The organism is Glycomyces artemisiae (genome assembly GCF_003002955.1).
Taxonomy (GTDB): Bacteria; Actinomycetota; Actinomycetes; order Mycobacteriales; family Micromonosporaceae; genus Glycomyces; species Glycomyces artemisiae.
The window spans coordinates 109,685-151,860 of the sequence record NZ_PVTJ01000013.1 but is presented as its reverse complement, the minus strand read 5'-3'; the positions used below and the strand labels follow the sequence as shown (position 1 = coordinate 151,860).

The 42,176-nt window shown below is 71.5% G+C and carries 40 protein-coding genes (1 of these 40 cut by a window edge); 20 read left to right on the top strand and 20 right to left on the bottom strand.

The genetic code is table 11. The features are described from left to right. Nucleotides 1–92: 92 nt before the first annotated feature. Nucleotides 93–908, bottom strand: a complete 816-nt coding sequence (locus tag B0I28_RS25125) for an isocitrate lyase/PEP mutase family protein (protein WP_106366607.1) — start codon at nucleotides 906–908, stop codon at nucleotides 93–95. Between the two features lie 177 nt (nucleotides 909–1,085). Between B0I28_RS25125 and B0I28_RS25120 the strand changes: the two genes are divergently transcribed. From B0I28_RS25120 to B0I28_RS25105, 4 genes are read left to right on the top strand one after another with little or no spacing between them, the layout of a single operon-like run. Further along, nucleotides 1,086–1,994: an ABC transporter ATP-binding protein gene (locus B0I28_RS25120; protein ID WP_106366606.1), complete on the top strand. Its 909-nt coding sequence runs from the start codon at nucleotides 1,086–1,088 to the stop codon at nucleotides 1,992–1,994. 60 nt (nucleotides 1,995–2,054) lie between these two features. Beyond that, nucleotides 2,055–2,789: an ABC transporter permease gene (locus B0I28_RS25115; RefSeq protein WP_106366605.1), complete on the top strand. Its 735-nt coding sequence runs from the start codon at nucleotides 2,055–2,057 to the stop codon at nucleotides 2,787–2,789. 5 nt (nucleotides 2,790–2,794) lie between these two features. Further along, nucleotides 2,795–4,048 carry a sensor histidine kinase gene (locus tag B0I28_RS25110; protein ID WP_106366604.1) on the top strand — a complete coding sequence of 418 codons (1,254 nt, stop codon included), beginning with the start codon at nucleotides 2,795–2,797 and terminating at the stop codon, nucleotides 4,046–4,048. Continuing rightward, nucleotides 4,038–4,691, top strand: a complete 654-nt coding sequence (locus B0I28_RS25105; protein ID WP_106366603.1) for a response regulator — start codon at nucleotides 4,038–4,040, stop codon at nucleotides 4,689–4,691. The genes B0I28_RS25110 and B0I28_RS25105 overlap by 11 nt, the downstream gene beginning before the upstream one ends. Nucleotides 4,692–4,772: 81 nt before the next feature. On the opposite strand, the gene B0I28_RS25100 is transcribed toward B0I28_RS25105, so the two are convergent. Next, nucleotides 4,773–5,981, bottom strand: a complete 1,209-nt coding sequence (locus tag B0I28_RS25100) for a beta-1,3-glucanase family protein (protein WP_245889104.1) — start codon at nucleotides 5,979–5,981, stop codon at nucleotides 4,773–4,775. A 232-nt stretch (nucleotides 5,982–6,213) separates the two neighbouring features. Between B0I28_RS25100 and B0I28_RS25095 the strand changes: the two genes are divergently transcribed. From B0I28_RS25095 to rhaS, 4 genes are read left to right on the top strand one after another with little or no spacing between them, the layout of a single operon-like run. Beyond that, entirely contained in the window at nucleotides 6,214–7,746 is a 1,533-nt protein-coding gene (locus B0I28_RS25095; RefSeq protein WP_106366601.1) for a sugar ABC transporter ATP-binding protein, read from the top strand. Then, on the top strand, nucleotides 7,743–8,759 hold the full coding sequence (locus B0I28_RS25090) for an ABC transporter permease (protein ID WP_106366600.1): 1,017 nt from the start codon (nucleotides 7,743–7,745) through the stop codon (nucleotides 8,757–8,759). Before B0I28_RS25095 ends, B0I28_RS25090 begins: the two co-directional genes overlap by 4 nt. Further along, nucleotides 8,749–9,753: an ABC transporter permease gene (locus tag B0I28_RS25085; protein ID WP_106366599.1), complete on the top strand. Its 1,005-nt coding sequence runs from the start codon at nucleotides 8,749–8,751 to the stop codon at nucleotides 9,751–9,753. The genes B0I28_RS25090 and B0I28_RS25085 overlap by 11 nt, the downstream gene beginning before the upstream one ends. A gap of 14 nt (nucleotides 9,754–9,767) precedes the next feature. After that, nucleotides 9,768–10,835, top strand: a complete 1,068-nt coding sequence (gene rhaS, locus B0I28_RS25080; RefSeq protein ID WP_106366598.1) for a rhamnose ABC transporter substrate-binding protein — start codon at nucleotides 9,768–9,770, stop codon at nucleotides 10,833–10,835. Nucleotides 10,836–10,962: 127 nt separating this feature from the next. Here the strand turns inward: rhaS and B0I28_RS27525 are convergent, their stop codons facing one another. Continuing rightward, on the bottom strand, nucleotides 10,963–11,613 hold the full coding sequence (locus B0I28_RS27525) for a phage antirepressor KilAC domain-containing protein (RefSeq protein ID WP_219926979.1): 651 nt from the start codon (nucleotides 11,611–11,613) through the stop codon (nucleotides 10,963–10,965). Nucleotides 11,614–11,820: 207 nt separating this feature from the next. On the opposite strand from B0I28_RS27525, the gene B0I28_RS25070 reads away from it, so the two are divergent. After that, nucleotides 11,821–14,460 (top strand): tetratricopeptide repeat protein, encoded by a 2,640-nt coding sequence (locus B0I28_RS25070; RefSeq protein WP_181245959.1) that lies wholly within the window; start codon nucleotides 11,821–11,823, stop codon nucleotides 14,458–14,460. Between the two features lie 36 nt (nucleotides 14,461–14,496). On the opposite strand, the gene B0I28_RS25065 is transcribed toward B0I28_RS25070, so the two are convergent. From B0I28_RS25065 to B0I28_RS25020, 10 genes are all read right to left on the bottom strand, one after another. After that, a complete protein-coding gene (locus B0I28_RS25065) occupies nucleotides 14,497–15,198 on the bottom strand; it encodes an alpha/beta fold hydrolase (protein WP_106366596.1) in 702 nt (233 codons plus the stop codon). 56 nt (nucleotides 15,199–15,254) lie between these two features. Next, entirely contained in the window at nucleotides 15,255–15,620 is a 366-nt protein-coding gene (locus B0I28_RS25060) for a nuclear transport factor 2 family protein (protein ID WP_106366595.1), read from the bottom strand. 94 nt (nucleotides 15,621–15,714) lie between these two features. Continuing rightward, the gene (locus tag B0I28_RS25055) at nucleotides 15,715–16,932 is read right to left on the bottom strand and encodes a metallophosphoesterase (protein ID WP_106366594.1); all 1,218 of its coding nucleotides are present in this window, start codon (nucleotides 16,930–16,932) and stop codon (nucleotides 15,715–15,717) included. A 1-nt stretch (nucleotide 16,933) separates the two neighbouring features. Next, complete coding sequence (locus tag B0I28_RS25050; protein ID WP_106366593.1) at nucleotides 16,934–17,677, bottom strand: SDR family NAD(P)-dependent oxidoreductase; 744 nt, start codon at nucleotides 17,675–17,677, stop codon at nucleotides 16,934–16,936. 33 nt (nucleotides 17,678–17,710) lie between these two features. Further along, the gene (locus tag B0I28_RS25045) at nucleotides 17,711–18,706 is read right to left on the bottom strand and encodes a hypothetical protein (RefSeq protein ID WP_106366592.1); all 996 of its coding nucleotides are present in this window, start codon (nucleotides 18,704–18,706) and stop codon (nucleotides 17,711–17,713) included. 90 nt (nucleotides 18,707–18,796) lie between these two features. After that, nucleotides 18,797–22,762 (bottom strand): type VII secretion protein EccCa, encoded by a 3,966-nt coding sequence (eccCa, locus tag B0I28_RS25040; protein WP_106366591.1) that lies wholly within the window; start codon nucleotides 22,760–22,762, stop codon nucleotides 18,797–18,799. Continuing rightward, nucleotides 22,762–24,093 carry an EsaB/YukD family protein gene (locus B0I28_RS25035; protein WP_106366590.1) on the bottom strand — a complete coding sequence of 444 codons (1,332 nt, stop codon included), beginning with the start codon at nucleotides 24,091–24,093 and terminating at the stop codon, nucleotides 22,762–22,764. Before B0I28_RS25035 ends, eccCa begins: the two co-directional genes overlap by 1 nt. A gap of 34 nt (nucleotides 24,094–24,127) precedes the next feature. Then, nucleotides 24,128–24,460 carry a hypothetical protein gene (locus tag B0I28_RS25030; protein WP_106366589.1) on the bottom strand — a complete coding sequence of 111 codons (333 nt, stop codon included), beginning with the start codon at nucleotides 24,458–24,460 and terminating at the stop codon, nucleotides 24,128–24,130. Then, complete coding sequence (locus B0I28_RS25025; RefSeq protein WP_106366588.1) at nucleotides 24,448–24,750, bottom strand: WXG100 family type VII secretion target; 303 nt, start codon at nucleotides 24,748–24,750, stop codon at nucleotides 24,448–24,450. Before B0I28_RS25025 ends, B0I28_RS25030 begins: the two co-directional genes overlap by 13 nt. 15 nt (nucleotides 24,751–24,765) lie before the next feature. After that, nucleotides 24,766–25,110: a hypothetical protein gene (locus B0I28_RS25020; RefSeq protein WP_106366587.1), complete on the bottom strand. Its 345-nt coding sequence runs from the start codon at nucleotides 25,108–25,110 to the stop codon at nucleotides 24,766–24,768. Between the two features lie 268 nt (nucleotides 25,111–25,378). Here B0I28_RS25020 and B0I28_RS25015 point away from each other — a divergent pair, with 268 nt between their 5' ends. The 4 genes from B0I28_RS25015 to B0I28_RS25000 are packed head-to-tail and all read left to right on the top strand — an operon-like array spanning nucleotide 25,379 to nucleotide 29,823. Further along, nucleotides 25,379–25,693 (top strand): hypothetical protein, encoded by a 315-nt coding sequence (locus tag B0I28_RS25015; RefSeq protein WP_106366586.1) that lies wholly within the window; start codon nucleotides 25,379–25,381, stop codon nucleotides 25,691–25,693. 29 nt (nucleotides 25,694–25,722) lie between these two features. Further along, nucleotides 25,723–28,215, top strand: a complete 2,493-nt coding sequence (locus tag B0I28_RS25010) for a TPR repeat domain-containing protein (protein ID WP_106366585.1) — start codon at nucleotides 25,723–25,725, stop codon at nucleotides 28,213–28,215. A gap of 47 nt (nucleotides 28,216–28,262) precedes the next feature. Beyond that, nucleotides 28,263–28,970 carry an RICIN domain-containing protein gene (locus B0I28_RS25005; protein ID WP_106366584.1) on the top strand — a complete coding sequence of 236 codons (708 nt, stop codon included), beginning with the start codon at nucleotides 28,263–28,265 and terminating at the stop codon, nucleotides 28,968–28,970. Nucleotides 28,971–28,992: 22 nt separating this feature from the next. Beyond that, complete coding sequence (locus tag B0I28_RS25000) at nucleotides 28,993–29,823, top strand: RICIN domain-containing protein (protein WP_106366583.1); 831 nt, start codon at nucleotides 28,993–28,995, stop codon at nucleotides 29,821–29,823. A gap of 42 nt (nucleotides 29,824–29,865) precedes the next feature. On the opposite strand, the gene B0I28_RS24995 is transcribed toward B0I28_RS25000, so the two are convergent. Continuing rightward, nucleotides 29,866–30,258: a winged helix-turn-helix transcriptional regulator gene (locus tag B0I28_RS24995; RefSeq protein WP_106366582.1), complete on the bottom strand. Its 393-nt coding sequence runs from the start codon at nucleotides 30,256–30,258 to the stop codon at nucleotides 29,866–29,868. Between the two features lie 88 nt (nucleotides 30,259–30,346). Between B0I28_RS24995 and B0I28_RS24990 the strand changes: the two genes are divergently transcribed. The 3 genes from B0I28_RS24990 to B0I28_RS24980 all read left to right on the top strand — a co-directional run bounded on the left by B0I28_RS24990 (nucleotide 30,347) and on the right by B0I28_RS24980 (nucleotide 33,970). Continuing rightward, nucleotides 30,347–31,165, top strand: a complete 819-nt coding sequence (locus B0I28_RS24990; RefSeq protein WP_106366581.1) for an NAD(P)H-binding protein — start codon at nucleotides 30,347–30,349, stop codon at nucleotides 31,163–31,165. 250 nt (nucleotides 31,166–31,415) lie between these two features. Continuing rightward, the gene (locus tag B0I28_RS24985; RefSeq protein ID WP_106366580.1) at nucleotides 31,416–32,480 is read left to right on the top strand and encodes an arabinan endo-1,5-alpha-L-arabinosidase; all 1,065 of its coding nucleotides are present in this window, start codon (nucleotides 31,416–31,418) and stop codon (nucleotides 32,478–32,480) included. Nucleotides 32,481–32,494: 14 nt separating this feature from the next. After that, a complete protein-coding gene (locus tag B0I28_RS24980; RefSeq protein WP_181245958.1) occupies nucleotides 32,495–33,970 on the top strand; it encodes a family 43 glycosylhydrolase in 1,476 nt (491 codons plus the stop codon). Nucleotides 33,971–34,060: 90 nt separating this feature from the next. On the opposite strand, the gene B0I28_RS24975 is transcribed toward B0I28_RS24980, so the two are convergent. The 4 genes from B0I28_RS24975 to B0I28_RS24955 all read right to left on the bottom strand — a co-directional run bounded on the left by B0I28_RS24975 (nucleotide 34,061) and on the right by B0I28_RS24955 (nucleotide 39,358). Beyond that, on the bottom strand, nucleotides 34,061–34,822 hold the full coding sequence (locus B0I28_RS24975) for a hypothetical protein (protein ID WP_106366579.1): 762 nt from the start codon (nucleotides 34,820–34,822) through the stop codon (nucleotides 34,061–34,063). A 276-nt stretch (nucleotides 34,823–35,098) separates the two neighbouring features. Further along, nucleotides 35,099–35,926 (bottom strand): HAD family hydrolase, encoded by an 828-nt coding sequence (locus tag B0I28_RS24970; protein WP_181245957.1) that lies wholly within the window; start codon nucleotides 35,924–35,926, stop codon nucleotides 35,099–35,101. 99 nt (nucleotides 35,927–36,025) lie between these two features. After that, on the bottom strand, nucleotides 36,026–37,009 hold the full coding sequence (locus B0I28_RS28390; RefSeq protein ID WP_106366577.1) for a hypothetical protein: 984 nt from the start codon (nucleotides 37,007–37,009) through the stop codon (nucleotides 36,026–36,028). Between the two features lie 420 nt (nucleotides 37,010–37,429). After that, nucleotides 37,430–39,358 (bottom strand): heavy metal translocating P-type ATPase, encoded by a 1,929-nt coding sequence (locus B0I28_RS24955; protein WP_106366575.1) that lies wholly within the window; start codon nucleotides 39,356–39,358, stop codon nucleotides 37,430–37,432. Between the two features lie 57 nt (nucleotides 39,359–39,415). Between B0I28_RS24955 and B0I28_RS24950 the strand changes: the two genes are divergently transcribed. Further along, nucleotides 39,416–39,724, top strand: coding sequence for an ArsR/SmtB family transcription factor (locus B0I28_RS24950; RefSeq protein ID WP_106366574.1), 309 nt, complete (start codon nucleotides 39,416–39,418; stop codon nucleotides 39,722–39,724). 45 nt (nucleotides 39,725–39,769) lie between these two features. On the opposite strand, the gene B0I28_RS24945 is transcribed toward B0I28_RS24950, so the two are convergent. Both B0I28_RS24945 and B0I28_RS24940 read right to left on the bottom strand, forming a co-directional pair. Then, on the bottom strand, nucleotides 39,770–40,021 hold the full coding sequence (locus B0I28_RS24945) for a DUF397 domain-containing protein (RefSeq protein ID WP_106366573.1): 252 nt from the start codon (nucleotides 40,019–40,021) through the stop codon (nucleotides 39,770–39,772). Next, nucleotides 39,981–40,844, bottom strand: a complete 864-nt coding sequence (locus tag B0I28_RS24940; protein ID WP_146148236.1) for a Scr1 family TA system antitoxin-like transcriptional regulator — start codon at nucleotides 40,842–40,844, stop codon at nucleotides 39,981–39,983. Before B0I28_RS24940 ends, B0I28_RS24945 begins: the two co-directional genes overlap by 41 nt. 346 nt (nucleotides 40,845–41,190) lie before the next feature. Between B0I28_RS24940 and B0I28_RS24935 the strand changes: the two genes are divergently transcribed. The 3 genes from B0I28_RS24935 to B0I28_RS24925 all read left to right on the top strand — a co-directional run. Beyond that, nucleotides 41,191–41,517, top strand: coding sequence for a hypothetical protein (locus B0I28_RS24935; RefSeq protein ID WP_106366571.1), 327 nt, complete (start codon nucleotides 41,191–41,193; stop codon nucleotides 41,515–41,517). Next, on the top strand, nucleotides 41,510–41,833 hold the full coding sequence (locus B0I28_RS24930; protein ID WP_146148235.1) for a hypothetical protein: 324 nt from the start codon (nucleotides 41,510–41,512) through the stop codon (nucleotides 41,831–41,833). Before B0I28_RS24935 ends, B0I28_RS24930 begins: the two co-directional genes overlap by 8 nt. 213 nt (nucleotides 41,834–42,046) lie before the next feature. Continuing rightward, nucleotides 42,047–42,176, top strand: the beginning of a protein-coding gene (locus B0I28_RS24925) for a DddA-like double-stranded DNA deaminase toxin (protein ID WP_106366569.1). 686 nt of this gene lie beyond the right edge of the window; only the first 130 of its 816 coding nucleotides appear in the window; the start codon lies at nucleotides 42,047–42,049; its stop codon lies off the right edge, out of view.

The following is a 42,176-nucleotide window of genomic DNA, read 5'->3' as shown; positions in this document are numbered from 1 at the left end:
CTCGACAAGGTTCGACAAACTCGCCGTCCGATACCAGGCCACCATCCAAGTCGCGATCATCCTCGACTGGAAACCGACTTCGTAAACACGACCTAACCGCGGTCGAGGAGGGCTTGCATTTCCCCGAAGTCGGTGCCGTCTTCGAGAGGGGCGTAGGAGTCGGCTTCGAGGAGGGCGATCGTCGCATGGCGGGCCGCCGCGTAGGCCGCCGAGGCGAGGCGGGGGCCTAGGCTGATCCGGGCGACGCCGAGGGCCGCCAGCGCAGAGGGCGCGGGCGCGCCGGGGCCTGCCATCACGTTGAGCGGCAAGTCAATCGCCTGTACGAGCGCAGCGACCGTGTCGGGGTCCGTGACGCCCGGAACGAAGATGCCGTCCGCTCCCGCCGCCGCGTAGGCCGCGGCGCGTTCGACCACCGCGTCGAAGCGGGTGGCGGGGTCGCCGATGCCGGCGAGGTAGATGTCGATGCGGGCGTTGAGGAACAGGTCCGGGCCCGCGCCTTCCCGGGCCGCGGCGAGGCGTTCGGCCTGTTCGGCGATCGGGCGCAGGGAGCCCGGCGTCTCGGCCACGGTGTCCTCGATGTTGACGCCGACCGCGCCCGCCTCCGCGACCGCCGCAAGGGTCTCGGCGACGTCCTTCGCGGTGGCGCCGAACCCGGATTCGATGTCGGCGGTGACCGGGACGTCGACGGCGCGTGCGACCCGCTCGACGAGGGCGATGGCCGCGTCGCGGTCGAGGCGGTCGCCGTCGGGGCGGCCGAGGCTCCAGGCGACTCCGGCGCTGGTGGTGGCGATGGCGGCGGCGCCCGCGGAGGCGATGACCGCGGCGCTGGCGGCGTCCCAGCAGTTCGGGAGGATCAGGGGCGGGGTGGTGTGGAGGGCGCGGAAGCGCGCGGCCCGGTCGTTCGTCATGGGGCAATCAAAGCAGCCGTGTCGCCTCGTGTCTGGCCGGAAAACGACATGACCGTCGGAGGGAGGCGTCAACCGATCGGTTGACGCGGCGGATCAACCGGTGGCTCCGCCGCGTGGGCGATGGCGGCGGGCGCGGTTGCTGCGAGGGTTGTTCCCGTACCGGACAGGGAGGAACCCATGGCGATCATCGAAGTCGAAGACCTGGTGAAGCACTACGGCGAGCAGCGCGCCGCCAACGGCGTCTCGTTCACAGTGGACGAAGGGGAGATCTTCGGCATCCTCGGCCCCAACGGGGCGGGCAAGACCACCACCGTCGAATGCGTCGAGGGCCTGCGCACCCGCGACGCCGGCCGGGTCTCGGTCATGGGCCTCGACCCCGCGCGGGACGTGAAGGAGCTCAGGCAGGTCCTGGGCATCCAGCTCCAGGAGAGCCGCCTGCCCGACCGGATGCGCGTCGGCGAGGCGCTCGACCTGTACCGCTCGTTCTACCGCTCCCCCGCCGACCCCGGGCGGCTCATCGAATCGCTCGGCCTGGGCGCGAAGCGCAAGACCCCCTTCGGGAAGCTCTCGGGCGGGCAGCAGCAGCGGCTGTCGATCGCGCTGGCGCTCATCGGGAACCCGCGCGTGGCGGTCCTCGACGAGCTGACCACGGGCCTCGACCCGCAGGCGCGGCGCGACACGTGGGACCTCATCGAGCAGGTGCGCGACTCGGGCGTCACGATCGTGCTGGTCACGCATTTCATGGACGAGGCCGAGCGGCTGTGCGACCGCCTCGCCGTGATCGACGCCGGGAAAGTGGTCGCCGTCGACACGCCCGCCGGACTCACCGCGCGCGTCAGCGCCGAGCAGCGCGTGCGGTTCCGGCCCTCCGCGGACTTCCCCGACGCGCTCCTGCTGGACCTCCCGGAGGTCGCCGCGGTCGAGCGGAACGGCTCCCAGGTGGTCGTGGCCGGGTCCGGGAACCTGCTCCAGGCCGTCGCGTCGGTCCTGGCGCGCAGCCACATCGTCGCCGCGGACCTGCGCGTGGAGCAGGTCAGCCTGGACGACGCGTTCGTCGCCCTCACCGGCAAGCCAGTCGAGTCCTGAGCCCCGGAACCGGAATCTGAATCCGAACCTGAATTCCCGCAACGGAAGAGGAGAGCCCTCATGTCGTCACTGCTGAAACTCACCGCCGCCGAGGCCCGCCTGTTCGTGCGCGACCCCACCTCGCTCGTCATCGGCCTGCTCCTGCCGACGGTCATCCTCGTCGGGCTCGGCGCGGTCCCGATCCTGCGCGAGCCGTCCGCCGACATGGGCGGGGTCCGGTTCGTGGACTACTTCGCGCCCTCGGTGATCGTCATGTCCGTGGCCGTCATCGGCCTCACCACCCTGCCCGCGGTCATGGCGGGGTACCGCGAGCGCGGCGTCCTGCGCCGCATGCGGACCACGCCGGCGCACCCGGCGAAGCTCCTTGTCGCGCAGTTGATCGTGAACGTCGCGGCGGCCCTGGCCTCGGCGCTGCTCGTGGTCGTGGCGGGCCGCCTCGCCTACGGCGTGCCGCTGCCGCAGAACCCGCTGGGGTTCGCGCTCGCGTTCGTCCTCGGGATCACCGCGGTCTTCGCGATCGGTATGCTCGTGGCGGCCGTCGCGGGCACCGCGCGGGCCGCCTCCGGGATCTCGACGGTCCTGTTCATGTCGGTCATGTTCTTCGGCGGCGTGTACCTCCCCCGGTTCATGCTCCCCGACGCGGTGGCCCGGGTCGGCGACTACGTGCCGCCGGGCGTGCAGACCCTGCTCGACAGCTGGAACGGCGAGAGCCCCGACCCGGTGCAGCTCCTGGCGATGGCGGCGATCGCCGTGGCCGCGGGCGCGGCGTCGGCGCGGATCTTCAAGTGGGAGTGACGAGCATGGGAGCCGAGCAGGCGGAGGCCGAGGTCAAGTCGCGCCAGTCGCGGATCTTCGGGTTCTACGGCCGGTTCATGGACGTGGTCCCGTACCTGACGCTCGCGATCAGCGTCTGCCTCAGCTCGCTCATCACCGAGATGCCCCCGGCCGACCGGACCGCCACCGCGGTCCTGTCGGCCGCGGCCGCGCTCTGGGTGTACTTCGGGTTCACCCGCATGTCGGCGGAGCCGCAGGTCCCGTTGGCGCGCATGACGGTGTACTTCGCGGGGCTCACCGTCCTCGGGTTCACGCTGATGCGCTTCGACATGCTGTTCTTCGTCTTCGTGATCACCGGGTTCTTCCACGCCGGGCTGCTTCGTCCGTTGTGGATGGTGGTGGTCGGGATCGGCGCGACGTCGCTGGTGGTGAACTCGACGGTGACCGACGAGCCGAGCGCCGAGGGCATCGCGGTGTATGCGGTGATCGTGTGCATCCAGACCGTCGCGATCAGCCTGGGATTCGTCATGAACGACCGGATGGAGCGCCTCCGCGCCCAGCGCGAGGAGGCGTTCGCGGCGCGCGAGGCGGCCATGGAGGAGAACGCGGGCCTGCACATGCAGCTCATGACGCAGGCGCGCGAGGCGGGCGTCCTCGACGAGCGCCAGCGCATGGCCCGCGAGATCCACGACACCGTCGCGCAGGGCCTCGCGGGGATCATCGCGCAGCTCCGGGCGGTGGACGCGGCGGCGGACGAGGCGCAGCGGCGCCGCCACCTCGACAGCGCCGTGGAGCTGGCCCGCGAGAGCCTCGCGGAGGCCCGGCGCACCGTGCGGGCGATCGGCCCGGCGACGCTGGAGGAGGCGCAGCTGCCGGAGGCGCTCGCGGAGGTCGCCGCGAAATGGTCGGCGGCCCAAGGGGTCCCGGTGGAAGTGGTGACCACAGGGGACGCGAGGCCGATGCACCCGGAGGTGGAGGTGACGCTGCTGCGGGTCGCGCAGGAGGCGCTCACCAACGCCGCCAAGCACGCCGGCGCGGGCCGCGTCGGCATCACGCTTTCCTATATGGAGGACGAGTTGGCACTGGACGTGCGCGACGACGGGTCCGGGTTCGCGCCCGGGCGGACCGCGGCGGGGGCGAAGGGCGGGTACGGGCTCCCGGCGATGCGCCAGCGGGTGGGCCGGATCGCGGGGAGCCTGTCGGTCGAGTCGGAGCCGGGCCGGGGCACGGTGGTCTCGGCGATCGTCCCGGCGCTCGCGGCGGTGCCCGATGGGGGCTGAGCCGATCCGCGTGCTCATCGCCGACGACCATCCGGTGGTGCGCGACGGGCTGCGCGGCATGTTCGCGCGGGGCGGGGACATCGAGGTGGTGGGCGAGGCGGCCGACGGGCGCGAGGCGGTGGACCGGGCGCTCGCGCTGGAGCCGGACGTGGTGCTCATGGACCTGCGGATGCCGGGCACCGACGGGGTGGCGGCGATCCGGGAGCTGGCCGCGCGGGGGTCGGCGGCGCGGGTGCTGGTGCTGACGACGTACGACACGGACTCGGACGTGCTGCCCGCGGTCGAGGCGGGCGCGGCCGGGTACCTGCTCAAGGACGCGTCGCCGGAGGAGCTGCGGCGGGCGATCCGGGCGGCGCACGAGGGCGGGACGGTGCTGGCGCCGTCGGTGGCGTCGGTGCTCATGGCGCGGGTGCGGCGGCCGGAGCCGGCGGCGGCGGGGCCGCTGAGCGAGCGGGAGCTGGAGGTGCTGGCGCTGATCGCGAAGGGCCGCAGCAACAGGGAGGCGGCGCGGGCGCTGTTCATCAGCGAGGCGACGGTGAAGACGCATCTGGTGCACGTGTACGCGAAGCTGGAGGTCAACGACCGGGCGGCGGCGGTGGCGGCCGCGTACGAGCGGGGGCTGCTGACGCCGAAGGGGCGGTGAGGCCGCGGCCGGGGCGACTCGCGCACGAGAGAGCGCTCTCTGTTCGCGCGCGGCGATTCGGTCGCCCCGGCCGCGGGGCCGTCAGGTGACGGTCAGGGTGAGGCGGGTCGGGTTGCCGTCGAAGGCGACGCCGGACTGGTCGGGGACGCCGTCGGGAGTGACGTCGTCGTAGGGGAACGCGTAGCCGATCGGCGAGTTGTCGTGGACGGCGCGCGCGTAGTGGTTGGTGATGTCGTGGGCGTAGAAGTCCGCGACCGGGGCGCCGTTCGGCTGGTCCGGGTGGTTGTGGACGGTGCTGCGGTTGAACGCGGCGGCGAGGCGCGCGAGGGCGGCCTTCTTCGCGTCGGAGTCGGTGGGCACGTTGGCGAACGGCCCGTGGTTGCAGGTGAAGATGTCGCGGTCGTCGGGCTTGGTGAAGGTGGAGCCGTCGTTGAAGACGAGGTTGTCGCCCTGCACGCGGCCGGTGAGGACCCCGCGCCCGCCCTGGAGGTCGATGCGGAGGTCGTTGGCGCGGTAGTGCTCCCAGACCTCGTTCACGTAGCCGCTCCAGTAGCCGTTGAACGGCATGTCCGGCTGGCCGAAGTAGGGGGCCATGACGTTCTGCGGCGACATGACGCGGAGGATCTTCCCGCCGCCGTCGCGCATGACCAGGGTGTCCCACGGCCGGCCGTCGGCGGCGGCCTGGGCTTCGAGGTCGGCGGCGATGCTCTCGACCGCGCCGCGGTCGAGCGCGGCCACCGAGTGGTCGCCGTCGCCTTGGAGGCGCAGGGCGATCGGGAGCGCGGTGACGAGGTCGACGTAGCTGACGTTCACGAACAGCTGCACGTCGTTGAAGGTGAACTCGCAGAACGAGGCGATCTTGCCGAAGTTCGCGTCGTTGGCGTTCTGGAACGCGGGCTCGACGAGCGCGGGGCCGGGGTTCACGAAGAACTCCAGTTTGGACTCGCGCACGAAGTACACGCGGGCGCCGTACATGCGCGGCAGGGTGACCACGACCGGCGCGGCGCCGGGCGCGTTCAGCGGGATCGCGCAGTCGACCGGGAGCGGCGTGTTCGTGCTCCCGGGCTGCTCGATGTAGTAGGGGCCCTGGCCGCCGGGGCGCAGGAGCATCATGCGGTCGGTGCCGAACTCGCGGCCGGTGACGTAGGCGTGCACGTCGCTCGTGTCGGTGTCGTTGGCGAGCGCGAGTTCGCAGGTGGCGGGCGCGGCGTCGGCTGCGGGGACGGCCCAGGTGCGCCACCAGGGCGAGCTGGCGGCGACGGCCCCTCCGGCCGCGGTCAGGGCGATCATGGATCTTCTTGAGACCATCGCGAACCTCCGTGGTGCGGAAATCGAGGAATCCGCACATTAACACGGTTTGTTAAAAGATCAAAGGGGCGAACCCGGTAATACCAGCAATTTACGGACAGGCCCGAGTCGTGCACCAAGGGTGAGTGATGTCGGGTATTGACCTGGGGGCGTTCGGGTTTGTAGAGTACCGAATAGATCGACGCATTGAAACGATTCACTTTCTGGGGGCCACTTGCCTGCTCTCGAACCCGATCCCGCCCCGGCGGCCGCACCGCCGCCCGTTCCCGCGGTCTCGCTCAGGGGCGTCGCCAAGTCCTTCGGCGCCGTCAGGGCCCTCCGTGGCGCGGACCTCGACCTCTACCCTGGCGAAGCCCATGCGCTCGTGGGCGAGAACGGCGCCGGGAAGTCCACATTGATCAAGATCCTGGCGGGGCTGTACCGCCCCGACGCCGGGGCCGTGGAACTCGACGGCGAACCGGTCGCCTTCGCCGACACCGCCGCCGCGATGGACGCCGGGATCGCCGTGATCTACCAGGAGCCCGCGCTGTTCGGCGACCTCTCCGTCGCCGAGAACCTCTTCATCGGGCGCCAGCCCAAGGGCCGCTTCGGCCTCATCGACCGCGCCGCCATGAACCGCGACGCCGCCGCGCTCTTCGCGCGCCTCGGCGTCCCCATGGACCCCGACCGGCCCGCCAAGGGCCTGTCGATCGCCGACCAGCAGCTCGTCGAGATCGCGAAGGCCATCTCCCGCAGCGCCCGCGTCATGGTCATGGACGAGCCGACCGCCGCGCTCTCCGGCGTCGAGGTCGAGCGCCTCTTCGGAGTCGTGCGGGCCCTGCGCGAAGACGGCGCCGCGGTCCTGTTCATCTCGCACCGCTTCGACGAGGTCGAGGCGCTGTGCCAGCGCGTCACCGTGATGCGCGACGGCGCGCACGTCTCCACCGACCTCCTCGCCGACGTCGCCGTCGAGGAGCTGGTGCGGCGCATGGTCGGCCGCGATCTCGGCGCGATGTTCCCGAAGCAGGACGTCGCGGCGGGCGAGGTGGTCCTCGAAGTCGAGGGGCTCACCCGCGAGGGGCTGTGCCGGGACGTCTCGTTCACGGTGCGCGCCGGGGAGATCGTGGCGCTCGCGGGGCTCGTGGGCGCGGGGCGCAGCGAGGTCGTGCAGGCGGTGTTCGGAATCGGGCCGCGCGACGCCGGCCGGGTGAAGGTGGACGGCCGGGAGCTGCCCGCGGGGAGCCCGCGTGCGGCGATGCGGGCCGGGGTGGCCCTGGTGCCGGAGGACCGGCGCCAGCAGGGCCTGCTCCTCGATCTGTCCATTATGCGCAATGCGACGATCACGCGGCGGCACCGCTTGTCGCGCTTCGGGTTCCTCATCGGCGGCGCGGAGCGGCGCGCGGCGGCGGACTGGAGCGCGCGACTCAACGTCAAGTTCGGGGACCTCGCCGATGCGGCCGGGACGCTCTCGGGCGGGAACCAGCAGAAGGTCGTGCTCGCGAAGTGGCTGGCGACGGGCCCGAAGGTGCTCATCGTCGACGAGCCGACCCGCGGCATCGACGTGGGCACGAAGGCCGAGGTGCACCGGCTGCTGTCTTCCCTTGCGGCGGACGGGGTCGCGGTGCTCATGGTGTCCTCCGAGCTGCTGGAGGTGCTCGGGATGGCCGACCGGGTCCTGGTGATGCGCGAGGGGCGGATCGCCGGGGAGCTGGGGCGTGACGAGGCGACGGAGGAGTCGGTGATGGTGCTGGCGACGGGGGCGGCATGACGGCGCTCGCGAAGGCGCGGACCGGGTCCGCAGGGCTCGACCTGGTGCTGCGGTTCCGGGCGCTCGGGCTCGTCGTCGCGCTCGCGGTGCTCGTGGGGGTGACGACGGCGCTGAACCCGCGGTTCCTCAGCGCGCAGTCGGTGCGGGACCTGCTGTTCGCGGCGGCGGTGACGCTGCTGCTGGCGTGCGGGATGACCGTGGTGGTCCTGACGCGCGGCATCGACCTGTCGGTGGGCTCGGTGCTGGGACTGTCGGCGTATGTCACCGGGAGCGCGTTGAGCGCCACGGGGATGGGGACGGCGCTCGCGCTGGGGCTGGGCCTGGCGGTCGGCGCGGCGTGCGGGGCGCTCAACGGCGTCATCGTCTATTTCGGACGGGTGCCGCCGCTGGTGGCGACGCTGGGGACGCTGTACGTGCTCCGCGGCGTCGTGTACTTCATCGCGGGCGGCACGCGGATCAACGCCTCGGACCTGCCGCGCGGGTTCCTCGACTTCGGGAGCGGGCACGTGCTCGGCGTGCCGTACCTGTTCGCGGTGTCGGTGCTGGTCCTGGCCGCGGTCGGGGTGTTCCTGGGCCGGTACCGGGCCGGGCGGGACCTGTACGCGCTCGGGTCGAACCCGGAGGCCGCGCGCCTCGCGGGCGTCCCGGCGGGGCGGCGGCTGATGACGGCGTACGTGCTGTCGGGCGCGCTCGCCGGGCTCGGCGGGGTGCTGTACGCGGCCCGGTTCGGGACCGTGGACGCCTCGGCGGGGTACGGGATGGAGCTCGACGTGGTCGCCGCGGTCGTGGTCGGCGGCGTGGCGATCTTCGGCGGGGCGGGGACGGCACTGGGTGCCGGGCTCGGGGCGCTGCTGCTCACCGTCATCGACAACGCCCTGCCGGTGCTGCGCATCGACCAGTTCTGGCAGCAGGCGATCGTCGGCGCTTTGATCCTCGCGGCCATCGCGCTCGACCGGCTCGTGAGCGTCAGGGCCGCGAGGGCACTGCGAACGAAGGGGTCCCATGTCCGCTGACCTGCGCCGCCTCGCGCGGCCCCTCATGACGTGGGACGCCGCGATCATCGCGGTCACCCTGGCGTTCCTGGTCGTCGCGTCGATGACGGTGGAGCACTTCGGGACCGCGCGCAACGCCGGGTACATCATTCTGGACCTGGCCCCGATCCTGCTGCTGGCCTTGACGATGACGCTCATCGTCACGACCGGGGAGATCGACCTGTCGGTGGCGAGCACCGTGGGCCTCACCAGCGCCGCGATGGGCGTCATGTGGAACGGCGGCATGGCGCTGGAGACGATCATGCCGGTCGCCGTGCTGCTCGGGGCGGTCCTCGGGGCGGTGAACGGGCTGTTCGTCACCGGGTTCGGGCTGCCGTCGCTCGCGGTCACGATCGGCACGCTCGCGCTGTACCGGGGCCTGGCGTACGTGCTCCTCGGCGACACGGCGGTCGCCGACTGGCCGCGGCTGTTCACGGGCTGGACGCTCGGGACGATCGGCGATGGGCCCGTGCCGAACGTGCTGATCCCGATGCTGGTCCTCGCGCTCGCCTGCGGGCTCGTGCTCCACGCGACGCCGGTCGGCCGCTCGATCTACGCGGCGGGCGCGAACCCGATCGCCGCCTCGCGTGCGGGGATCGGCGTGGGGCGCTTGAAGTTCTGGCTGTACGTCGCCTCCGGGGCGATGGCCGGGCTCGTCGGCGTCCTGTGGACGCTCCGGTACTCCTCGGCGCGCGCCGACAACGCCGCCGGCCTTGAACTCACCGTCATCGCGGTCGTGCTCCTCGGCGGCGTGTCGATCTTCGGCGGCAAGGGCGCGCTGCCCGGCGTGCTCGCCGCCGTGGTCCTGCTGGTGTCGGTGCAGAACGCGCTGCGCCTGGCGCACGTCTCCACCGAGGCGCTCACCGTCGTCACCGGCACCCTCCTCATCGCCGCCGTCCTCGCACCGAACGCCTTGGGCGCCTTGCGGACCGCACTCCGCAGACGCCGCACCACCGCCACCGGCCGAACCGCATGAAAGGCAGCAAGCCCATGAACCGCAGACGCCTGACCCTCCTCACCACCCCGATCCTGGCCGCGGCCCTCCTCGCCGGCTGCGGCGGCACCACCCAGGGCGACGACGACGCCGGCGGCGGCCCCGCGGGCGACGCCAGCGCCGACCCCAACGCCGAGTATGAGACCGGCCTGTCGTTCGCGATGCTCCCGAAGTCGGTGAACAACCCGTACTTCGACGCCTCCAGCACCGGCGCGGAGGCCGCGGCGACCGCCCTGGAGGGCGCGTTCGAGTACACCGGGCCCTCCGATGCGTCAGCGTCGTCGCAGGTCAGCTACATCGACACGTTGAGCCAGCAGGCCACCGACGTGATCCTCCTGTCGGCCAACGACCCGAACGCGCTGTGCTCCTCGCTGGAGCAGGCCCGCGCGGGCGGGTCCGTCGTCGTCACCTTCGACTCCGATGTGGACTCCTCGTGCCGGGACCTGTTCGTGTCGCAGGTGGACAGCGACGAGGTCGGCCTGGCGCTGCTGGAGATGGCCGCGGAGCAGATCGACGCGACCGGCGAGATCGCGATCCTCTCGGCGACCGCCAACGCCACCAACCAGAACGCGTGGATCGAGGTCATGGAGGCCGAGCTGGAGTCGAACCCCAGCTACGCCGACATGGAGCTGGTCGACGTCGTGTACGGCGACGACGAGGACGAGAAGTCGTTCTCCGAGACCCAGGGCCTCCTCCAGGCCCACCCGGACCTGAAGGCGATCATCTCCCCCACCACGGTCGGCATCGCCGCGGCGGCCCGGTACCTCTCGGGCTCGGAGTTCAAGGGCCAGGTGGCCCTCACCGGCCTCGGCACGCCGAACCAGATGCGCGAGTTCGTGAACGACGGCACGGTCACCGAGTTCGCCCTCTGGGACCCGACCGCCCTGGGCGAGCTCGCCGCCTACACGGGCGCGGCCGCCGCATCGGGCATCATCACCGGCGCCGAAGGCGAGGTGTTCACCGCGGGCGACCTCGGCGAGTACACGGTGGGCGCCGACGGCGTCGTCACCCTCGGCCCGCCCACGAGGTTCAACGCCGACAACATCGACGACTTCGACTTCTGACCCCCGCAAACCGGGCGGCCGCTCGCGCGGCCGCCCGGCCAAGGGGTTCTTGGGCAGGCGTAATGGCGGGGGGAGGCACCCGCCCCGGCATCAACGATGCCCGACGGGTACGACATCCCCCCAGCGGCTATTCGCGAGCAGCCTCGATTTCCGCGAGGGCCTCGCCGGGGATGCGGCGGGGCAGTTCGACCAGGACCTCCGTGCGGCCTCCGGCGAGGCGTTCGCGGAGTTCGCCGAGGCCCTTGGCGGTGACGCGGATCTGCGGCGGGTCGATCACGCGGCGGCCGGTCCGGGGGTGCGAGTGCGACTGGGGGATCTCGGAGAGCCTCCCGGCCGCGATCGCGGACTGGTAGACGCGCCACGAGTGGTCGCTGCGCTGGCGGTAGGTCCACCCGAGGTCCCCGAGCGCGGCGAACAGGCGGTTCTGCCCGATCTCGATCGACGGGTCCCGAGAGAGGATCTTCGCGGCGTCGGCGACCGAGAAGTCGCCGCGCCCGGAGGCGAGCACCTCCCACGAGGCCGCCGCCGGGGCGATGTCGGCGAGCTTGACCTGCAAGCGGCGCTTGGCTTCCAGCGCGGCGAGGTAGCGGCGGGCCACCTCGATCTCGTCGAGCTCGTCGGCGTCCACAGGGGTCGGCGCGACCGCGACGTCGGCGGCGATCCCGCGAAGGACCACGGCCGTCTGCGCGGCGTCCTGATAGCGCTGCCACGCGCGGTAACCGAGGTGCGGCATGGCATCCCGCGCGGCGGGCTGCTGAACGGGGGCGGATTCGAGCATGTTCGGCTCCTCTCGGGAGGGCGTCCTCAGCGGCTTCCAAGGACCGTCCTTACCTTCGATCATACGTTCGGGGTACGACATTTTCCCTCCCCGCGAACACCCCGATTTCCCCAGTTCAGCGGGGAAATTTCGACGGTCCCGGCCACCGCCGCGTGCCGCCCTGCCCTACCCTTGGAGGCGACCATCCGCACCCCCGGGAGTGAGCACTTGGACGACGCGGCACCGACCCTCCAGGACATCCTGCGCCGCCGCCAGCAGGACGCCTTCGTCGGCCGCGACTCGCGGCTCGCCGAGTTCCGCACCAACCTCCACCTCCCGCCCGCCGACCCCGCGCGCCGCTACATCGTCAACGTCTCCGGCATCGCCGGCGTCGGCAAGTCCTTCCTCCTCCAGCAGTTCCGCCGCATCGCCCAGGCCGAAAGCGCCGCCTGCGCCTATGTGGACGAGGACTACTTCGAGGTCGTCGAGACCATGTCCGCCATCGCCGCCGACCTCGCCGCCCAGGACGCCCGCCTCGCCGAATTCGAAGCCCAGCTCGCCACCTACCGCCAGCGCCGCAGCGAGCTCGAAAGCGATCCGAATGCGCCCCTCGGCGACATGCTCACCACGAGCACGGTGCGCGCGGGCATGGCCCTCGCGAAGACGGTGCCGGTGGCGGGTGCGATCACCGAGTTCGTCGATGCCGATGCGCTTGCATCGCAAGCCAACCGGTTCCGCGCCTTCTTGGTGCAGAAGTTCAAGAAGAAGGCCGACATCGACCTGCTGCTGTCCCCGGTCGACGTGCTGACGCGGGAGTTCGTCGGCGCGGTCAATCGGATCGCCGCGGAGCGGCCGGTCGTGCTCTGCTTCGACACCTTCGAACGCACCGCGCCTTATCTAGAGGACTGGCTCCTCGACCTGTTCTCGGGCAAGTTCGGCGGCCTCTCGGCGAAGGTCGTCACCGTCGTGGCCGGACAGCTCGCGCTGGCCGACAACCGCTGGTCCCCGCTCCGCAGCCTGATCGCGGCCTACCCGCTCGAACCCTTCACCGAGGAGGAGGCCCGCGGCCTCCTCGCCCAGCGCGGCGTCACCAGCGAACCCGTTGTGGAAGTGATCCTCTCGCTCTCGGGCCGCATCCCGATGTGGCTGGCGACACTCGCCGAGAACAGCCCGCAAGATCCTGGTGCCGTGTTGGACCCGACCGAAGACGCGGTCAAGCGCTTCCTCAAATGGGAGCCCGACGAACAGCGCCGCAAACTCGCCGAAGCCGCCGCTCTCCCCCGGCGCTTCAACCGCGACCTACTTCCCGAGGGCAATGAGGACCTGTTCGACTGGCTCTGCGGCCTGCCCTTCGTCTCCCGCGCAGGCGACTACTGGCGCTACCACGACGCGGTCCGCGACCCGATGCTCCGCTCGGCCCGCGTCACCTCCCCGCAGCGTTGGCGCGAGCGCCACCAGGCGCTCGCCGAGCACTTCGCCGCCGAGCAGGAGGCCCTCGGGGTGGCCGAGGGCGATGAGGGGAAGGACGAGCAATGGCAAGCGCTCATGCTGGAGGCGATGTACCACCGGCTCTGCGCGGCCCCGGTGACGACATTCTCCCCGGCGATAAGCGCAGTCGCGGCTGCCAGTGAATCGAGCGTTGCGCTCGCCCGCCGCTGGGCGGCGATGCTCACCGAGGCCGGGACGTCCGCAGGCGCCGAGCAGCTCGCCACGTGGGGCGCGCGCTTGACCGAACTGCTCAAGGACGAACAGGACAGCACCGCCTTCCTCACGGCACTGCTCGACAGCGGCGAACTCAACCCGGATACCCGCGAGCTCACGTTGGTGAACCGCGCTTGGTCGCATCGGAACCGCGGCCGATTCGAGGAGTCCCTGGACGATTGGAACCGCGCCCTCGAACTCGCCCCGGAGCGGGCCGACTGCTACACCGAGCGCGGCATCGTCCTGCAATTGATGGAGCGCTACGAGGAGGCGATCGCAGACTTCGATCAGGCGATCTCGCTCGCTCCTGAAGACGGTGCCGCCATCGCCCAGCGCGGCCTCACGTACCACTTGCAGGGCCGCTTTGAAGAGGCGCTCCCGGAACTCGACCGCGCTCTCGGCCTCAGTCCAGACGACGGCTGGAACTGGATGCTCCGGGGGTGGATGCACGACGCGATGGGCAACGAGGAGGCTGCACTCGCCGACTACGACAGGGCCGTCGAGCTCATCCCCGAGAACGCCGTCCCGTACGCCTACCGCGGAGCGCTCCACCGGTTCGCGGGCCGCTTGCAGGAGGCGCTGGCCGACCTCGACAGGGCTATAGAACTCGACCCCGATGACGACTGGGCGCTTGAGAATCGCGCCGCCGCCCTCATGGACCTTCGCCGGTACGACCGGGCCCTTGCCGACCTCGAACAAATCATCGAACTCGGCATCGAGAGCGAATGGCGCTTCATCCAGCGCGCCATGGCGTACCTGGCGACCGGGGACGCCGAGCCGGCGTTGTTCGAGTTGACACGGCTCGCGGAAGCCGATCCCGCGGACAGCTGGTTGCGGTTGCTCAGGGCTGTGGCGCTGAAGGCCACGGGTGCCGCCGAGGAGGCGGACCGGGAACTCCTCGCCGCGATCGACTTGATCCAGACGGAGACCGACGAGCACCTGCGCGGCTTCAACATCGTCGTCTATCTGCTGGTCCTCGGCCGGACCGGCGAGGCGCGGGAGCGGCTCGACGCGGTGCTGCAAGCGGAGCCGCCGACCGAATCCGTGGTCGACTTCCTCGACGACCTGGACTTCCTGATCGCCTGCCCCGGGATCGAGGTCGCGGAGCTGGAGGAGTCCCGATCAGCCGCAGCCGAGTACAAGGACCGGCTCCCCGAGGCCGGGTGACCGCGGTGCCGCCCGCGGCACCGCGGTCGACGTGAACTACGCCTTGCCGACGGCCGAGACCAGGGCCTCAGCGAGCTCGACGGGCTTGGTGAACTGGGGCCAGTGGCCGGTCGGCAGGTCGATGTAGGTGACGTCCTTGACCGAGGCGGGCTCCTTGACGAAGGGGACGCCCTGTTCGATCCAGGCGAGGACCATGGCGGAGCTGAACTCGCAGCAGATCATGGTGATGGGGATGTCGAAGCGGCGCTCGTCGTTCAGGACCTGCTTGTCGTAGGCGACGCCCTTGGGGGTCGGGATCGACCTGGCGCGGAAGGCTTCCCGCAGCTCCGGGGTGAGGTCGACGAGGTCCTCGTCCTCGAAGACGTTCCAGTCCGGGAGCGGGATCTCGCCGTCCACCACCGGGAGCTCGTCGTTGATGACGCCGCCGGGGCCCAGCGGAGCGGAGTCGACGTAGACGACGCGGGCGATGCGGTCGGGGCGGGCGTCGGCCACGGCGTGGGCGACCGCGCCGCCGCCGGAGTGGCCGACGAGGATGACGGGGCCGTCGAGTTCGTCGACTTTCGCGATCACGTAGTCGACGTGGTCGCGCAGGCCGATGCCGGAGCGGTCGGCGTCGACGGACTCCATGCCGGGGAGGGTCAGCGCGTGGGTCCGGTGTCCGGCCTTCTCCAGGGACGGGGTGATGTCGTCCCAGGAGGACGCGTCGAGCCAGAAGCCGGGGATCAAGATGATGTCCATGGCCCCGACCCTAACGGCCGGGACCGACATCCCGGGCTGGTTCGCGGACCCGCAGGTCAGCGGTAGTCGTTCTCCTTCAGCTCGATGACCCAGGCGCGGCGCTCGCAGATGAGGCCGTCTCTCATCACGAAGACCTCGGCCATGGACATGCGCATCTCCTCGCCGTTGTCGCGGGTCGCGGCGCCGGTCAGCTCGGCCATCACGGTGTCGCCCTGCTCGACCATGCGGACGACGTCGAGCGTGGGCGGTCCGATGAAGCCGGGGCCCTCGATCGCGGCGTCGTACGCGGACTTGCCGCTGAGCTGGAACGCGCCGTAGACGGTCCAGGCGATGTCGTCGGTCAGGCAGGACAGGATCTGCTCGTGGTCGCTCCGGCGGAAGCCGTCGAGGTAGCGGTTGACGGTGTCGGTGTTGCGGGACATGGCGCGGTTCCCCTCCCTGTGCGGACGGCCGACGCTACCCGCCGCCACCGACAATCCGGCCGGAACGCCGGGAAGACGGCGGGAAGAAGAGGATTCAGCCCACGCGGAGGGTCATCACCGTGATGTCCGCGTTCGCGCCGACGCGGATCGGGGGGCCGTTGGTGCCGGCGCCGTTGGTGACGTAGACCTGGGTGCCGTGGTGGGTTTCGAGGCCGGTGAGCTGGCCGCTGCGCCAGCGCGAGAGGAGGTGGACCGGCCACATCTGGCCGCCGTGGGTGTGGCCGGAGAGCTGGAGGTCGACGCCGTATCCGGCGAGGCGGTCGACGGCGCTGGGCTGGTGGGCGAGGAGGACGACGGGGCGGGTCGGGTCGCGGTCGCCCAGGGCCGCTTCGAAGTCGGGGCCGGTCTCGGTGGATTCCATGTGGCGCTGCTCGACGATGAGGTCGTTGACGCCCGCGAGGTCGAACCCGGCGAGTTCGACGCGGGTGTTGGGGAGGCCGGTCATGCCGAGCTCCTCGACGCGCTCGTACCAGGCGTCGGCGCCCACGTAGTGCTCGGCGTTGCCGGAGACGAAGAACGCGCCGTCGCGCGCGGACAGGTCGGCGAGCGGTTCGGTGGCGTCGCGGAGCTGGTCGGCCTCGTTGCTGGCGAGGTCGCCGACGAACGCGATGAGGTCGGGCTGCGTGCCGTTGATCCGGTCGACGACGCGGCGGCAGTAGCCGCTGCCGCGGATCGCGGAGAAGTGGGTGTCGCCGACGATCGCGATCCGGTAGCCGTCGAAGGCCCGGTCGAGGCGCGGGAGCGCGAGTTCCAGGGATTTGAGGCGCGGGGTCCGGTAGCCCTCGTAGAGGCCGTCGCCCACGGTGCCGAGGGCCACCGCGGTGGCGCCGAGGCCGATCGCGCGGGAGACGACGCGGCGGCGGGAGAGTCCTTCCGGGGTGCCCTCCGGTTCGGCGATCGCCTTCCTGAGCAGCCCCTTGTCGGGTTGGGTCTTGTTGCGGCGCAGCAGGAGCCAGCGAATCGGCTCCGCGATGATGAGCACGCCCGCCAGGTACATCATGACGCCGAACCAGATCCAGCCCGGCCAGCCGACCGCGGCCTGGAACCACATGGGGCCGTGGACGGAGGGCGTGAACCACTGGGCGAGCATCCCGAGCGCCCCCAAGGCGCCCAAGGCGATCCCGCCGGCGAGGCGCCAGCGCGAGCCGCGGCGGGTGGTGTCGCGGACCAGGCGCAGCCACAGGTAGGCGTGGAGGACGGTGAAGCCGACGGGGATCGCGATGTCCGGGACGGTCGACCAGAGCGCGTCCACGTCAGCGACCGGCCAGGGCGCCGCCGTTGGACTGGATGATCTGCGCGGTCACGTGCCCGGCCTCGGGCGAGGCGAGCCACGCGGCGAGGGCGGCGATGTCGCCGGGGGTGCCGGGCCGCTTGTTGTCGGTCTGTCCTATGAGCATGGTGCGGCGCTCCTCGGTCATGCTGGTGCCGAAGAACTCCGTGTCCTCGGTGTAGCCGGGGGCGATGACGTTCGCGGTGATGCCGCGCGAGCCGAGCTCGGAGGAGAGGTCGATCGCGTACGGGTGCAGGGCTGCCTTGGAGGCGCCGTAGCTGCCGGTGCCGGAGCCGCGGTAGGCGGCGATGGAGCTGAACAGGAGGATGCGGCCGCCGTCGTTGAGGATCGGCTTGAGGCCCTCGACGAGGTGGACGGCGGTCATCACGTTGAGCCGCAGGTTCGCGTTCCACGCCCACGAGACGCGTTCGAGCCCTTGGAGGTCGGCGGGGGCCTTCGCGGCGGTGTTGCCGCCCGCGGCGGCGGCGACGACGTCGATGCGTCCGGCGTGCTCGGAGGCGTGCTGGAGGACGGCGGCGGCGCCTTCGAGGGTTTCGAGGTCGGCGGCCACATAGGAGGCCTGGTCGCCGATCCTGCTCGCGGCGTCGGCGAGGACGTCCTCGCGGCGGCCGGTGAGGATGACGTCGTCACCTGCGGCGGCGAGGCGCTCGGCCACGGCGAGGCCGATGCCGGTGCCGCCGCCGCTGACCACTGCGGTGCGTGCCATGCGGTGCTCCTTCGGTCGGGTCCGGGCCCGACTCTAGCGCGGCGGCGCCGCCGGGGAAGAGCGACGCATCGCCCACCACGTCAAGCCGATGACGAGGAGGGTCATGACGGCGTTGTTGGCGTACTTCGCGACCGGGTCGACCTCGCCGATCGGGTCGGTGATGAAGCTGGGAAGCACGACGGCGTACAGGGCGCCCGAGGCGAGGGCGACCGCGTGCCGCGGCGTCCAGGCCATGGAACGGGACCAGAAGACGATCGCGACGGCACCGCCGCCGAGAAGCACGGCGGCGAGGGCGAAGCCCGTCCAGGAGTAGGAGACCGTGGAGGCGATGATGGCGGCGGCGCTGGCGGGGACGAGGGCCCACGCGGGCGGGACGCGCCGGGGCCGCCGGACCGGGTTGCGGCGCAGGAGGAACGCGAGCGCGATGAGGGCGGCGGCGCATGCGGCGGCGCCGGTGAGCTGGGCCGGGGAGGCGTGGTCGGTCTCGTTGGCGTAGTGGTCGCGGAGGACGAAGTACGCGGCCGCGAGGTAGACGATGGCGGTGACGGCGAGGCCGGGGGCGCGGAGCCAGGGCCGCTGCGGGCCGCGCGTGTGGATGGCCTCGACGATGGCGATGGGGGCGGTGAAGCTCCAGGCCATGTGCCCGCCGACGAAGGTGAGCATGGTGATCGCGCTGATGCCGAGCGCGTCGATGCGGGTCGGTTCGGTCATCGCGGCCCAGTAGTCGATGCCGCGGTAGTCGGTGGAGAACAGGGACTGGTCGATGATCCCGGCCTGGACGATGCCGAGCGCGGCGGCGAGGAGCAGGACGCCGGGCCAGCCGAGGCCGGTGCGGCGGGCGGTCTCGCGGATGAGGAGCGCGGGCGCGCCGTACAGGGCCGCGCCGACGAGGACCATGAAGACGAGGACGACTGGGTGCCCGGTGGTGTCGTCGTAGCCGGAGAGCAGCTCGGCGCACACGGGCGCGAGGAGGGCGAGCCCGAGCGCGGGCACGAGGCGGGGCGCGGCGGGCCCGGCGGTCTGGTCCATGGCCCCGACGCTACGGGCGCGGGGCGCCGCGGCGCATCGTTCCGCGGTATCGAGCCTGGTGACGGGGGTATCGGGCCGGTGCGACTTTGGTCAGGCGCGGGCGATCTGGACGAGGTCGGGGGCGGCGCCGCGGCGGACGAGGAGGGCGCGGCCGGGCGGGAGCTGGCGGCTGGCGGTGCCGTGGAGGAGGCGTCCTTCGAGGCGGTCGCCGGAGAACATGAGGCCGGGGCTGGACATGTCGGCGAGCTGGCGCAGCAGCGGTTCGTAGACGGCGCGGCTGGCGCCGCCGGTGCGGCGGGCGAGGATGAGGTGGAGGCCGAGGTCGCCGCCGTGGGCGGCGAGTTCGGTGAGCGGCGCGAGGGGGTTGCCCGCGGAGGTGGGCACGAGGTCGTAGTCGTCGACGACGACGAACACCTCGGGGCCGGTCCACCAGGAGCGCTCGCGCAGCTGCTGCGGGGTGACTTCAGGGCCGGGCAGGCGCTTCTTGAGGGCCTCGGCGAGCTCGGCGGCGTTCTGCGCGGCGTGCGGGCCGGTGTTGCAGTAGGTGACGAGGTTCCCTTCGGGGACCTCTTCGAGGTGGGAGCGGCGGTAGTCGACGACGAAGATCCCGGCCTCGGCGCCGGGGCGGCGCGCGATCTGGCGCATGATCGTGCGCAGCACAGTGGACTTGCCGGTCTGCGTGTCGCCGAAGACGATCAGGTGCGGGTCGGCGGTGAAGTCGATCGCGGCGGGCCGCAGGTCGCTCTCGGCGAGGCCGACGACCGGCGCGAGCGCGTACGGGTCGCCTTCGGCGGGAGCGCGGAGCGGCGGGACGAGGTCGTTGAGCGCGAGCGCGGTCGGGAGGGCCTTGACGGCGGCGACGCCGGGTCCGGGCCAGCGGCGGCGCACCGCTTCGGCGAGGTCGGCGAAGCCCTCCGCGAGGTCGTCGGCCGAGTCGGAGCCGTCGATGCGGGGCAGGGCGATGTGTCCGAACTTCTTGTCTGCGGTGAGGACCCGGCCGGGGAACTCCTTGGGGAGCTGCTCGATGAGCTTGCGGTCGATGCCGGAGTCGAAGGCGTCGGCGAGGCGCAGTTCGATGCGCCCGGAGATGGACGCGGCGAGGCGGGAGCGGATCTGCGTGGAGTTGACGGCGGTGAGCACGGTGTGGACGCCGAGCGCCGGTCCGCGCGAGGCGATCTCCATGAGCAGGTCGTTGGCGTCCTCTTTGGCCTCGGTGAGGCCGCCCCAGCCGTCGACGGCCAGGAGGACGTCGCCGGGGACGTCCACGGAGCCGTCGGCCGCGGCCCGGCGCAGCCCGGCGGCGGAGTCGATGCCCTTGACGCGCATGAGGTGCTCGCGGGCGTCGAGGAGTGAACGGACCTCGGCGAGGGTGCGGGCGACGAGTTCGGGTTCGGCGCGTCCGGCCGCGACGGCGACGTGCGGGAGCTTCGCGAGGCCGCCGAGGGCGCCGCCGCCGAAGTCGATGACGTACGCGGCGAACGCGGTCGGCGGGTAGCGCAGGGCGAGGCCGGAGACGAGGGTCCGCAGGAGCGTGGACTTGCCGGAGGTGGGGGCGCCGAGGACGGCGAGGTTCGCGTCGGCGCCCGACAGGTCCCATTCGAGGGCGTTCTGGCGCTGCTCGCGCGGGTGGTCGGCGAGGCCGAGGACGGCGGTGAGGCGCGAGCCCGGCTCGGCGGGTTCGGTGTCGACGGCGTTGAGGGGCATGGACTCCGGCAGGGGCGGCAGCCACACGGGGCGGACCGGCAGGGTGCCGTCGGTCTGCGCGGCGTGGGCGAGGGAGGCGACGAGGACGCGGAGCACGGAGTGCTCGGGGTCGGGCTGCTCACCGCCGGGGCGCAGGGCCGCGGAGTTGACGAGCGCGTCGAGGACGTTCACGGTGGGCGGCACGGGCCACGGCAGCACCGGGAGGCTCCGCTGCTCCACGTCGCGCGGCGGCGTGTACTTGCCGGAGACCATGGCGGCCTTGAACCTCGTGAAGATCGTGGTGTCTACTTTGAGGTATCCGGAGCCGGGCTCGGGCGGGAGCCGGTAGGCGTCGGGCACGCCGATGGCCTCGCGGCTCTCGGCCTCCGAGAAGGTGCGCAGGCCGATCCGGTACGACAGGTGCGATTCGAGGCCGCGCAGGTGCGCCGCCTCCAGGCGCTGGGTCGCCAGCAGCAGGTGCACGCCGATGGACCGGCCGATGCGCCCGACCGCGACGAACAGGTCGGAGAAGTCGGGCTTCGCGGTCAGCAGCTCCGAGAACTCGTCGATGATGACGAGGAGGTGCGGCAGCGGCTCCAGCTCGGGGCTCGATTCGCGAAGGCGCGCATAGGCGTGGACGTTCGGGAGGTTCCCGGCGTCCTTGAGGATCTGCTGGCGCCGGGTCATCTCTCCGTAGAGGGCCTCGGCGAAGCGGTCGACGAGCCCGAGGTCGTCGGCGAGGTTCGTGATCGCGCCCGCCGAGTGCGGCAGGTCGTCGCAGTCGGCGAACGTCGCGCCGCCCTTGAAGTCCACAGTGAGCAGCGCGAGGCGGTCGGGCGGGTGGCGCACCGCGAGCGCGGCGACGAGCGTGCGCAGCGCCTCGGACTTGCCGGAGCCGGTGGCGCCCACGATGAGCCCGTGCGGGCCCATGCCGCCGAGCGCCGACTCCTTGAGGTCGAGCTCGACGGTGCGGCCGTCGGCGTCCACGGCGAACGGGACGCGCAGCAGCGAGGACTCCTCGCGGGGCGCCCAGGTGCGGCGCCAGTCCACATCGGCCGGATCGGCGACGCCGAGGATGTCGGCGAGGCCGTGGACCCCGGAGAGGGCGTGGGAGACGTCGTCGAGCGCGAGCCGCCACGGGCTCACCGCCCGCGCGAGCGCGGCCAGGTCGGCGGGGTCGAGCCGGTCGGGGCGGCCGGTCGCGGTGGTCTCGCCGACCGCGCCGTCGCCGCGCTCGATGCGGGTCACCGCGACCGATTCGGCGTCCACTTTGATCCGGATCGCGGTGTGCTCGGGTTCTTGGCGCTGCTCGGCGACGAGGGTCCAGACGTGGACGCCGAGCAGTTCGAGCCCTTCGGCGTCGGGGACGATCCCCGGCAGCGACACCTGGTGCTCGCCGTCCACGACGACGAGGAGCCGCCGCGCGCCGGGCCCGGGCGGCCCGCCGCGGCGGCGCCGCAGCTCCGCGGCGCGCAGCGCCAGGTCGTCGGCGAGGAGCTCGGCGAGTTCGGCCGTGGTCGGGCAGATGAGCGGGACCGGGGCCTCGGCGGAGGTCGGGTCGGCGAGGAGGTGCGGCAGCCACGACAGCGGGGTCCACTGGGGAGCGACGTTGGGGTGGGCGACGATCGCGATGCGCAGGTCCTCGGGAGCGACGAGGACCGCGAGCTGCGCGAGCATCGCCTGCGCGGCGGCGCGAGTGCGCGCGAACTCGCCGACGATCGCGGTCTCGCCGACGTCCCCCGCGGGCACGGTGAGCGGCTGGTCGGCGAGGTTCGCGTACTGCTCCACGAGTTCCTCTGCGCCCGAATGGCACACGGGGTCGTAGACGACGAGCGGGCTCTGCTCGTCGATCTTCAGCGACAGCGACCGGCTCAGCGGGACCGAGGCGAGCCCGCACCTGACGTGCAGCAGGTCGGGGTCGGTGTTGCGCCGCTCCCAGCGGCGCCTCGGATCGCAGGCGAGGCCCAGGAGCAGCCCGGGGTGCGGATGGCGCCGGGCGGCGTGGTCGCGCTGGGCCTTGACGGCCTCGCGGATGGTGTGGCGGGCGTCTTCGAGGTAGTCGAGGTAGCGTTCGCGCTCCTGCCGGAGCTTGCGCCTGGGCCCGGACCGCATGGCCACGAACAGGACCACGCCCATGGCGACGCTCGCGACGAGCATGAGCAGCCCGGCCGTGGCGTACAGGGGCCGCTGGAGGTTCGACAGGACCATGATCATCGCGCCCGAGCCGGACATGAGCGGCATCATGAGCATCGGCGCGCCCATCGCCGCCGACGGCGGCTCGCCTAGGGCCGGAGGCGAAGCGAGCGTGATCGGATCGGTGCCGACCTCGGGCGCGGGGCGCCGGGCCGGGCGGCGGACGACCTCGGTGCCCATCAGATCCCGCCGATCATCGCGTACAGGCCCGACAGGTGCCCGGCGAGCGCGATGAGCCCCGCGACCAGGAGCGTCTCGGCGACGGCGACCACGCGCCGCCACCACGCGGCCGAGACCGCCGAGCGGGAGACCGACGCGACCGAGACGTACGCGAGCCCGGCGAGCACCGCGAGCGCGGGCAGCCACGACAGCAGCGGGTCGGAGTGGCCGATCCACAGCCATGCGGCCCAGGCGAGCGCGGCCATGCCGGTGAGGCGCAGCGGGGCGACGTGGCGCACGAGCTCGAAGATGCGCGAGCGGGTCAGGAGCGCGAGCGCGCCGCCCGCGCCCATGAGCGAGGCCCACGGGTCCGCCTGCGCCGCAAGGAGGGCGGAGGCCGCGGCGGCGGTGGCGGCGAGGCCGCAGACGGCGCCGGTGAGGCGGGCGTCGGTGGCCTGGAGGCGGCGGGCCAGGTGCTCCTCGCTCGTGGGCTCGCCCGCGCGCACGTCGCGGTCGAGGGCGAACAGGCCCGCGGAGGACATGGCGAGGCGGGGTACGAGCGCGATCGCGAAGAGCGCGATGAGGAGCGCGAGGGTCTCGGCGCGGACGGCGGTGAGCCCCATGCGGGCCCACAGGGCCCAGGCGAGGGCGCCGAGGCCGAGCGCGACGGCGATGCCGACGGCGTAGGCGGTGGCGAGGCGGGCCCCGGCGCGGGCGACGACGGCGAACGCGAGGGCGGCGAGCCCGGCGCCGATCATGCGGGTCGCGGTGTGCGCGTGGCCGTCGGCGGCGAGGACCTCGACGGCGGTGTGGCCGGTGCGCCCGGCCCACAGGGCGCCGCCGGTGAGCGCGAGGTGGGTCATGAAGTCGTGCTGGCGGGCCGACCACCAGGACATGAGGACGGCGAGGAGGCAGACGAGGCCGCCGGTGAGCAGGACCGCGGTGTCGGCGCCGGGGCTGAGCGCGGCGGCGGCGACGAGGACCCCGGCGGTGGCGACGGCGAGGAGGCGTCCGGTGCCGGACTCCCAGCGGGCGCCTCCGGCGTCGACGGCGTCCTCGACGGCGTCGCGCACGTCCTCGACGGTGTCGGGGAGGGCCGCGGCGGTGGCGTCGTGGAGGAGGAGCACGCCGCCGTCGGGGACGCGGGCCGCGGCGAGGGTGTCGCCGGGGGCGAACGTCGCGCCGTCCATGGTGGACAGGGCCCAGCCGGTGCCGTCGGCTTCGGGCTCCTCGGGGCCGGTGTGCCGCAGGAGCTGCGGGAGGAGTTCTGCGACCGGCAGGTCGTCGGGGAGCGCGAGGTCGCGCGTGGCGCGGGGGCCGACGATCGTGACGGTGCTGTATCGACCGGGCAAGGTGGGCCTTTTCAGTCTTGGTCGCTGGGCGCGTTCAGTCTTGGTCGTAGGGCGCGGTGACGGCGGCGGCGCGCTCGGCCTGCTCCTCGGCGTCGCGCTCCTTCTGCTTCTGGAAGGCGCCGGCCACGGCGATGGCGGCGACGATGAGGGCCACCGCGACCGCGCCGATGAGCGCGGCGGGCCACAGGGGCTGGCGCTGCCGCCAGCTCCGGGCGGAGCCGTACAGGACGGCGGCGCGGAGCTGGCGGCGGCGCAGCGCGGCGGCCTGGAGCACGTAGCGCTCGCTCTGGCCGGTGCGCCGCATGACCATCGGCGCGAGTTCGGTGCCGGGGTCGGACGCCGTCTGCGGCTCGGTCAAGAACCCCACCGGGCGTCGATGCGGGAGATCGCGCCGTTCCAGTTGGTCCCGGCGTCCTCGGTGGCGGTCGCGAGCTTGTTGAACGCGGCCTGGACGTCGGTGAACTCGGATTCGGTGGTGGTGTTGAAGGTCTGGAAGCCGGCGGTGCCGGCGCCGACCCACTTGGGGGTGACGGTGCCGACCGCGCCCTGGATCTGCCCCAGGATGGCCTCGAAGCGGCCGCGGTAGGTGTGCTGGACACCGGCGAGGTTCTGGAGCTCGCCGACGTTGCCGTACAGTTCGTATCCTGCGCCAGGCATGATGGACGGTCCCTTCTAGACGGCGATGTTGATCGGCTTGATACCGGGGAGGCCGCCGCCCGCGGTGGTGTACCCGGCCTCGTTGGAGTCGTCGGTGGTGAAACCGTCGGTGCTGGTGGCGCCCTGCGCCATCGAGGAGACCCCGTACTTGTCGGCGAGGGCGTTGTAGGCGGTGACGAACTCGGCCTTGGCGGCCCGGAACGCGGTGAGCGCGTTGCCGCCCTGGGCGTTGACGTCGTTCTCCATCTCCTGGATGAGCGCCTGGAGCTGCCCGAAGAGCTCCTCGACGGAGAGGGCGTGGTCGTTGGCGCTGACGTTGAGCGCATTGGCCTCGGTGAGACCGAACTCGTTTCCGGCCATGGGGGTGCCTCCTTTGGTAAGGATGTGGATGGCCCGTGCATGGAGCGTATCGGTACATGTTGACACGCTCATGAAGCGGAAGTAAAGAGGCGATCCGGACTCCGGGGCCACTCGGGAAGCGGTTCCACGACTCGCGCAACACTAGCCACTTCCGTTGTGGCGCAAGCAAGACAGTTCACCAGATGTTATTCCAATCCTCACAGGATTTCGGTACGCTGACCGCAATCCGCGCCTGCACCCCCCTGGAGGACCGATGGATTACCTGGGAATGAACCCGAATCGCGCGAGCGCCGGCGGCGACGAGGTCATGACCCTCGCCGAGAGCTACGGCAGCCTCCGCGGCGACCTCATGGGCACCCTGGAGGGCGCCATCGCCGCGGCGGGCGAGCCCGAGGTGCTCAGCGGCTACGAGGACTTCGGCGAGAAGTGGTCGACCGACCTCGCCAGGACCGCCGCCCACGGCGAGAGCGTCGGCGGCAGCGCCAAGCTCACCGTGACCGACGGCGTCGACACCGACGACCTGAACTACGGCAACTTCCTCATCGACCCGCCGGACCCGACGCCTCCCACCATCCAACCCTGATCCACCCCCGATCCGGAAGGGCGACAACGATGGCAGCCATTCCCACCCTCGGCAGTTTCGACCCCCCGACCACCACCGCCGACGAGGACGCCCTCGAAGCGGCGGCCCGGACCCTCGACGCCCACAGCGGCCGCATCCTCGGCCAGGGCACCGACGTCGTCGCCCAGATGGACCATACCGCCGTCGAGTTCAGCGAGCTGGTGTCCGAGCCGATCAAGCGCCGCGGCGGCGAGTTCCTGTCCGCGGCGACCGCCGCCATGGAGGGCGCCGTCTGGGGCTCGGCCGTGACCGTCCAGTGGGCCGGCTCGGTGCGCGAGTACAAGGAGGCCGTGAAGGCCCTGCTCGCCGAGTGGGAGGCCGCGGTCGGCGACTCGTTCGGCATCCGCGAGTCCGAAGTGGGCGGCGGCACCCCGAACCTGACGCCCGCCGAGCGGGAGGCCGCGACCGAGGAGGCCACGGCCTACGCCGGGCAGCTCAAGCTCGCCGAGATGAACGCCGCCGCGAACGCCGCGTACGAGAAGTTCAAACAGGACGCCGCCGACACGGGCGCCCGCCTCAAGGAGGGCCCGACCCCGGAGAACCTGCGCGCCATGGCGGAAGGCGGCGTCGACTCCTGGGCCCTGTACAGCCTCTTCGGGATGAACGCCCCGCTGCCGCTCACCGGCGACTGGGGCGGCGTCCTCGGCAAGGACCTGCTCGACGCGATCGCGCGGGGCAACGTGGAGGACCTCCCCGCCTCGGTCCGCGGCCAGCTCGGCGCCCTCCAGGCGCTCATCGAACGCGCCCACTACCTCCAGTCCATCGGCGAGCGGCTGTCCGCGGGCGAGCTCGACTACCTGGAGCGGTTCTTCGGCGCGATCGACAAGAGCGTCTTCGACATGCCCGAGCTCCTGGGCGACACGAACTGGTCCGACGCCGACAAGGCGCTCATCCTCGCCGGGATGGGCGGCGGCCTCCTCGCCGTCTCCGACGAGAAGCTCGGCGGCGGCACCGCCCGCCTCCCCGACTCCGTGCGGAACTTCGTGGCGGCCTATGCGGGCGGCAAGGGCAAGGACGCCCTCCCCTACCGCATGTCCGAGCCCTCCGACGGCGACGAGCTGCGCGCCCTCGCGTCCATGTTCGACGCGCTCGACGACCAGGGCATGGCGCTCATGCAGGGCGGCCGGGACTTCTCCGCGGCGATCACGATCGCGACGGCCGAGCACCTCGACTCCGACGGCAGCGGATCGGTGTTCACCATCAGCGAGGCGACCGCCCGCACGCTCCTGGACCACAGCACCGCCAACTTCGAGGCCAACACCGCGATCCTCAACGGGGACATCGAGCACCCGTTCTACAAGGAGGACACCGCCGAGCACGTCCTGCGCGAGATGTTCGGCCACCAGTGGGAGGACGGCGGCGCCACCGGCGCCAAGCTCATCGACTGGATCCCGCGCGCGGCCACCTCCGGGGACAAGGAGCTCCAGGACCTGGCGACCGAGGCCGCCTACCACCTCATCACCACGATGACGAACGACAAGGCCGCCGAGCACTGGAACGAGTCGGCGTACCAGTTCTTCACCGACGGGTACGGGAACATCGGCGAGTTCGACAAGGCGCCGCTCGGCGTCGCGAACCCGCTCATCGCGCAATCCATGGGCCGCACCGCGATCACCTACATCGACTACCTCGACGCGCCCAACGTCGACCGCGACTCCGAGCTGACCCTCAGCAACGACCCCCGCGCCGACGACATGTTCCTGGACAAGGGGACCCGCGCCCGCTTCGTCGAACTCGTCATGGGCGACAAGACCGCCGGGAACGCGCTCGGCGAGGCGGCCTACGCGAAGGTCATCGCCGAGGCCGGCGACATGGCCGACTGGAAGGGCTGGCAGGACGCGCGCAAGGAGGCCCTGGAGGACGGCGGCCTCATCGGCCTGCTCGACACCGCGTACAAGAACGTGTACGAGGACGCCACGGGCGACGCCGCCGACGAGGCCACCGTGGACAAGCAGCACGCCACGTGGGTGCGCTCGGCCTCCACGATCCTCAAGGAGATCGTCACCGAGATCCCGCAGGTCAAGGCCATCAAGGGCGTCGGCCAGATCCTCATCCGCGAGGGCCTGGAACTCGGCAAGTGGTCGCCCAACCAGATCGAGTCCAGCGGCATCTGGCAGTTCGCCGACAACGGCGCCCCCGCCCAGGGGGACCGCGAGGGCGACCCCGAGTACGAGAAGTTCGGCTTCGAGGTCACCCACAGCGTGGTCTCCAACCTCCTCTCCGACTCGAAGTCCGGTGTGGACATCGACGACGTGCGCGCGATCGACTCGCGCCTGGTCGAGAAGGGCGCCGACGGCGAGTACCGCCTGCGCGACGCCGACGAGCTGCTCAAGGCCAACGACCCGCCCAGCAGCGACCAGCACCGCGGCAACCTCGACTTCCGCGAGGCCAACGCGGCGCTCCAGCAGCTGTTCGACGCGAAGACCGGCAAGCTCTACGAGAGCTACGTCGACGCCTTCGTGGACCAGCGCAAGGACCAGTGAACCGGGAAGGGCGGCCCGCCCCTCCCCCGAGCTAGGAACCCTCCACTGTGACCCAGACCGATCCGCGTGCGCCGCAGCGCGACCTGCCCGACAAGATCCAGTCCTCGCTCGCGGGCCTGCGCGACCGCATCGGCGCCAACCGCGCCGTCGCCGCGACCGCGGCCGTCGTCGCCGTGGTGCTGCTCGTGGCGATCGTGGCCGCCGTGCTCGCCTCCGGCGGCGAGGACGACCCCCAGCCGCAGGCCGAGCCCTCCGGCGACGCGACCGCCTCCGCCGAGGCGGGAGGGGACACGGCCCCGACGCTGCCCGCCGACGGCGCCTACCTCGTCCGCCAGGAGGCCACCGGGCTGTGCGCGACCGCCGGGCCCGAGCCGGGCAACGACGCGCGCACCGTCATGGTCCTCGGCGACTGCGCCGCAACGTATCCCGCGAGCTTCGGCTTCGCCTCCGAAGGCGCGGGCGTCTACACCGTGAAGCTCGACTTCGCCCAGGACGACTGGCAGGCCTGCTGGGGCGCCGACGACCCCGCCGACGAGCCCGGATACCTCAGCGCCGGTTACGAATGCGCGGACTCCGACCTCCAGCGGTTCCAGCTCACCGGCGCCGGAGCCGACTCCTACACCCTCGCCGTCCTCGCCTCGGGCCTGTGCCTGGGGCTGCTGGAGGGCGCCGCCGCCGAAGCGGGCGCGGCCCTCGCGACCGCCCCGTGCGACCCCGACGACCCGAACCAGCGGTTCGCCCTGCTGGTCCCCTGACCCTCCTGTAAGGACCCCTCCTGTGGAACCCTGGCCGCCTCCCGCGCCCCGCGGGCCCCGGCACGCCTCGCCGAACGACCTGCCCGCGCGCCTGCGCGACCGCCTCGAACGGGCGCGGATGCGCCTGGGCACCAGCCAGACCATGGCCGGGACCGCCGCCGTCGTCGCCCTCGTGCTGACGGTGGCGGTGGTCGCCGCGGTCATGGCCGCCGGGGACGGCGGCGGGTCCGGCGCCGCCGCGCAGGACGCGAGCACCTCGCTCGCCTCGACGCCGTCCCCTTCGGACTCGCCGTCTCCGTCGCCCTCCCCCAGCCCGTCGCCGTCGCCTTCCGATACGACGGGCGAGGAGGCCGCCGACGCCCCGCGGAACACCACCGAGGAGCCCGAATCCGAAGCGCCCGAACCGGAACCGGAGTACCCGGCCGACGGCTGGTACCGGATCAAGCAGGAGGCCAGCGGCCTGTGCCTGAGCACCGGCCCCGAGCCGAACAACGAGGGCCGCACGGTCGTCGTGCTCGCCTCCTGCGGCTCCACGAACCCCTCGACGCTCCAGGTCGTCGCCTGGGACGAGGGCGTGTACGTGTTCAACATGCACTTCGCCGACTGGAGCGCCTGCATGGGCGCCGACGCGCCCGCAGATCAGGAGGGCTATCTCATGGCCGCGTACTCCTGCGAGTTCACCGAGACCCAGTTCTGGGAGCTCACGCCGCTCGGCGGCGGCGGGTACACCATCAAGACCTCGGCTTCCGGCCTGTGCGTCGGCATCCTCGAAGGCCGCTCATCCACTTCGGGCGAACCAACCGCCACGGCCGCCTGCGATTCGGGGGACTCCCAGCGCTTCACCCTCATCTGACCGCATCCTATATCCTATAGGATATAGGATGCACGATCCGTGTCAGTTCGCGTCGGGCCCGCCCCGCTCGGCGCAGATGACCTCGGCGTTGGCCTTGATCCAGTCGAACATCTCGACGAGGCGGTCGCTGGTGCCGCGGCCGACCTCGTTGAGGCCGTAGGTGACCTTCGGCGGGGTGGACGGCTCGACCTCGCGCCAGACCAGGCCGTCGCGCACGAGGGTGCGCAGGGTCTGGGAGAGCATCTTCTCGCTGATGCCGTCGATGCGCTCGCGCAGCTCGAAGAAGCGGAGCTCCCCGTCGCGCAGGGCGAGCAGGACCCAGATGCCCCAGCGGCTCGTGATGTGGTCGAGCACCTGCCTTGCGGGGCAGTCGGTGTGAAAGAGCCCACTGCCTTCCGGCGCCGGCAGCACCGCTGCCTGTTTTCCTCCTGGCATGTCATGAGCTTACCTCAAGGTACGTCCTTCCCAGAAGTAAGTTTCGCTCCTACCTTGGGTTTCACACCGTCTACGGAAGGAAACCAAGATGATCGTCGTCACCGGAGCCACCGGCAACGTGGGCCGCCCGCTCGTCGAGATCCTCGCCGCCCGCGGCGAGGACGTGACCGCCGTGTCCCGCGGCGAGGCCGAGCTCCCGCCCGGCGTCGCGCACCGCACCGCCGACTTCACGCGGCCCGAGACCCTCGACGCCGCCTTCGCCGGGGCCGACCGGCTGTTCCTGCTCACCCTCGACCACTCGCTCGACATCGCGGCGATCCTCAAGGCCGCCGACGCGGCCGGGATCGGCCGGATCGTCTTCCTCTCCTCCGAGCGGGCCGTCACCAGGCCGAGCGCGGAGACTCAGGCCTTCGAGAACGCCGTCACCGCAAGCGGTATCGAATGGACGCTCCTGCGGCCGGGCGGCTTCGCCAGCAACGCGATCCCGTGGGCCGCCGAGACGATCCGCACCCGCCGCGAGATGATCATGCCGTTCGGGGACGTCGGGCTGCCGCTCATCGACCCCCGCGACATCGCGGAGGTCGCCGCCACCGTGCTCACCGAGGACGGCCACACCGGCCGCGCGTACCTGCTCACCGGCCCGGCCCTGGTCACGCCCCGGCAGCAGGCCGAGGCGATCGGGGCGGCCCTCGGCGAGCCGGTCGCGTTCACCGAGCAGACCCGCGAGGCCGCCTTCGAGCAGCTCCTCCAGTACTGGCCCGCCGAGATCGTGGAGGGCTCGCTCGACGTCATCGGCGCCCCGAACCGGGCCGAGCTGCACGTCAGCCCCGAGGTCGAGCGCCTCCTCGGCCGCCCCGCGACCTCGTTCGCCGAGTGGGCGAAGCGGAACGCCGCGGCGTTCCGCTGACCCGCAGCGCAGGCCGCCGTCCCGGTCGGGACGGCGGCCTGCTGCGTTCCGTGGACCGGTGAACCACAGAATGCAACGTTGTAGAAAATCCTTGTGTTAGCGGTAAAACTCGGTTAGCCTGTCTACGCGTATATCGACATACGCAAATATCAAGACAGATCCAGTCCTCGACGGCCGAGCGTCACCCGGTACCGCACCCGGCCCCGACTCGGCCGCCCCTCCCTCACACAGGGGCAGAAGGAGTCCACCAATGAGAACCGAGACCACCGTCCGCACGGGGCGGAGGCGGCGGCTCACCGCCGCGCTCGCCGTGCTGATCGCCGCCTTGACAACCGCCGCCACATTCATGCTCGTCAACGCGAACGCCAACGCCGACATCACAGCGCGGCAGGACTGCGCTCCGGCCCAGCCGCCCTCGGTCGGCGGCAGCCTCGGCGCCCACGACCCCGCCCTGTGGGCCGGGTGCGCGGGCGAGCCCTGGTACGTCTTCGCCACGGGCGACGAGCGCTTCGGCGGCGGCACGCCATCGATCCGCCGGTCCACCGACGGCGGCCGGACCTGGCAGTCCATCGGCACCGTCTGGAACGCCAAGCCCGCGTGGATCACCCAGCAGATCCCCGGCGTCACGAACCTGTGGGCGCCCGAAATCCACTACGACGCCGCGCAGGGCCTCTACTACCTCTACTACGCGGCCTCCACGTTCGGCTCGCAGCGCTCGGCGATCGGCCTCGCCACGAGCCCGACTCTCGACCCGTCGGCCCCGGGCTACGGCTGGACCGACAAGGGCGCGGTCTTCCAGTCCTACAACGGCAACGCCTACAACGCGATCGACCCGAACATCGTCGTCGACGACTCCGGCCGCCACTGGATGGTCTTCGGGTCCTGGTGGCAGGGCATCCACACGATCCAGCTCGACTGGCCCTCCGGCAAGCCCGCCTCGGGAGCGACCCCGATCCGCCTGGCCACCAAGAGCGGCGGTATCGAAGCGCCCTCGATGACCAAGCACGGGAGCTACTACTACCTGTTCACCTCGATCGGCACGTGCTGCGCCGGAGCGGACTCGACGTACAAGATCACCGTCGGCCGGTCCGCCTCCCCCACCGGGCCGTTCGTCGATGCGTCCGGAGTGGACATGCGCAACGGCGGCGGCACGGTCGTGCTGGGCGCGTACGGGAACAACGTCGCCGCCGGCGGCCAGTCGATCCACCGCGGCCTGATGGCCTACCACGCGTACGGATCGAACGGCGGCTTCACGCTCGACATCGAGCGGATCGAATGGAACTCGGCGGGCTGGCCCGTCCTCAACGGCAACTGAACGGAAAGCGACCCATGTCCACGACCCTCACTCGCGGCCGGGCCCTGCTCGCGACCGCGATAATCGCGGCCCTCGCGGCCTTCGGCCTCTCGGTCGCCACGGCGACCCCGGCCAAGGCCGCCATCACCACGAACACCTGGTTCACCGTCACGAGCGCCCACTCCGGGCTCGCCCTCGACATCCAGAACGCCTCGACCACGGCCGGGGCCCTCCTCAACCAGTACACGCCGAACCAGTGCACCTGCCAGCAGTTCCGGTTCGTGTCGGTCGGCGGCGGCTACTACAAGATCGAGGCCCGGCACTCCGGCCAGGTGCTGGAGGTCTACGAGTGGAACGCCGCCGACGGCGCCACGATCGCCCAGTGGACCGACCTCGGCGGCACCAACCAGCAGTGGTCGGTCACCGAGCACGCCGACGGCACCTTCAGCTTCATCAACCGGTTCTCCGGCAAGGCCCTCGACCTGTGGGAGTGGTCCACTTCGGCCGGAGCGCGGATCTCGCAGTACACCTACAACGGCCTGAACGCCCAGAAGTGGCGCCTCGCCGCGGTCCCCGCCTCCGGTGAGCCCACGGTCTCGAACCCGCTGCGCGACAACGGGGCCGACCCGTGGATCGAGTACTGGGACGGCTACTACTACATGTCGACCACGACCTGGGACTCCACGGTCACGATGCGCCGCGCCACGACGCTCAACGGCCTCAAGACGGCCGCGGACTCGGTCGTGTGGAACGACAGCGGCACCGCCAGCCGCTGCTGCTCGCACTGGGCGCCGGAGTTCCACCGCATCGGCGGCACCTGGTACCTGATGTACACCTCGGGGAACTCGCAGACGAACTTCGACGGCCAGAAGCTCCACGTGCTCCGCTCGACCTCCTCGACCCCGATGGGGCCGTATGAGTTCATGGGGACGCCGCTGCCGAACCAGTGGAACATCGACGGCTCGTACCTCGAACTGAACGGCTCGCTCTACCTGATGTGGTCGGAGTGGGTGGGCGCCGACCAGTCGATCCGCATCGCCGCGATGTCCAACCCGTGGACGGTGACCGGCTCGCACGTCACCATCTCCCAGCCCACCTACAACTGGGAGGTCCAGGGCGGCAGGACGAACGAGGCGCCCGCGGTGCTCCAGCACAACGGCCGCACGTTCGTGACGTTCTCCGCGTCCTCGTGCAACACGCCGGACTACAAGCTCGGCCTGCTCGAACTGACCGGCTCGAACCCGCTGTCGGCGTCGTCGTGGACCAAGACCGCGACCCCGGTCCTCCAGCAGGGCGGCGGCGTGTTCGGCCCGGGCCACAACGGGTTCTTCACCTCGCCCGACGGCACGGAGGAGTGGCTCGTCTACCACGGCAACACCACCTCGTCCCAAGGCTGCGGCTCGACCCGGCAGACCCGGGTCCAGCCGATCACCTGGAACGCGAACGGCACCCCGAACTTCGGGACGCCGCTCCCGAGCGGCGTCGTGATCGCCGCGCCTTCGGGGGAATGACCTGACACGGCCGGCCGGTCCCCGCTGCCGCGCAGTCGGGACCGGTCGGCTCAGTCGCGCCGTCCAGTGCGGCGGCGTTCGCCGGACCGCTCAGCGGCGGCCCGTGATCTCAAGCTCCGGCCCTTCGACGCCCTCGATGACCGGGGTGCGCGGAATCGGCCCGGAGTCCGCGTCTGCCGGGCTCGCCGGGATCGCGTCGGGCGCGGCGTCGTGGATGACCGGCAGCTTCGTCCAGCGCAGGACCGTGCGCAGCTGGCCCGCAGTCTGCTCGACCGCCGGGTCGAACGTGACCCGCATGGCGGCCTCGAACATCCGGGTCTCATGCCTCAAGCGCATCGCCCGCGAACGCTGGTTCGCGAGTTCGATGACCGTTTCGCGGCCGGATTCGTTGTGCAGCACCAGGACCGGCCGGTAGCTGCCGACCTGCTCGCGCGCCTGCGCGCTGCCCGGGCTCGATCCGGGCACCTTGTCGAGCCGCACCTCCGACCGCGCGCGGGCGAGGTCGAAGACCTCGGGCGCGCGACGCCCCGGCCGCACCACTGTCAGGCGGGACCCGTCGAGATAGAGCACCTCGCCGGCGCCCTGCCGGAACGCCCATCCGGTCGCGAGCGGTCCGACCAGGAAGACGGCCCCGACCAGGAGGCCCGTGGCCTCCCAGGACAACCCGGTCCCGCTGCTGCTGCGATAGGACGAGCCGTGGTAGGCCGTCCACTCGAATCCGCCGTTCATCAACGGCACGACCACGGATACCGCGATGAGCGCGATCCCGAGGCTGGCGCCGATGATCCGCATCTTGCGGACGATCTCCGCCATGTGCTCGGGCTCGACGACGGCGCCGACGCGCGACACCATGCGGTGACCGCTGTGTGTTTGACCGGGCATAGTGCGACATCATCCCATCGGGCTGGATCTGGTCGGGCCTCCGATGGTAGGCGGGCGGTGCCAGGGCTCGGTCGGCGCCCGCGCCGCATGTACTCGGCGTATACGGCCCGGTCTTTAGGCCCAAGGCCCACCTCCCAATCAGGGCGTCCGGCCGCGGACGGCGGCTCCGTCGGCGGCTGAACGCCCTTCATCGGGCGGGGCCTCACTCCTACCCGGGTCCCGCCCGATCCCCTTGTCCGCCAAGGATCAGTCGGCGCGCACGGGCTCCGGACCGCGGAGGAGCGCCTCGACCGCCTGCGCGACCCCGTCGTCCCGGTTCGGCTCGGCCTGGAAACCGGCCGCCGCGGCGACGTCGGCGGGCGCCCCGGCCATCGCGTACGAGCGGCCCGCCCAGGCGAGCATCGAGACGTCGTTGGGCATGTCGCCGAAGGCGATCACGGCCTCGGCCGTGAAACCCCGCTCGGCGCACCACTCGGCCAGCGCGGCGCCCTTGTTCACCGTCTCGGCGTTGTACTCCAGGACCGGGTAGCTGCCCCATGCCCACCGGACCATCCCGGGGGCCTCGATGCCGTCGAGGGCCGCGCGGATCGCCGGGCCGTCCATGGACTGGTCCTGGACCCGGTATTCCACGACGCCTTCGAGGTCGGCGAGGACGTCATCAAGGGCGTCGACGCCGTGCCAGGGCTCGCCGTAGTAGGCGCGGGCCGCGGGGTCGGTGCCTTCGGCGAACATCTCAGTGCCGGTCTCGATCATGAACAGCGCATTCGGGAGTGCGCTGCGGGCGCGGGTGTGGAGGTCGATCACGTCGGGGGCGGGGATGGTGTGGCGCAGGTCGATCGCGCCGGTGGCGGGTTCGTAGAAGATCGCGCCGTTGTTGCAGATCGCGTAGTCGACGGATTCGGCGAGGCCGTGGATGGCGTCGATGCCGCGGGGCATGCGGGCGGTCACGGCCACCACGGCGATGCCTTGCGCGCGGGCGGCGAGGAGGGCGGCGCGGTTGCGTTCGGAGAGCTGTTTTCGGTCGTCGAGGAGGGTGCCGTCGAGGTCGGTCGCGAGGACGCCGTAGTTCTGCACGCCCTGAGTATTCGGTCCGGCGGGCGTTCTCCGCAACGGATTTGGGGGTGGCCTGCGACTCGTCGCGAGCCGCGGACCACCCCCTTCGACGCTGGTGCGTCAGACGTTGTCGCTGCTGCAATAGGCGAGGTAGACCATGCTGGTGAAGTTCTCCTCGACGCTGACCGGGGTGGCGTAGTAGTCCGAGTCGGGGCAGCCGCCGATGGCGGTGGTGTAGTCGAAGGTGAGCTCGTCGATCGGCGGGCTGTAGACCTCGACGGCGTCGACCACGTACGTGGCGGAGGGGCTGGCGCAGTCGAAGGTGAGGAGGCTGCCGTCGGTGCAGTCGCCGGAGTCGGGGGTGACGGGGCGGCCGCCGTTGGCGTCCTCCTTGTCGATGGCCTCGACGCAGTAGAAGTAGTCGACCGGGCCGCCGAGTCCTTCGATCTCCTCGGTGTAGACGTACTGGTAGGACTTCCACAGCTCGCCGGGGGTCCAGCCGAGGTACTCCTCGCCGCAGACGGTGCCGGCGACGGCGGTGTCGGAGAGGTCGCCGAACATGTCGACCTCGGCGCCGGAGTCGTCGGAGACGAGGGTGATGGTCCAGAACGCGGTGGCGTCGTCGCAGGGGACGACCATGTCGCCGGTGCCGCCGGTCGCCTGGGTCATGCAGTCGCCGACTTCGGCGGCCTCGGCGGCCTCCATCTGCTCGTCGGTGAGGACGGTGTCGGTGGCGTTGTCGGTCGAGGTGGCGTCGCTGGTGTCGTTGGAGTCGCCCGCGTCGCGGATGAGGGCCTTGACGACCACGACGATGATGCCGACGACGATCACGCCGATGACGCTGAGGACCTTCGCCATGAAGCCGCCGCCGCGGTTCGCGGGGGGCATGGGCGGCGGCGCGCCGTAGGGGCCGGGCTGCTGGGGCGCGGGGAAGCCGGGCGGCGGCGGGGGCGGGGTCGTCCCGTAGGGCGGGGGCGGGGCGCTGTAGCCGCCGGGCTGCGGTTGGGCGCCGAAGCCGGGCTGGGGGGCGGAACCGGGCTGCGGGGGCGGGGGGTAGCCCTGGGCCTGGTTGGGGTCGTAGGGGCCGGGGGGCGGGTAGGTCATGGGCGGATGCTCCGTGATTCGTGCGGGGGGACGGGCAGGAGGGGTTGGCGGTCATCATAGGGGCCACATGCGACAGCCTTGCCAGTCCCGGGGGCGTCGAGTGCGGGCGCGCAGGCTCGTTGCCAGGGCCGGCCGAGGACGGCGAGGGCGCCGGTGACCGGGAATGTGGCGAGGAACGCATCCGGCGCGGACCCGGCGCGGGCGATGACGGGGCCGCCGAGCGCGGCGGCGACGGCACGGGGTGCGGCGAGCGGGACGGCCACGGCGGAGCGATCGGTCTGGAGGCCGATGGGCGGGAGCGCAGCGCACGCGGCGAGGGCGGCGCCCGTGGCGGCCTTGTGGCGTCACGAGCCCCGAAGTGACTGCGGCGCGGGCGGCGCTCGCGGCGACCGCGATCGTGCCGCGCCGCGAGCACGCGCGCTAGACCCGCGTCTCCTTCCAGTGGCGGCCGCTGAGCAGGCGGAGTCCGTTGAGGCCCACGATCACTGTCGACAACTCGTGCCCGGCGACGCCGAGGACGAGCGGGAGGTCGCCCACGAGGTCCCAGGTCGCGAGGACGGCGATCACCGCGGCGGCGAAGACGAGGTTCGCGGTGGCGACGCGCTTCGCCTTGCGCGCCAGGTCGACCGCGGCCGGAAGCGCGGTCAGGCGCTGGCCGACCAGGACGACATCGGCCGATTGCAGGGCGAGGTCGGAGGCGGTCCCGCCCATGGCGACGCCGACGTGCGAAGCCGCGAGGGCGGGGGCATCGTTGATGCCGTCGCCGCAGTAGAGGGTGCGGGTCCCGGCGAGCCGGTCGGCCTTGTCGCCGGGCAGGAGGGTCGCGTCGACGCGGTCGATGCCGACCGCGGCGCCGACGCGGCGGGCGGCGGCCGGGTGGTCGCCGGTGAGCAGGCGGGCGCTGGAGCCGAGCCGCGCTTCGAGCGCGGCGACCGCTTGGGCCGCTTCGGGCCTGACGGTGTCGGTGAGGCCGATGACGCCGATCGGGCGCTTGTCGGCCACGGCGACCGCGACGGTGAGGCCCTGCGATTCGAGCTCGGCGACGAGGCGGCGGGCCGCGGGGTCGTCTTCGGCGTCGTCGAGGAGCACCGGGTGGCCGACCTGGACGTCGGCGCCGTCGACGCGGGCGCGCACGCCGCGGCCGGGCACCGCTTGGAAGTCCGTGGCGCCGTTCGCATCGCCGATCGCGGCGAGCACGCGGCCCAACGGGTGCTCGGAGCGGGCCTCGGCGGCGGCGACGAGGCGGCGCAGGCGCGCATCGCCGGCGCTGGCGTCGCCGTCGATGGCGCTACGGCCGCCGTCGCCGTCGCCGTCGACAGCACCGTCGATCGCACTGCCGAGAACCTCGATGCGCTCGATGCGCGGGCGGCCGTTGGTGAGGGTGCCGGTCTTGTCGAAGGCGGCCTGGTCGACCTCGGCGAGGCGCTCGATCATCAAGGCGCTCTTGACGAGCACGCCTCGTCGCCCGGCGAGGGCGACGGCCGCGAGGAGCGGCGGCATGGTGGCGAGCACGATCGCGCAGGGGCTGGCGACGATCATGAACGTCATGGCGCGCAGCAGGGTCGACTCGAACGCGGCCCCGGTGAGCAGCGGGATCGCGAGGAGCGCGAGGGTCGCGGCGACCACGATCAGCGAGTAAGGCTGCTCGACGCGCTCGATCGTCAACTGGGTCTTGGACTTCGCCTCCGAGGCCTCCTCGACCTGGCGGGCGACCCTGGCGAGCACGGAGTCCGCGCTGGCGCGGTCCACGCAGACCTCAAGCGCGCCGGTGCCGTTGACAGTGCCCGCGAGGACCTGCGCGCCGACGGCCTTGCGGCCGGGCAGGGCCTCGCCGGTGAGGGTCGACTCGTCGACCTCGGACTCCCCCGCGGTGACCGTGCCGTCGGCGGGCACGCGGTCGCCGGGGCGGATGAGGACGGTGTCGCCGGGGGCCAGGTCGGCCGCGTCCACGGTCTCCTCGCGGCCGTCGCTGAGGCGCACGGCCCGGTCGGGGGCGTGTTCGAGGAGGGAGCGCACGGAGTCGGCGGTGCGCTCGGTGAGCACGGCTTCGAGGGCGCCGGAGGTCGCGAAGATGACGATGAGCAGAGCGCCGTCGAACCACTGCCCGATCGCGGCCGCGGCGACGGCGGCGATGACCATGAGGAGGTCGACCTCGAAGCGCGGCTTGGCGAGTGCGCTGATCCCCTCCCACGCCGGGCCCCAGCCGCCCGCGAGGTAGCAGGCGAGGTACGCGGGCAGCCACGCCCAGGCGGGCGCGCCCGCGAACTGGGCGGCGGCGCCGACGCCGAAGCAGGCCAGCGCCAGGGCGGCCCACCGCACGTCGGGCAGCCGGAACATGGAAGCGAACATGCGCATCATCGTATATTCGCAATTACGCAGATAGCAAGATCGGGTAGGCTCGACCACATGCACGAGGGCCTGCCGAACTTCACCATGCCCGACGACGACCAGGTCAAGGCCGCCGCCGACGCGCTGCGCATCCTGGCCGACCCGACCCGCCTCAAGCTCATGTGGGCGCTGCTCCAGGGCGAGGAGAACGTCGCCTGCCTCGCCGACCTCACCGGCGCCCGCCCCACCGCCGTCAGCCAGCACCTCGCGAAGCTCCGCCTCGCGGGCCTGGTCACCACGCGTCGGGAAGGCACCTTCGTCTACTACGTCGCAGCCGACGACCGCGTGAAGCCGCTCCTAGAGCAGGTCCTCGCCCTCGGAGACTGAAAATGCCCCCGCGCGAAGCGCGGGGGCCGTTCGAATCTGGGGGCCTTAGCTGCGGCCCGTGGCCCGGAGCAGGCTCGTGAAGTCGGCAGCGCCGAGGTCGAAGACCGGGGAGTCATGCCCGAGCTTGGAGTCCCGCACCTGGAATCCGGCGGCCGTGTTCCGGGCCTCAACACAGTCAGAGTTGGAAGTGTTGTTGCTCCGGGAACTCTTCCGCCAGGTCTGGCGGCACTCGACACAGTTCGTCTGGCCCGAGTCGCTACTCCGGTTGCTCTTCCGCCAACTGGTGTACTCCACCATCGAGAAACCTTCCAATCCCTTGCGCATCAGCCCGCAGGAGGCTGCGGGTCTGATCATACAAGGCAAGAATCTCCGGATCGACCACGTGGCGGCTCTGGTCGAGCGTTTCCACATGCACGAAATTCGGCCCCGCTGAGGGCAGTCCCCTCCCGATGAACATCTCGAACGAATACGCCGCTAGGTGGGGTGGGCTGACAACCAAGACCTCGCATGTCGGAAGCGAATCAATCCATAGCAACCGCTCGACTTGCTCCGCCTTCTCAGTCGAAGTGAGCAGATCCAGGTCCCGAAGTGCACTAGCCGGCACAAAGAGCTCGGCAGTCGGAGGATCAGGCTGAGTCATCCGGGCGAAGAAGGCCGCCGCTCGACGCTCCTTCCGCTTCCAGGTCACAATCTTCTCCGCCGGAGCCTCCATCGGCCCGAGCATCAGCTTCATGTGGACCGTTTCGGTCTGAGCCAGACCCGGAAGCAGAACTGGATTCCACTTCGCAATGGTCCCGTAGGTCCGCTCCGCGCTCTCCACCAGGAAGATGTTCCGCTGGTCCAGATTTGAAATCAGCTCCGAGCCAGATAGAAGTTGCTGGCCAACATGGAGAATGAACTGCTTGCGATCATCGTCGACCCCACCACGATCGCAGATGAGAGACAGGTTCCCGAGGTCGGGGAGACGGGTTCTGTCCAGCCAGGCTCGGATCGTGTTGCCGCTCTTGCCCATCACCTTGGCAAATTGGTTCGGGGTCCATCCGGCCGCTTCTGCGATGGTGTTTACCTCTGCGAACAGATATGACCGTGCCAACCTCTGGTTCAGGACCGTTCCTGCCATCGCGGCCTCCCTATGCTGCGCGAATCACCGGTAGTAGCGATGATCGCACAAAGACTCCCAACGAGATTCATCACGACTCGTCGCAGTTTCGGGGCCCCGCAACGGGGTTCCATTTCGGTGTCCCGAAATTGAACACCCACCATGGAACCCCATAGTTGAACTCTGAAACTTCAAGGGTGACATAGCCGTTGACCAGCCAAAACATGTCCTATGGTGGTCTCATCGCGGTTTTGGTGACCGATCCCGCGAGTGGTGGAAGACCGGGGGGCCGTGCCTCCCAGCGACCGAATGCGGTTCCCCGGCACCGGAAGTGTCGGGAATCCGACAATCTCTAATGGAGGAAGCGATGTCGTATCCGAGTACTCGCCCGAGAACCGCGCCGGCACCGGACCCGCTGGAGCGCGGGAGATTCAGCGACGGTGCGCACCGCTACACCGTCTACGCCTCAAGCGCCGACGCACCCGACTCGTTCCAGGTGTGCGCCGACGACAACCGGGCCGACCTGGTCCTGATCGTCTCCGGCCTCACCTCGCAGAACCTCCACGCCACTTGGGGAGACGAGTGGCGCAGCCGTTCGGCGGAGTGGCGCGAGTGGGCGCGTTCCGCCGCATTCCAGGTCTTCCACAACGGGAGCCTCCCGAACCCGGCAAAGACGAGGTACTGCAATGGGTAACGGCGTGCGCCCCGACAAGGACCCGTACAACTTCCGCTCCGACGGCAAGCCCGGCGTCGACGGCTATCTCGGCGACTTCCGGCGCGGCCCAGCGGTCTTCACGCTCTACTCCCTCGGCTCGCAGCCGGGCCGCACGCCCAAGATCATCGACTACCTCCTGGACGTCGACGACGGCGCCGGAGCCCGCGAGTGCTGCCGCTTCACCGACGACCCCGAGGACGTCCCCGAGTGGGCGACCGCCTGGCGCCGCGACCCGTGGTGCCCCTGGATCCTCGAACAGTGCCGAGCGCTCATCGCCGAACCCGACACCGCTTAACCCCCAAAGCCGCCCGGCGGCCCGGCGACTGAACCTCGGGCGGGCCACCGGGCTTCCAGGGCCGGCCGATCTTGGTGGAGATCGGCCGGCCTCCTGCTGTAGGCGTGGCTCCGCCGCGCGATGTCACCAGGCGATCCGGTGAGCGGCGGCGCGGGACTTGCACTCCGCCAACGAGTTCCGTACGCTGTCGCTCCCCTACGGTGAGGTACCCCCATGGCATCGACCGGTCTACAGGCGGCATTGGACACGGCCGATGCGGCGGCAGCAGAGGCCCGCGGGGCTGAGAACCAGCTAGCCGACGTGTACGCGGCGCTGCAAGCGGTGCTCGCGGACTCCGCCGACG

Excerpts from the sequence above, each read along its gene's own strand:
- B0I28_RS25125 (WP_106366607.1), bottom strand. The coding sequence starts at position 908 with ATGACGAACGACCGGGCCGCGCGCTTCCGCGCCCTCCACACCACCCCG.
- B0I28_RS25120 (WP_106366606.1), top strand. The coding sequence starts at position 1,086 with ATGGCGATCATCGAAGTCGAAGACCTGGTGAAGCACTACGGCGAGCAG.
- B0I28_RS25115 (WP_106366605.1), top strand. The coding sequence starts at position 2,055 with ATGTCGTCACTGCTGAAACTCACCGCCGCCGAGGCCCGCCTGTTCGTG.
- B0I28_RS25110 (WP_106366604.1), top strand. The coding sequence starts at position 2,795 with ATGGGAGCCGAGCAGGCGGAGGCCGAGGTCAAGTCGCGCCAGTCGCGG.
- B0I28_RS25105 (WP_106366603.1), top strand. The coding sequence starts at position 4,038 with ATGGGGGCTGAGCCGATCCGCGTGCTCATCGCCGACGACCATCCGGTG.
- B0I28_RS25100 (WP_245889104.1), bottom strand. The coding sequence starts at position 5,981 with ATGATCGCCCTGACCGCGGCCGGAGGGGCCGTCGCCGCCAGCTCGCCC.
- B0I28_RS25090 (WP_106366600.1), top strand. The coding sequence starts at position 7,743 with ATGACGGCGCTCGCGAAGGCGCGGACCGGGTCCGCAGGGCTCGACCTG.
- B0I28_RS25085 (WP_106366599.1), top strand. The coding sequence starts at position 8,749 with ATGTCCGCTGACCTGCGCCGCCTCGCGCGGCCCCTCATGACGTGGGAC.
- rhaS (WP_106366598.1), top strand. The coding sequence starts at position 9,768 with ATGAACCGCAGACGCCTGACCCTCCTCACCACCCCGATCCTGGCCGCG.
- B0I28_RS27525 (WP_219926979.1), bottom strand. The coding sequence starts at position 11,613 with ATGCTCGAATCCGCCCCCGTTCAGCAGCCCGCCGCGCGGGATGCCATG.
- B0I28_RS25065 (WP_106366596.1), bottom strand. The coding sequence starts at position 15,198 with ATGGACATCATCTTGATCCCCGGCTTCTGGCTCGACGCGTCCTCCTGG.
- B0I28_RS25060 (WP_106366595.1), bottom strand. The coding sequence starts at position 15,620 with ATGTCCCGCAACACCGACACCGTCAACCGCTACCTCGACGGCTTCCGC.
- B0I28_RS25050 (WP_106366593.1), bottom strand. The coding sequence starts at position 17,677 with ATGGCACGCACCGCAGTGGTCAGCGGCGGCGGCACCGGCATCGGCCTC.
- B0I28_RS25045 (WP_106366592.1), bottom strand. The coding sequence starts at position 18,706 with ATGGACCAGACCGCCGGGCCCGCCGCGCCCCGCCTCGTGCCCGCGCTC.
- eccCa (WP_106366591.1), bottom strand. The coding sequence starts at position 22,762 with ATGGGCACCGAGGTCGTCCGCCGCCCGGCCCGGCGCCCCGCGCCCGAG.
- B0I28_RS25025 (WP_106366588.1), bottom strand. The coding sequence starts at position 24,750 with ATGCCTGGCGCAGGATACGAACTGTACGGCAACGTCGGCGAGCTCCAG.
- B0I28_RS25020 (WP_106366587.1), bottom strand. The coding sequence starts at position 25,110 with ATGGCCGGAAACGAGTTCGGTCTCACCGAGGCCAATGCGCTCAACGTC.
- B0I28_RS25015 (WP_106366586.1), top strand. The coding sequence starts at position 25,379 with ATGAACCCGAATCGCGCGAGCGCCGGCGGCGACGAGGTCATGACCCTC.
- B0I28_RS25010 (WP_106366585.1), top strand. The coding sequence starts at position 25,723 with ATGGCAGCCATTCCCACCCTCGGCAGTTTCGACCCCCCGACCACCACC.
- B0I28_RS24995 (WP_106366582.1), bottom strand. The coding sequence starts at position 30,258 with ATGCCAGGAGGAAAACAGGCAGCGGTGCTGCCGGCGCCGGAAGGCAGT.
- B0I28_RS24990 (WP_106366581.1), top strand. The coding sequence starts at position 30,347 with ATGATCGTCGTCACCGGAGCCACCGGCAACGTGGGCCGCCCGCTCGTC.
- B0I28_RS24985 (WP_106366580.1), top strand. The coding sequence starts at position 31,416 with ATGAGAACCGAGACCACCGTCCGCACGGGGCGGAGGCGGCGGCTCACC.
- B0I28_RS24980 (WP_181245958.1), top strand. The coding sequence starts at position 32,495 with ATGTCCACGACCCTCACTCGCGGCCGGGCCCTGCTCGCGACCGCGATA.
- B0I28_RS24975 (WP_106366579.1), bottom strand. The coding sequence starts at position 34,822 with ATGGTGTCGCGCGTCGGCGCCGTCGTCGAGCCCGAGCACATGGCGGAG.
- B0I28_RS28390 (WP_106366577.1), bottom strand. The coding sequence starts at position 37,009 with ATGACCTACCCGCCCCCCGGCCCCTACGACCCCAACCAGGCCCAGGGC.
- B0I28_RS24955 (WP_106366575.1), bottom strand. The coding sequence starts at position 39,358 with ATGTTCGCTTCCATGTTCCGGCTGCCCGACGTGCGGTGGGCCGCCCTG.
- B0I28_RS24950 (WP_106366574.1), top strand. The coding sequence starts at position 39,416 with ATGCACGAGGGCCTGCCGAACTTCACCATGCCCGACGACGACCAGGTC.
- B0I28_RS24945 (WP_106366573.1), bottom strand. The coding sequence starts at position 40,021 with ATGGTGGAGTACACCAGTTGGCGGAAGAGCAACCGGAGTAGCGACTCG.
- B0I28_RS24940 (WP_146148236.1), bottom strand. The coding sequence starts at position 40,844 with ATGGCAGGAACGGTCCTGAACCAGAGGTTGGCACGGTCATATCTGTTC.
- B0I28_RS24935 (WP_106366571.1), top strand. The coding sequence starts at position 41,191 with ATGTCGTATCCGAGTACTCGCCCGAGAACCGCGCCGGCACCGGACCCG.
- B0I28_RS24930 (WP_146148235.1), top strand. The coding sequence starts at position 41,510 with ATGGGTAACGGCGTGCGCCCCGACAAGGACCCGTACAACTTCCGCTCC.